Below are 57671 nucleotides of genomic sequence, written 5' to 3'. Positions count from 1 at the left end.
GAGCAGAGGCATTACTTAAATTGGCGATTTGATTGGTTTCGCCAGTTAATAGTGCATCTAATTGTTTTGACAATGTCAGATATTGGTCAGCAATTGATCCTTCGTAATTAATTTGTGTAAACATACTAAGCACCTCGTTTAAAAGTTATTTATATTGGTAATATAACGTTATAGTGTTGATGTAAGTCTTCTACGCTATGTGCATCTGAACCAAATACATATGGTAGTTTAATAGCTTGACTATAATTGATAAGGGCAAATGGTGGATAGGGCTCCTGACAATATTGTTTACTTAAACCAGCACTATTTAAATCTAATTCATAGCCCGCGAATTTCATGCTGTCTAATATTTCTTTGATACGTGGGGTGTCATTGATTTTTTCGTTGTGCGCTAGTTGAAATTTATGAATAAGCGATGGGTGCCCAATCCGTTTTGGTTTGTAAGGACCAAGATCTGCTTTAATCGATTGTAGGACTGTATCATAATATAAATCATAAACCTGTTCAACAGAGCCAACTTTTTTTGAAAAATCAATAAAGCATTCAGAAGAAAAGTCGATACATACAAAGGTATCTTGCCATTTTAAAAAATGAACTGATAAAATAGCGTCATCTAAAAAATGTCCATATGTATCAAGGAATTGACGAGTTTCTTGTTCGTAGCCTTGGATGTAGTCAACTTCTAGTCCGATGCGGATGCGAATATCCTGTGCATACTGTTGTTGCAGATGCTGCAATTCTTCAATGTAAGGCATGAGATCATCGGAATTCATGCCACTATCTTGTTGTGGGGTTGGATCGACAAAACTTTTAGGCAATGGGGCGTGTTCTGTAAATGTTATATCTGTGAAATGTTGAGAAATCGCTTTTTCAATATATTGGTTGAATGAGTCCGTAGTACCATGTGGACAAAAAGGACTATGTATATGCCCATCACGTTTCATAATTTACCACTCCTTTAGCTCTATAGATACGCTATTTAAATATTTCACAATAGCGAAAATACAGTTTTCTGAAAAACACTTAAATTTTAGTACAAAAGGCGAAAACATAGTATATAATAAATACAACTAGCCAATTCGTTTATTGTAGAATAGGAGGCTTACGATGGAGTATATCATCATTCCGATTATCCTACTATTAATTTTAGCCATAGTAGGATTTATGATGCGAAGAAAACATGTTGCAATTATTGCAAAACTTGAAAATGAAAAATTACAAATACAACATAATCCTATAAATGAAGAAATTTCAAAAGTAAAATCTTTAAACATGAACGGTGAAACGGAAGAAATGTTTGAACGATGGCGCAATACTTGGGATGAAGTCATCGACGTACATATGACGAAAATAGATTCTCTTCTATTTGATGCTGAGGATCAAATTAATCGACTTCGTTTTAAAAGGGCAACTTTAATAGAACGTGAAATTGAAGATTACATTGAAAAATGCGACCAAGATAAAAATAAAATTTTAGAAGAACTGAATGAATTAATTGGCAGCGAAGAAAAAAATCGAATTGAAATCGAACAATTAAAAGAATACTATCGCTCTGCGAGAAAAACATTGCTGGCTCATCAGCATTCATTCGGTGTAGCATTACCTGCATTAGAGAAGAAGCTAGAGACATTTGTTCAAAAATTTGAAGAGTTCGATGTACTGACAAATGAAGGTAATTATTTGCAAGCACGAGAAATAGTCATTAGCTTAAATCAAGAATCCCAGCAGACATTCGAATATATTAATGATGTTCCAAGTATTTTAACGGAAATTCAAGTAAAGCTACCAGGTGCGGTTCAGGAATTGCGTAATGGTCAGCGTGAAATGGAAGACCAATCGTACTATTTACAGCATTTAGAATTGACAGAGGCACTTAATAAATATGAAAAAGAATTTGATGCATTAAAACAGGAACTTGCAGAGCTGAATTTAAAAGTTGTGAAACCTCGTGTGACAGAAATAAATGAAGAAATCGATCATTTTTATGATTTACTTGAAAAAGAAGTTATTGCTAAAAATTATGTAGATCAAAATTGTGATCGTTTATTAAGTTCTATCACCAATGTCATTTCTTCAACAAAATTAGTGAATGACGAGGCAACTTATGTACAGCAAAGTTATCATTTAAATGAAAAGGATGCAGAAATTCCAAAAGCTGCTTTAAAACAATTGGAAGCACTGCAACGTCGCTATGATCTATTAGCTATGCGAGTTAGGGAAGAAAAATCGGCTTATTCTAGCTTACAGGAAGAGTTAATCGAAATTAGTGAAGAGCTTGAACGAATTCATGAGGAACAAGGTCATCTATCAAATACAATGAAGAAACTTCGAATAGATGAAAATAAGGCACGCGCTCAAGTCGAAAACTTAAAGAAAATATTACAGGATACTGATCGTTTATTAAACAAGGCAAATATTCCTGGAATTCCTGAGGAGATGGATGCACGTCTTGATGAGGCAGCAGAGCACATCTATGTTGTCATGCAAAGCTTGCAAGAAGTACCGCTTAATATGGGTACTGTTCATAATAATCTAAATGCAGCAACACTTTGTGTAGAGGATGTTAAAGCAAAGGCACATGAGTTAATAGAAAATGTGATGCTCATTGAGCGTATTATTCAGTACGGTAATCGCCACCGTGCGTCAAACCCAAAATTGAATGGACGTTTAAGAGAAGCAGAAGATGCTTTCCACCAATTCCGTTATGCAAAGGCTTTAGAAGAAGCAGGTACTGCAGTGGAAGAAATGGAGCCAGGTGCCTTAAAGCGTATTCAAGAAATGGTTGCCGAAGAATTCACAGCAAAATAATTTAAATAACCTTTTGAGCTGTCTAAAAAGTATAGCGATTACTTTTTAGACAGCTTTCTATTTATTGCTTAGATTAGGATGTGATTCATTATGAAGCTGGCAATCAAAGAAATGAATGAACAGTTCGCAAGTGAAATTTTACAATGGCAATATGTAGCACCTTACGATTTTTACAATAATGAATTATCAGATGACAATGTTCAAGAAATGCTTGATAATCCTTACTTTGCGATGATTAATAATCAGAGTGAATTAATCGGCTATTATTGTACAGGTACGGCAGCACAAGTACCAAAAGGACAAGATGTCGGGGCATACGTAGAATGCTGTGTAGATATTGGAATTGGTATGAAGCCAAATCTAACGGGTCAAGGATTAGGAACGGCATTTTTTTCGTTTATTGTACAAACAGTTCAAGAAGAACATCATCTACCGCTACGTTTAACAGTGGCCCAATTTAATAAGAGAGCAATCCATCTTTATGAAAAATTAGGTTTTGTTAAAGCGATCGAATTTAGTACACCAACAGAGTTTGTCACAATGCTGAAAATGTAGGATATCATTAAAATTGAAAGAATCGTTAAAGTTAGTGGTCAATCGCCAAAGATTGCGTTATGATAAATACCGTTAAATCAACGTTTTGAAAGTGTGTGAAAAGTTATGGTTAATACAATTTATTTTGATAATAGTGCAACAACTAAGCCTTTAAAAGAGGTTATGCAGGCATTTATGGTTGTGAATGAGCAGTATTATGCCAACCCTGCTTCTATCCATGCTATGGGTGTTGAAGCAAATGATTTATTAATGCGTGCGCGTGAGCAAGTAGCAGATATTTTGCAGACAGAGGCAAAAAATGTGCTATTTACTTCAGGTGGTACAGAATCAAATAATGCAGCTATTTTTGGCATAGCACGTAGTAATACGCATATAGGAAAGCATATTTTAACGACTGAAATTGAACATCCATCCGTGTTAGAAACAATGAAGCAACTTGAAAAGGAAGGCTATGATGTTGAGTATCTTCGTGTTGATCAAAATGGAGTGATTTCTCTAGACGAGCTTCGTACTAAAATACGAAAAGACACAATATTAGTTAGCATCATGCATGTGAATAATGAAATGGGTGCGATTCAGCCTATAAAGGAAGCAGCAAAAATGATTCATGATATGAGTCGTGCAGCCTTTCATGTTGATGCTGTGCAAAGCTTTGGGAAATTAACAATATCCTTTAAAGAAGAAGAAGAAGGACCTGATTGTATTTCTATCTCGGGTCATAAAATTCATGGCTTTAAAGGCTCAGGAGTATTAGCATTCCGTAAACCTATAAGATGGCAGCCTTTTGCGCTTGGTGGAGGTCAGGAATTTGGTATGCGCAGTGGTACTGTAGCAGTTCCCCAAGCTGTTGCTTTAGCGAAAGCGGCTCGACTGGCTGTTGAAACAATGAACGAACGCGCAAATAATTACCGTCAATGGCACGATGAAATCCGAACTCAACTAGAAAGTTATGGCGAAGCAGTGCATATTTTATCAACCCCACAGGGAGCTGCACATATTGTGTCATTTAGTGTTCGTGATTTAAAAGGGGAAGTTATTATTAATGCTATGCAAAAACGTGGTGTCATTGTCTCAACATCAAGTGCGTGTTCTTCCAAGCAAACGAAAACAAGTCATGTTGTCGAGGCACTTCACCTTGACGAGCATTATAAGAAAGGCGTAATTCGCCTTAGCTTTGGCGCACATAACACAATAGAAGATATAGAAAACTTTAAACAAGTACTAGCAGAAGTAATGTTGGAACTCAAAGGAGAAAATAAGTAAATGATTTGGAAAGAAATTTTAATTCGATATGGTGAGCTTTCTACAAAAGGTCGCAACAAAATGGATTTTATCCGCCGCTTACGTGAAAATATTCGTCATGCCTTTGCAGATTTAGGTCAATTGCATATTCGCACAGAACGCGACCGTATGTTTATTGCCATAGAAGACGAAGCACAAATGCAAAAGCTAATTACAGGCTTACCTAAAATTTTTGGAATTCAATCATTTAGCCCTGTAGCTGCATGTGAAAAAGATATGGACAGTATGAAAAAGCTCGCTATCACGATTATGGAGACATTTAAAGACGAGCAACATACTTTTAAAGTAGAGGTAAAACGTACTGATAAAACATTTCCTTTAGAATCTCACGCCATTCAACGTGAGATCGGAGGCTATGTATTACCGCAATTTCAAAATTTATCTGTCAAAGTGAAGCAGCCTGATATTGAGCTACGCGTAGAAGTTCGCCACGATGCAACTTATATGATGGCACAAGTCATTCCTGGTGCAGGTGGAATGCCTGTAGGGTCGAATGGGAAGTCATTATTAATGCTATCTGGCGGTATTGATAGCCCTGTCGCAGGTTATTTAATGATGAAGCGTGGTGTGCGATTAGAGGCAATTCACTTCTTTAGTCCACCTTATACAAGCCAAAATTCACTGGAAAAAGTTAAAGTGCTTGCCAATGAATTAACAAAATTCGGTGCTAGTATTCGTTTACATGTCATTCCTTTTACTGAAATACAAGTTCTTATTAAAGAAAAAGTACCTTCTAACGTATCGATGACTACAACACGCCGAATGATGTTGAAGGTTGCTGATCAGGTGCGTGAGGAAATTGGGGCACTTGCCATTGTAACAGGCGAAAGTCTTGGGCAAGTAGCGAGTCAAACACTTGAAAGTTTAACAGCGATTAATGCTGTAACGAACACACCTATTTTGCGTCCGTTAATTTCATCAGATAAACTCGAAATCATTGATATTGCAGAAAAAATCGGCACATACGAAACATCTATTCAGCCATTTGAAGATTGCTGTACGATTTTTACACCAGCAAGTCCAAAAACAAAACCAAAGCTTGAAAAGGTTGAGCATTATGAAAGCTTTTCTGACTTTGATGAATTGATCGAGCGAGCAGTGAAAAATCGCGAGGTCTATATTTTCCCTAAGAAAGAAGAACAACAGCAAGATAAATTTGCAGATCTTCTATAAGGATTTAAAAGCCGTCTCAAAGCCGTTTTGAGACGGCTTTTTTGCATGGATATCGTTATTCCAATGGAGGTACAATTTACCTCTAATTTTTTTGTATTAAAAATCTAATATCGCACATTCTATATTCACAAGGAGGTGAGAAACATGGCTTCAAACAACAACCGTAGTTCAAACCAGCTTGCAGTACCTGGTGTACAACAAGCACTAGATCAAATGAAATACGAAATTGCACAAGAATTTGGTGTTCAATTAGGAGCTGAAGCTTCAGCTCGTGCCAACGGTTCCGTTGGTGGTGAAATCACTAAACGTCTTGTACAAATGGCAGAATCTCAATTAAAAGGTATGCCAAACAACAACCAATAAATGCTGATTAAGCATTTATAAACTTAAAACCAGTGACCGTAAAAGGCACTGGTTTTAGTTTGTTTATTGTTCATTTATTTATACAAGATAAAGATCTAAATGTATTTACTGTATGCTCAACATCTTCGCTTTCACAGATAGCTGAAATTACAGCAACACCATCAGCCCCAGTTTGAAATACAGTTTGTGCATTTGTGCAGTTTATTCCACCAATTGCTACAATCGGTAATTCAGGATGAAGAGAACGAGCCTGCTGTAAAAAAGATGTACCACATGGTGGTCGTGCATCACTTTTAGAGGATGTTGGAAAGATTGGACCGATCCCAACATAATCAGCTTGATGGTTAATAGCTATTTGTAATTCTTCCTCGCAATGGACAGAAACACCAAGAATCATGTTCCCAATTTTTTTACGAGCTTCACCTACAGGAAAATCATCTTGCCCGATATGAACTCCATCAGCTTCCAGTCGTATCGCTAGCTCAATATCGTCATTTACGATAAAGGGTACATTATATTGATGACATAGTTTTTGACATTGGCGTGCAAATTGTTCATAGGCAAGTCCAGTTAATGCATGAGGGCCTTTTTCACGAAATTGAAACATCGTAATGCCTGCTTGTAAGGCTTTTTCTAAGATATAGATAGGTTGTTGTTGAGGAGGCACGTTGCTGGTACCCATAATAAAATAAAGCTGCAAATCCTCACGTTTCATGAATCATCACCTCACAGGCATCCTTATACTGTTGGTAAGCAAAATGATTAGTGGGTCCATGACCATTTCCAATCGATAAATCATACATAATTGCTAATTGGATAAACTTTTTAGCTTCAATAATAGCTTCTTCCATAGCAAATCCTCGCCCAAGAAAAGCAGTAAGTGCTGCCGAAAATGTACATCCAGTACCGTGCGTATTTTTTGTTTGGATTCGAGGAGACTGCATCGAAAAAGAAGGTCCATTTTTGATAAATACGTAATCAATAGCATAAAGTGGATTTGCTAAATGACCACCTTTAATGATGACACATTGTACACCTAGCTGTAACAAGCTTTGAGCTACGTCTTTTATGTCTTCAAAATGCTGAATAGTTCTCCCTGTAAGTGTCTCTGCTTCGGGTATGTTGGGCGTAACAACCGTAGCAAGTGGTAGTAAAGTTGAGCATAAGGCATTGATAGCTTCTTGCTGTAACAGGCTTTCTCCTCCTTTTGCGATCATCACTGGATCAACAATCAGTGGAATGTTTAGCTCATCGATCATGCGTGCAATGGCTTTGATAATATCCGCCGAATAAAGCATTCCTGTTTTAATCGCAGCTATTGGAAAATCTTCTACTAAGGCTTCAAATTGTTTTTTTATAAAGGAAACGTCAATTGGGCAAACACCTGATACACCCAATGTATTTTGTGCAGTTAAAGCAGTAATCACAGAAGTACCAAACACTTCTAATTCCTGAAATGTTTTTAAATCAGCCTGTATACCTGCACCGCCCCCACAATCTGACCCGGCGATTGTCGTTACAATATGCATGAAGCTGCACCATCCTTTGACAAACGATGTATAGCATTGAGGAAAGCTATTTGAAAATCACCAATGTCTGCAGTAAATGCTGATGCTAGTACACCTGCTTTTTTATAGTAAGTAAGGGTCTCCATTAATTGTTGGTAAGGGCTATGGCTTACACTATAGGCTGCACCACAAATTGCGCTAAGTAAACAACCTGTACCCGTAACTTCTGTCATTTGTGGATGACCACCAGCGATCCATTGGCTATGCTTGCCATCAGTTATAAAATCACGCTCTCCCGTTACAATAACAATGCATTGATAGCGTTGAGCTAATGATGTGGCTTCTACTTCCATTGCGATAGTGCCTTGCCCACTATCGACACCTTTTTGTTGCCAATCTACACCAGCTATTGCTGCAAGCTCGCCGAGATTACAGCGAATCACGGCAAATTGTATATTCTCAAGTAAATGTCTTACGGTTTCCTTACGATAAGTTGTGGCTCCAACTCCGACAGGATCTAAAATAACAGGAATACCAAGTGCATTGGCTTTTATACCTGCTAATAACATGGCACTTTTTGTGCGATCATTGAGTGTTCCGATATTAATTAATAATGCTTGAGCAATCGCTACCATTTCCTCTACCTCTTGACAGTCATCGGCCATTACTGGTGAAGCACCTATCGCTAATAAACCATTTGCTTGAAAATTTGCCACTACATAATTGGTGATGCAATGGATAAGTGGTTGCTGTTGACGAATTGTTTGAAAAATCATTGTAGTCCTCCTTTTGGGATGGACGTAAGCATGCAAAAAAGGCCCTTTTTGTGTAAAAATGCACGAAAAAGAGCCTTTCATCTGAAAAAACGATGTTATTGCTCCCTACGTCAGTATTAACTAACAGGTTCAAAGGGTCAGGTTTTACCTTCTCAACTCTTACGAGTCCCCCTGCAATCTTGCTTTTAGTTGACCAAAATGTACCATACTTTTCATTTGTATTCAATAGCAAGTTTTCCTATGGATAAAATGTGACCGATGCCATATAGGAGAGTATGATAGTTGTCATGACTTTACCGAAATCAAGCACAAACCATTGAAAATGCTGAAAAAAGAGTTTTATAATGTGTCATAGCAAAAGGGAGGCAATTGCCATGAAAAGACAAGATTTAATTGCACCAGAATGGTATAACATAGCAGAGGAAATTGAAAAATATGCTCAGGATGCAACCAAAAATGCTTTAATCATTTATGAAGAAAACCAAGACATCCAATGTATTACATATGCACATTTATTGGAAAAGGCAAATCAAGCAGCACATGTTTTCACCAAGCAAGGCTTAAGGAAAGGTGATGTCATTTTAGTGATGGTCCCACGCTCTGTGGAAGCATATATTGTATATATTGCTGCATTGAAAGCGGGTTTAACCATTATTCCAAGTTCTGAAATGTTAAGAACAAAGGATATTGAGTATCGAATTCATCATGCAAATGCTAAAGCAGTTATTGCATTTGAACCCTATATTGAACAGTTTGATCAAGTGGGAAATTTACAAGGCTTACTGCAATTTGTCATAGGAAATGCGCACAAACCTTGGCAGAACATACTTGAAAAAATGCATAATCAACCTACAACCTACATAAATCCTATCCCAACAAAAAGCACAGACAATGCATTTTTAGCCTATACAAGTGGAACAACAGGAAATCCCAAAGCAGCAGTGCATACGCATAGTTGGGGCTATGCACATTTACGAACAACAGCACCACATTGGTTGGGTGTACAAGAAAATGATATTGTTTGGGCAACTGCAGCACCAGGATGGCAAAAATGGATATGGAGTCCGTTTCTAGCTACTTTAGGTAGTGGTGCTACTGCATTTGTCTACAAAGGTAAATTCGATGCAGCTTCTTATCTAGCATTGCTTGAGAAATTCAAAATTAATGTACTATGCTGTACACCAACTGAATATCGTTTTATGGCAGCCCTTGAAAATTTACATGAATATGATCTAAGTGCCATTCGCCAAGCCGTATCAGCTGGTGAGCCATTAAATAGTGAGGTCATTAAAGTATTCTTGGAAACATTCAAATTACAAGTACGAGATGGCTATGGACAAACGGAAAATACATTATTGGTAGGCACAATGGTAGGGATGGAAGCAAGAGTTGGCTCTATGGGGAAACCTACTCCCGGCAACACTGTTGAAATTATTAATGATTTGGGCAAACCCGTTACAATCGGAGAAGTGGGTGATATTGCTGTACATCGTGAAACACCAGCCCTCTTTAAAAAATATTTAAATGATCCTGAACGTACAAATTTACAATTTCGTGGGGATTGGTATATTACAGGAGATCGGGCCTATAAAGATGAAGATGGCTACTTTTGGTTTGATGGTCGAGGAGACGATGTCATTATATCCTCAGGCTATACAATTGGCCCCTTTGAAGTAGAGGATGCTTTAATGAAGCATCCAACCGTAAAAGAGGCTGCTGTCATTGCGAGTCCTGATAAAGTCCGTGGGAATATCGTCAAGGCATTTATCGTTCTACACAATGGTGAAAAAGGTGATGCAGCGCTTATTCAAACACTTCAAAGTCATGTAAAATCACTGACTGCCCCTTATAAATATCCACGTGCTATTGAATTTGTAGAGGAGCTACCCAAAACATCTTCCGGGAAAATTAGACGTGTCGAATTACGACAACAAGAAATTAAAAACCTCCAATCTTAATCATTTCCTAGGAAATAATGTCGAAAATCAAAGTTCATCAATGGTATGGACTTTGATTTTTTAAATTTTTTTAGGTAAGGTAATATGAGGAAATAAACAGCTTAAAGCTTTTTGCATTTAATTATTGCAAAAAAATGAAACAAATAAGCAAGTCATACGTATTACGTGTTGAGGAGGCGGAAAGACATGAATGTAAAAAGGTGGGTTGCTTTAGTAGTGGCAGGTGTTCTCTTACTATTTTCGTTAGGAATTAATACCATTTTTGCGCTATTTAAAGCAGATTTCCTAGGTAATTTTGATAGCTTAATGGCAGGTAATAGCTTAGATGTATATGAAAATGTCATTGAAGGGGAAAATTTTGATAAGCGAATTGCTTATTTAAAGGTAGATGGAACGATTCAAGATATCGGCTCAAGTACATTGTGGCAACCAGTTGCCTATGACCATCAATTTTTCTTAGAACAATTGGATAATATTTTATATGATGAGACCATACAGGGGGTTGTTTTAAGCGTTAATTCACCAGGTGGTGGTGTAAAGGAATCAGCAGATATCTATAAAAAGCTACTAAGAATTAAAGAGGAACGACAAATTCCGATTTATGTATCGATGGATTCTATGGCAGCTTCAGGTGGTTATTATATTTCGGCACCAGCAGATAAAATATTTGCTCATCGTGATACAATAACAGGTTCTATTGGTGTCATCATGCAATCTATTAACTATCAAGAGCTGGCTGAAAAAGTAGGGGTCAAATTTGAGACGTTTAAATCGGGAGAGCATAAAGATATGTTAAGTCCAATGCGTGAAGTGACAGCAGAGGAACGTGCAATGATGCAAGATATGATTAATGAAACGTACGAAGAATTTGTAGATATTGTAGAACAGGGACGTAATATGTCTGAAGCAGAAGTGAAGAAGGTTGCAGATGGTCGTATCCTTGGCGGTACAAAAGCGCTTGAAGCAGGATTAATTGATGAGATTGGTGATGAAGAAGCGACCATTGCAGCTCTTCGTGAAGATTATGGACTTGAAGATGCGGCTTTATTTGAGTATTCATACGATATGGGCGGCTGGCAATCATATGTTGGTATGAAAATTGGCTCCATGTTTGGTCCATCTGCAGAAGAAAAAATGCTAATGAAAATCATGACGGACTATAGCGCACCGAAAATGATGTATCTTTATGGGGAATACTAAGGGGGGAGCACAATGACAAACAATGAAATTGTTATGCAAGGTTCACCCTCTATGGAAAATGGCTTTCTTATGAATATATCAGGAGAATCAGCAAATGATAAAAACTATGCATTAAAAACTGCTGGTTTTTGGGTACGATTTTGGGCATTTTTATTAGATGGATTCATCATTTCTGCTATAGGTGGAATACTTGTTAATCCAATCTTCTATTTAATGGATTGGTCCCTATCTGATTCTGTTTGGTATGCGCCGATTTCTATTATTACAGCAATCTTCTACTATAGTTACTTTGTGCTGATGACAAAGTACTTTGGGCAAACACTAGGGAAAATGGTGTTTGGATTACGTGTAATTTCATTAAAGCACGATCAGCTAACTTGGTCAGATGTGTTATTCCGTGATTGGATTGGTCGTATCATCAATAATATTTTTATGCCACTGTATATTTTGGTAGTGATTTTGCCAGAAAATCAAGGTTTACATGATTATTTTGCTGATACAACAGTGGTGCATGAAAAAATCTTTATTGAAAAGGCTTCAACACCGACTACTTTACCAAAACAAGAAGAGCAAATAGAAGCTTTTGTGCAAGAAGAAAAAATAGATCTAGCCAAGCTAGAGGAAAAAAATGAACAATAAACATAAGACTGTCTCCTAATTTGAGACAGTCTTATCTATTTCTAAGTATGTAAGCTATGATAGTTGCAATTAATTCCCTCCATTTAGTAATATTATGTACATATGATGATTAGGAGGCGTTTATATGGCACAAGTAACATTTAAAAATGGTCCAGTGACACTAGTAGGCAATGAAGTAAAGGTGGGCGATCAAGCTCCAGATTTTACGGTATTAGCAAATGACCTATCACCTGTAACATTAAATGATTCAGAAGGAAAAATTCGTTTATTTAGTGTTGTACCATCATTAGATACTGGTGTATGTGATGCGCAAACACGCCGATTCAATGAGGAAGCTGCTAACTTAGGTGATAATGTAGTTATTTATACAGTATCTGTGGATCTTCCATTCGCTCAAAAGCGCTGGTGTGGTGCAGCAGGTATTGATGCAGTCCAAACTGTATCAGATCACCGCGATCTTTCATTTGGTGAGGCATATGGCGTATACATTCAAGAATTACGTCTTCTGACACGTGCAGTATTCGTTGTGGATGCAAACAATAAAGTAACATATGTTGAATATGTACCTGAAGCTACAGATCATCCAAACTATGAAGCGGCCATTGCAGCTGTCAAAGCACTAGCATAATAAGCTGCTTTTAGGCTAAGATAATACTAGACAAAGGGGCTGTGACAAGTGTTTGTCACGGCTCTTTTCTGCGTGAAAGGAAGTTAGATATGGAAAATATCGAAAAGTTATTTGGTTTGCTAAATGAGCATGCCGAAAAAATCGAAAAAGAACAGAATATAACGTTACTAGAAGGGTTATTAGATGGGTTAGAGGCATGGCTTGATGGCGAAGTTGATTTTTCTCAAAAAGATGCAACAAAAGAGGATATACGTAAAGCTATTCAAATTGCTATTTTAAAAGGAATGCGCAAAGGCTCACAGCCGAATCATCAAATGACTCCTGATACGTTAGGGTTATTAGTGGGCTACTTTGTGGAGCAAATTTTTGCAGAGAGTCTTGAAAATGAAAAGATCTCGATCATGGACCCAGCAGTAGGCACAGGTAATTTATTACTGACGGTTATGAATTTATTAGATGGAAAAGTGGAAGCAACAGGTGTAGAGGTTGATGAGCTACTTATTCGCCTCGCTGCGGCAACTGCTGATTTAATAGAACAGCCTATTTCTTTATACCGTCAAGATGCCTTAGAAGATTTATTGGTCAATCCAGTTGATGCAGTTATTTGTGATTTACCTGTAGGTTATTATCCAAATGAAGAAGTGGCACTCAATTATGAATTATGTCCAGCAGAAGGGATGAGTTATGCCCATCATTTATTCATCGAGCAATCAATGAATTATACAAAAGATGGCGGCTATTTATTTTTCCTTGCACCATCTCATCTTTTTGAGTCAGAGCAGTCTAAGCAATTACACAAGTACATTCAAAAGCATGCGTGGATTCAAGCGATTATTCAATTACCTGACTCTATGTTTGCTAATAAGTCATTAGAGAAGAGCCTGGTGATTTTACAAAAACAATCGAAGGAATTGAAAGCACCTAAAGAAGTTCTATTAGCTAAAGTTCCAAATATGCAGAATAAGCAGGCTCTTGCACTATTCTTTGAAAAAGTGAAGATGTGGAAAGAGGGCAAGTAATTGCTATTAAGTGCAAGTAAAAAGGTATCCTATACAAGGATACCTTTTTATGTATTACAAAATTAATTTTCTGGTGTACGGATAACTAGTACGTCACATTTAGCTGAACGTACGATAGCCTCAGATACAGAACCGATTAAGAAGCGTTCTACTGCATTTAGACCAGTTGCACCACAAATGATTAAATCTGCGTCTACGATGTTAGAAAGCTCTTTTGTTATGATATTTTTTGGAGAGCCATACTCGATGATAAGATTAACATTCGTTAAACCTTCATCTTCAGCTTGCTTTTTATAACCATTTAATAGTTCTTCAGAAAATGCTTGAGCACGTTCTGCGATGGAGCGGTCATATGCTTCGATAGCAGCAAATGAACGAGTATCGATTACATTTACTAGATTTAATACTGCACCTTCGTTTCGTTTTGCCACATCAATCGATTTACGAAACGCGTATTCAGCTTCTTTTGAACCGTCTACTGCAACAACAATGCTTTTATAATGATTAGCCATTTGAAAAACCTCCCTGATTTGTATATGTTGATTATACCAAATGATTTTCTAAAGGAAATACTTTCCGCAAGAAAAATTATGAAAATGTGAAGGCATTTCATGTAGATATGTGAATTAAATATAAATACTCAATTCCCACTATTTGCAGTGTGTAAACCTCTTTTGCTCATTTGAAACTGCTCATGAATTAGCTTCCTTAACAACTATTTATTCGCCTTTTTAGTTTTTCAATATAGTAATTTATAATGGTTTATAACGTTAGAATATTTGTTATTTTGGAAATCTTATAAATTTTATCTGTATTTGCATTAGTTAAAGCTTTTTTTGCAATTGTTTGGTAATATGGAAGTGCAAGGGGTGCATCAAATTTAGTTACATAAATGATGCTTATTTCTTACGTTATGGAAGGGGATAGGAAACAATGAAGATTGGTATTCCAAAGGAAATTAAAAACAATGAAAACCGTGTAGCAATGACACCAGCAGGAGTTGTCACTTTAACACATGCAGGTCATGAAGTGTACATTGAAACTGGAGCGGGGCTAGGCTCAAGCTTTACGGATGCTGATTACATTGCAGCTGGTGCTCAAATTGTTCAAACAGCTAAAGAAGCTTGGTCACAAGAAATGATTATGAAGGTAAAAGAACCTGTAGCTTCTGAGTATGATTACTTCTACGAAGGTCAAATTTTATTCACGTATTTACACTTAGCGCCAGAGGTTGAATTAACTCAGGCACTTTTAAATAAAAAAGTTGTAGGGATTGCCTACGAAACAGTACAATTAGCAAATGGCTCATTACCATTGCTAACACCAATGAGTGAAGTTGCTGGTAAAATGGCTACACAAATTGGTGCACAGTTCTTAGAAAGAAACCATGCTGGTAAAGGTATTTTACTAGGCGGTGTATCAGGTGTACAACGTGGGAAAGTAACAGTTATCGGCGGTGGTATTGCAGGTACAAATGCTGCAAAAATCGCTGTTGGTATGGGTGCGGATGTGACAGTTATTGATTTAAGCCCAGAGCGTTTACGTCAATTGGAAGATATGTTTGGACGTGATGTTCAAACATTAATGTCTAATCCATATAATATTGCAGAATCAGTGAAAGATTCAGATTTAGTTATTGGGGCGGTATTAATCCCAGGCGCAAAAGCACCGAAACTTGTATCTGAAGAAATGATTCAATCAATGCAAGCCGGCTCTGTTGTAGTCGATATCGCAATTGACCAAGGTGGTATTTTTGCAACATCTGACCGTGTGACAACACATGATGATCCAACATATGTGAAGCATGGCGTTGTACACTATGCAGTTGCAAATATGCCTGGTGCGGTACCACGTACTTCTACAATTGCTTTAACAAATAATACAATTCCATATGCACTTCAAATTGCCAACAAAGGCTACAAACAAGCTTGCCTTGATAATGCAGCACTGAAAAAAGGCGTGAATACATTAGATGGACAACTTGTTTATAAAGCAGTGGCAGATTCACAGGGACTACCATTTGTCAATGTGGATGAGTTAATTCAATAAACTTTGCTAGACATAGGAAAAGGAAGCACACTAGTTGCTTCCTTTTTTGCATTATAGAATGATTAAATCTTTCGGGAATTTTGTTAATACCTCAACGCCATCTTTTGTTACGACAACATCATCCTCAATACGTACGCCTGTTACATCTGATTTATAAATGCCAGGCTCAATCGTAAAGACCATACCTTCTTCCATCGTCATCTCATTAGCACCTGTAACAGATGGGAATTCATGCACAGAAATACCAAGACCATGTCCAAGGCGGTGCGTGAAATAGTCACCATAACCAGCCTCTGTGATTGTATCACGTGCAATTTTGTCTAAGTCCATCGCACGAACACCTGGCTTTACTGCTGCGACAGCATTTGTGTTGGCAGCTAAAACAGTTTGATAAATTTCTTTTTGAGCTTCACTTGGCTCACCAAAAGCAACAGTACGTGTAATATCTGAGCAATAGCCATCGTAAATAACGCCAAGGTCAAATAGTACCATATCACCTTTTTCAATTTTACGTGCACCTGGCTTCCCATGAGGAGAGGCAGTTTTTGGACCACTCAATACCATTGTTTCAAAAGACATTTTACAGCCTTTATCTTGAATGGCACTTTCGATCGCTGTTAGGATTTCCATTTCTGTTTTACCTTCAGCAATTTCCTTGCAACCGATTTCAATTGCATAATCAGCCAACTCAGCAGCCTTACGTAATTTTTCTAATTCACTTTCATCTTTGATTACGCGCATCGCATTAATCTTTTCATCAAGACGCACAAAGCTAGCTTGAGGGAAAGATTGCTGTAAAGCTTCCAAGCGCTCAACAATGAGTTGAGCTTTTTCAATTGCAAATGTAGCTGGGGTGATTTGGCGTGCTACGATCGCTTGAGCAAGAACTTCCATCGAATTTTCTGTATCTTGATGGCCGATTACCTCATAGGACCATCCAGCAGCCTTTGCATCTGGAATCTCCATTTGTGGACAAATTAGAAAAGGCTCCGCATCTTTAAAAATCATCACGCCTAGTAATCTTTCATGTGGATTACTTTTAAAGCCTGAAACGTAAAAAACATTGTCAGGTGTTGTTACGAATGCTGCATCGATATGATTTTGCTGCAAGTAACGTTGGATTTCTTCAACCTTTGACATCAATATGTCCTCCTTTTATTGCATGGGAAATTTTACGTAAGAAAGCTTCGACTGCCTAAAAAAGTAGCGAGGATTCTTATCTAGTACTGAATAATTGTGCTCTAACGGGGTATAAGGCTGTTAGAGAATACTACGATTATTCTCTGTACAAGCATATCAAAAAAAGGGAAAAAGCGCATGGGTAGCGAATTAAAATGTTGGACTGTACTTTGTTAAATGAGGAGGATTTTAGATGAAAATAAGTTATCACGGGCATTCAGTTGTCAAAATTCAAACAAATGGAAAAACGATATTAATTGACCCTTTTATTAATGGCAATGGGCAAACAGACTTAAAAGTGGCTGACGAAGCACCAGATATTATTTTACTTACACATGGACATAATGATCATGTTGGAGATACAGTAGAATTAGCGAAGAAAAAAGATGCGTTAGTCATTGCGCCAAATGAACTGGCTAATTGGATTTCTTGGCAAGGTGTAAAAACACACCCAATGCATATAGGTGGAGCGAAGGAATTTGATTTCGGTAAAGTAAAGTTTACACAAGCCTTTCATGGATCTTCTTATGTAACAGAAAATAACGAAATAATTTATATGGGCATGCCTGCTGGAATTTTATTATTTATTGAAGGATTAACGATTTATCATGCAGGCGATACGGCTCTGTTTGGTGATATGAAACTCATTGGTGAACGCCATCCGATCGATATTGCATTCTTACCTATTGGTGATAACTTTACAATGGGGCCAGAGGATGCAGCCTGCGCAGTTTCGTTTTTAAAGCCGAAAATTGTTGTACCGATTCATTACAATACATTCCCACCAATCGAGCAAGATCCACAAATTTTTGCAGATTTAGTGCAAAATACAGAAGTTCAAATTTTGAAAGCTGGAGAAAAAGTAAACTGTTTCTAATCGTTGGTAATGCTGTACTATATGAATTGACACCACGCTGGTAGTTGAAATGATGGGGAAAGTTAAACAATTTCATCACTTTATATTAAATATTTTCTTAAAAAATATGGTACACTAAGAGCAGAATTGAAGCTTAGGAAATAGGTGATATTTTGTCTACAAAACATGAGAAAATTTTACAATACATCGAATCACTACCCGTGGGCGATAAAATTTCAGTACGTCAAATAGCAAAGGAAATGCAAGTGAGTGAAGGGACGGCTTATCGTGCCATAAAGGAAGCTGAAAATCGTCGCTTAGTAAGTTCTATTGAACGTGTTGGAACAATTCGTATTGAGAAAAAAAAGAAAGAAAATATTGAGCGCTTAACTTTTGCAGAAATTGTCAATATTGTAGATGGCCAAGTTTTAGGTGGAAAATCAGGTCTACATAAAACACTAACAAAGTTTGTTATCGGTGCTATGCAATTAGAGGACATGATGCGCTACACAGATGCAGGTAGCTTATTAATTGTTGGTAACCGTATTAAAGCGCACGAAAATGCCCTTCGCGCGGGTGCAGCTGTTTTAATCACTGGCGGTTTTGATACGACGGAAGATAATAAGTTGCTTGCAGATTCATTAGATTTACCAATCATTTCAACAAGCTACGATACGTTTACAGTAGCAACGATGATTAACCGGGCAATCTATGACCAATTAATCAAAAAAGATATTCTATTTATTGAAGACATCTATGTTCCAATGACTGACACTGCAGCATTAAAAAATGATGAAACAATTCATCATTTCCACAAGTTGAATGAACGTACGACACATGGTGCATTTCCTGTTGTCACGCATCAAAATAAACTGGTCGGTATGATCACTGTAAAAGACGTCATTGGTCGTGAAGAAAATGAGCTTATTGAAAAAGTAATGACGAAAAATCCGATTGCAGGCTCCATGAAAATGAGTGTCGCTTCTGCAGGGCATCGAATGATTTGGGAGGGGATTGATCTCTTACCAATTGTGGATGATGATAATATTTTACAGGGTGTTATTAGCCGTCAAGATGTACTGAAGGCGTTGCAATTAGCACAAAGACAGCCACAGCATGGTGAAACGATTGATGATTTAGTGAAAAATGAAATGAAAGTACTAGGCGATGAAGAACTCATTGTTGAATTTAAAGTCACACCACAAATGACCAATCAATATGGGGCAATTTCATACGGAGCTTTTACAACTTTGCTAGCTGAGGTCGGCTCATTTGCATTAAAGCGTCGAAAACGTGGAGATGCAGTGGCGGAGAATATGACTATTTACTTTATTAAACCAGTTCAAATGGAAAGTACGCTTACTGTTAAGCCTCGGATTTTAGACATGAGTCGTAAGTTTGTGAAAATGGATTTTGAAGTGTATAATCAACAAATACTTGTTGGTAAGGCAATGATGATGTTCCAACTATTAGAACGTTAAGTATTGAAAAGGGATGGCCTAGCGCAATTGCTTGGTCATCCCTTTGTTACATATATTATTGATTAATGCGGAATTCTTCCTCAACAAATTGTCCATAATGGCGTGCTTTTTTTATATTTTCTACAATAACTAAGATGCCGAGCGCGACAAGAATTGCTACAATAATAAATGTAAATAAGCCCGGGAATAAATAAGCTTGATTTAAAGCAAATGACAAAATTAAGGAACCTAAGCCGATGTTCGCCTTGCTTTTATACCAATTTTTGGCAATTGGTAATGGAGAACGGAACTGTTTTGTTTTAAAATAAAAATAAAAAACAAAAGATATGATTATCGCAAACACAAATATTAAATTGAGCATAGTAAACCTCCTAGCATAACTAGACATTATTGTAACGATAATTATGTAAAAATGCTAACGGTTCTTACTATCATTTTGGGGGAAATTATTGTGAAAAGACAAATCATCGACACAATTGAGGCCAATGAAACCATCATTATTCATCGTCATGTACGTCCAGATCCTGATGCTTATGGCTCACAGCAAGGTTTAAAAGAGATTATTTTAGCCAATTATCCTGAGAAAAAGGTTTTTGCTGTAGGGGAACATGATGCCTCTTTATCTTTTATGGCGCAGCCTGATGAAATAGCGGATGAAGTGTATGACAATGCATTAGTCATTGTCACAGACACTGCTAATACAGAACGCGTTGACGACCAACGCTACACAAAAGGGAAAATGGTGATAAAAATTGATCATCATCCAAATGATGATGCTTATGGTGATCTTTTATGGGTGGATACAACAGCAAGCTCTTGTAGTGAAATGATCTATGAATTATATGAAGAAGGCAAGGAAGTAGCAAACTGGAAGCTTTCAGATGCTGCTGCACGCTTATTATTTGCAGGAATAGTAGGCGATACAGGTAGATTCCAATTCCCGAGTACAACAGCTAAAACATTTAAAGTTGCTGCGGACCTGATTACATATGATTTTGATCGAAATCAACTATTTGATGGTATGTACGAAATGGAGCAAAAGTTACTTAATTTACAAGGCTATATTTATCAAAACTTTACAATGGATGAGCATGGAGCTGCCTATGTGAAGCTAACAAAGGAATTACTAGCAGAGCATGATACTGTGCCATCTGAGGCCTCTTTATTAGTAGGCTGCCTTGGCAGTGTGAAAGATATATGCTCGTGGGTTGTTTTCATTGAAGAAGGGGATCAAATCCGTGTACGTTTACGTTCAAAGGGGCCCGTTATCAATACTTTAGCGAAAGAATTTAATGGTGGCGGACATCCGCTTGCTTCTGGTGCTACTGCCTATTCATGGGAAGAAGCAGACCTCGTTATTGCAAGATTAAAAGAGATTTGTAAAGCGTATCATTAACAAAGAAAAGGAAGGGATTCATTTGACACATGTATATACAAAGATGCATACGAGCGCGGATTTATTGAAAAGCACAATTCGGCTTGAGCAATTGATTCCTTTTTTACAAGAACAAAAGACACAAGCCTGTGCAATCGTTAATACGAAATTGTACGGGCTTTTGCCTTTTTGTAAAGCATTGCAGCAAGCAAATATCCATGCGGTCATTGGGCTTTCGGTTAACGTTCAATGGCGTGACAAAACGCTTCCCCTCGTCCTATATGCGCAGACACAGGAAGGCTATCAACATTTATTAAAGATTAGTAGTGCGATTTCAATTAGACAAGATGATGTGCTGCCTTGGAAGTGGCTTGAGGGGTATTCAGCAGGCTGTATAGCTCTACTTTCTTCAGACGATTTAGCAGATCTAGATGACTGGCAGGCAATGGTTTCTGCTTTGGTCCAGCTATTTAACCATCATTTCTATATGGGGATTGCTAGACCTGGAGGGATAAAGGCTGAACAGGAAGAAAATATCGTTTTCTGGTGTGAAGAACAGGCCATTACACTTGTAGCCTCTCAAAGCTGCTATTTTTTGCGTCCAGAAGATCATTTTGCTTATGAAGTAGCAAGAGCAATTGATACAGGAGAAAAGCTTGGTACTACTATGCAAACAGCTGATGTACAGGGCTATTTTGCCCCAACAGCATACGAATGGCAACATTGGTTTGCTGATCGTCCAGATTGGCTTGATGCCAGTACGAAAATGCTCGCTTGCTGTAGAGCTGATATACCAAAAATGCCTGTTCAAATGCCTAAATTTCCTGTACCTGAAGGGGAAACGGCAGAACGCTTGCTTGCTAAAGAAGCATTTACTGGATTAGAAGAGCGATTTAAGCAACTGGCAATACCTGTTGCTTATCATGAACGACTACAATATGAGCTTGAAATTATTTGCTCTATGGGCTTTGCGGACTATTTTTTAGTTGTGGCGGATTTCATGCGTTATGCTAAAGAAAATCGAATTTTGACGGGACCAGGACGTGGTTCCTCAGCAGGTTCCCTTGTGGCATATAGTCTTTCGATTACACAAGTAGATCCACTTGCCTATGGTTTATTATTCGAACGCTTTTTAAATCCTGAAAGAATCACCTTACCTGATATTGATATCGATTTTGTTGATAGTAAAAGACATCAAGTCATACAGTATGTTGCCCAAAAATATGGTAAAGCAAATGTCGCACAAATTATTACATTTGGAACATTGTCTGCAAAAGCAGTAGCCAGAGATGTTGCGCGGGTATTTGGCTTTGATGCGGAGATGCTAGAAAAAATTTCGAAGATGATTCCAAATAAGCCAGGAATTACATTACAAAGAGCTGTAGCTGAGTCACAGGTCTTTCAAGGCTGGCTAGCGGAGAATGATAAGCATATGCGTTGGTACGAGGTGGCGTTAAAATTGGAGGGGCTACCAAGAAATTCGTCTACACATGCAGCTGGTATTGTCATCGCTCCATCGCCTTTAGTGAATACTGTACCGATTGAAGAAGGGCATGATGGTATTTATAGTACGCAATGGCCAATGGGAGATATTGAAGCGTGTGGTCTTGTCAAAATGGATTTTTTAGGCTTGCGCAATCTCACTATTTTAGAGCAAATACGTTGGTCAATTTATAAAGCCGGTGGCCCTTGGATAGAATTTGAACGAATCCCTATGCATGATGACAAGACGTTTCAGCTATTACAAAGAGGGGATACGTTGGGGATCTTTCAATTAGAATCAGACGGTATGAAGCAAGCCTTACGTGATATCGGTCCTACGAGCTTTTTAGATATTGTTGCTGTAAATGCGCTTTATCGTCCAGGTCCAATGGATTTTATTCCTGTCTATGCAAAACGGAAAGCCGGCAGAGAAATGGTATCGATGCCACATCCAGTGCTAGAGCCTATTTTACAAGAGACCTATGGTGTGATCGTTTATCAAGAACAAATTATAAAAATTGCATCAGTACTGGCTGGCTTTACTATGGGACAGGCAGATTTACTTCGCCGTGCAGTGAGTAAAAAAAATCGACAAGTTTTAGAGGAGCAACGTACTGCATTTGTTCAGGGGGCGCTACGTCAAGGCTTTGACCAGCGTGTAGCTGAAGAGGTCTACGAATTGATCGTACGCTTTGCGGATTATGGTTTCCCTAAAAGTCATGCTGTGGCCTATAGTGTTATTTCCTATCAAATGGCTTATTTAAAGGCGCATTTCCCTCAAAGTTTTTATGCAGCGTTATTATCGAATGCAACGGGAAATATAGAAAAGATTCAACAACTTGTCCATGAGGCAAAAGATAAGGGCATCCCATTTTATCCACCTTCTTTAAAAAATAGTACGAAGTATTTTACTGTAGAAAATGAAGGCATTCGCTACAGCTTATCAGGAATTAAGGGTGTGCCTCATACATTTATAGAAAAAATGCATGGACTCCGTCAAACAAATCCAGAAGTATTAAATAACCTATTTGATCTGGCTGTTGCCTTAAGTGCGCAGCATTTTAAGCCAAAAGTGTTGGAATCATTGATATATGCTGGAGCGCTTGATTATCTAGAAAAAGATAGAGCAGTCCTTATCATGACAGTAGATGCAGCTTTGAAACACGCGGAACTTTTAAGGCCTACTGAAGATATCGATTTGGCATCAGCAATGGCATTTAGTTTTGGGAAGCCAAAATATATGCAGGCAGAAGCAATGTCCGAGAAGGAAAAATTGATGCATGAAAAAGAGAGCTTGGGCTTTTATATTTCTACCCATCCAGTCGCGCAGGAAAGACTATACTGGGCGGATATCAATTGTACTTGCCGAGAGTTAAAGCAGAAGCGTGATGGCTCCTCCATAAAAATGCTTGGTCTGATTGAAGAAGTGAAGAAAATCCGTACAAAAAAAGGTGAGCAAATGGCCTTCGTTCAGATACAGGATGAGTTTGGTACGGTTTCTATTACATTTTTTCCACAAACTTTTCAATTGGTCCAAGACCTGCTGTTAGAGGAGGAAATGCTGTTGATTGATGGTGTTTTAGAAAGACGTTTTGGCAAGCCACAAATCAAAGTAAAACATGCGCAAACGACGAAAAAGATATAAAATAAAACAAGAATTTAGAAACTGCATTAAATTTTATGCAGTTTTTTCTTTACTTTTGAACAGTTATTTTGTAAGCTAGAGTCAACGTTAAAAAGTGGTCAGACCACTTTTTTGATAAGGGGAGTTAGTCGTATGGATAAAAAAACCGAACAAAAAAAAGTGTTTTTAGAAATCGTCCAACAACTACGTCAACTCATTAAAATGGAAAAAATTCAAGCAGGTGAGAAACTACCTTCAGAACGAGTTCTATCAGAGCGTCTAGGTGTCGGGCGATCCTCTGTGAGAGAGGCTTTGCGAAGCTTAGAGTTGCTAGGACTTATTGAAACGAGACATGGTGGTGGTACTTTTCTTGCGTCCACACATAAGCATCAGCTCGTAGAAATACTGTCGATGTTTATATTAGAAGATGAAAAATCAAAAAAAGATGTCGAATTGACGCGACAAATTCATGAAATGGAAGCAATTCGCGTAATAAGTTGTACAGAGACTCTTCGCACACTGCCTGTGTGGGATAGTTTTTTTGTGAAACTAGAGATAGAAGGTACAATTAATTGTCGAGATATTTTACGAGAACTATTAATTACGACAGGTAATCGTCTTTCGTTAAAAATCTGGTTTCAATTAGCAGCTTATGATGGCGACCGTTTAAATCGAAACTCAACAGAAGATGAAAAATTAATCATTCAAACGATGTTGAAATCGATGCAGCTTGGTTACGAAAAAGAAGCATTAAAAGCTTATGAGCAGTGGATGAGTACTGTACAGAGCATTTAAACAACAACAAAGGGGGAGTCGAACATGGCAATACGTAGCTTATTTAGTGGTAATCGAAAAAAGAAAGAGGACGGGCAAGAAAAGGCATTTCCAGAAGGATTAATGACAAAATGTCCTGAATGTCGTCACATTCAATTAACAAAGGAATTAGAAAAAAATCATAAAGTATGTACAAAATGTAGTCATCATTTCAAAATGACAGCACAAGAGCGTGTGGCATATTTCTTAGATGAAGGTTCATTCGAATCCATGGATGATCATTTACAAACAAGTAATCCCCTTAATTTCCCAGCATATGTTGAAAAAATTTCAGCAGACCAAGAGAAAACAGGCTTGAACGAGGCTGTCCTAACAGGTGTTGGTACGTTAGATGGTGAAGAAATTGTCGTAGCGATTATGGATTCGCACTTCCGTATGGGGTCAATGGGCTCTGTTGTTGGTGAAAAAATTACAAGAGCAGTAGAAAAGGCTACAGAACTAGGTGTACCATTTATTATCTTTACCGCTAGTGGCGGTGCCCGTATGCAAGAGGGCGTATTATCGTTAATGCAAATGGCGAAAACTAGTGTGGCATTAAAACGCCACAGTGATCAAGGCTTATTATTCATTTCTATCCTAACACATCCAACAACAGGTGGAGTTTCCGCAAGCTTTGCTTCTGTTGGTGATATAAATATTGCAGAGCCACAGGCATTAATTGGCTTTGCAGGGCGTCGGGTAATTGAAGAAACGGTACGAGAAAAACTGCCAAGTGATTTCCAAACAGCAGAATTTTTATTAGAGCATGGTCAGCTTGATGCCATTTTCCATCGCAAGGATTTACGTAAACAAGTTTCTTTACTTGTAAAAATGCATACGAAAGGCGGCGTACAACATGTCTAAAAATTTAGCATTTGAAGAACCAGTCGTACAATTACGTGAGAAAATTGATGAATTAAAAACAATTGCTGCTGAAGCAGAAGTAGATATGTCTGGTGAAATCGAAAAGCTTGAAACACGTTTATCACAATTAGAGCAATCGATTTATGCCAATATGAAGCCGTGGGATCGTGTGCAAGTAGCAAGACATCCAGAAAGACCTACAACGCTTCAATATATTGAAGCAATGTGTGAAGATTTTATTGAATTACATGGTGATCGTACATTTGGTGATGATGCAGCCATTCTTGGTGGGATTGCCATTTTTGAAGGGCAACCAGTAACAATTATTGGACACCAACGTGGTAAGTCTACTAAGGAAAATATACGTCGTAATTTTGGTATGCCTCATCCAGAGGGTTATCGAAAAGCACTACGCTTGATGAAGCAAGCTGAAAAATTCAAACGACCAATTATTTGTTTTATTGATACAAAAGGTGCTTACCCAGGGAAAGCTGCTGAAGAACGTGGTCAAAGTGAAGCAATCGCTAGAAATCTTGTAGAAATGGCTGGCTTAACTGTACCTGTAATTAGTATCGTTATTGGTGAAGGAGGAAGTGGTGGTGCACTAGCATTAGGTGTAGCAAACCGTGTCTTTATGCTCGAGAACTCGACTTACTCTGTTATTTCGCCAGAAGGAGCAGCATCTATTTTATGGCGTGACGGTAGTTTGGCTAAGCAGGCAGCGGAAGCAATGCGTATCACAGCACCCGATTTGAAGGAACTTGGTGTAATTGATGGCATTATTCCTGAGATTATTGGTGGAGCACATCGCAATGTAGCAAAACAGGCCCTTTCTATTAAAGAATGCATTAGTGACACACTTCATGCATTAAATTCTTTAAATGGAGAACAATTAGTTGAAGATCGCTATGAAAAATTTAAAAAAATTGGACAGTATACAGAAGTGTAAATCTGTTTGTTAACAGATGATTGTTCTTTACCTTTACAGTGTATAAAAATCTAAAGCAATAAATTTGCTCGTTAAGAGACAAAATTTGTATCTTAACATATTAAAAAGCTATAAAAATTAAAGAAGATAATAGCGCATAATGAACGCCAGACTTCTTGAAAAAATGTTAGATTTAGGATGTTTTTAGGTGGAAAGAGTGTGTGAAAGCGCATTCTTTTCATTTTTTATGTAAAAGTTATGTTTTTGTATCCTCAGAACCCTTACATAGTTTGTTTTTTCATGTTAATGTGAATAATAATAGTAACTGCAGGAGGTTCGACAATGAAAAAAATTGCTGTATTAACTAGTGGTGGAGATGCGCCTGGAATGAACGCAGCTATTCGAGCGGTTGTTCGTAAGGCAGCATTTCATGGAATCGATGTTGTCGGAATTAAGCATGGTTATGAAGGCTTAGTAAAAGGTTATATGGAAGAACTTGATTTAGGTGCAGTTGGTGGTATTATTCAACGCGGTGGAACGCATTTGAATTCGGCAAGATGCCCAGAATTTAAAGAGGATGCTGTCCAGCAACGAGGAATTGAGAATTTACGAGCTGCTGGTATTGAAGGACTTGTTGTCATTGGTGGTGACGGGTCATATCGTGGTGCCATGGATTTAGTAAAAAAAGGCTTCCCTGTTGTAGGTGTGCCTGGGACAATTGACAATGATATTCCTGGAACAGAATATACGATCGGCTTTGATACAGCCCTAAATACAGTCGTAGAATCCATTGATAAAATCCGAGATACTGCTACATCGCATGAAAATTCATTCATTGTAGAGGTCATGGGACGTGATGCAGGAGATATCGCTTTATGGGCAGGTCTTGCTGCTGGTGCTGAAACTGTTTTAATTCCAGAAGAAGATTATAATTTAGACGATATTGTCGCACGCTTAGATCGTGGTGCTGCACGTGGTAAAAAGCATAGTATTATTATTGTTGCAGAGGGCGTTATGTCAGGAAGTGAGCTGGCAAAACTGTTGAAAGAAAAGACTGGAAAAGAAACACGGGTTTCAGTGTTAGGTCATATTCAACGTGGTGGATCACCTACAGCAAGAGATCGTGTATTAGCAAGTCAGTTTGGCGCACATGCAGTTGAATTACTTATGGAAGGCAAAGCTGGTAGAGCGGTAGGTATTCGCAATCATCAAGTCATTGATTATGATATGCCAGAGGCTTTTGAAAAGAATCATGAGGCAGATGTAAGCCTTTATACACTAATGAAAGAACTATCAATATAATTTGTTATAAAACGGAGTGGGCAAAAATGAGAAAAACAAAAATCGTATGTACAATTGGACCTGCAAGTGAGTCACCAGAAACTTTAGAAAAATTAATCGAAGCAGGTATGAACGTTGCCCGCTTGAATTTTTCACACGGATCTCATGAAGAACATGCAGGGCGTATTCATTTAATTCGTGAAGTGGCACAAAAATTAAATAAACCAGTGGGAATTTTACTTGATACAAAGGGACCGGAAATTCGTACACACAACATGAAAAATGGCGAGCTTCATTTGTCAGCAGGTCAGGTAATTGATATTTCAATGACAGAGGTAGAAGGTACTGAGACGAGCTTCTCTGTCACTTATGAGCGCTTAATTGAAGACGTTGAGCAAAATTCGATTATTTTACTTGATGATGGTTTAATTCAACTACGTGTATTAGCAACGGATATGGAAAAAGGATTAATTCATACCATTGTTGAGAATGCTGGCGTTCTAAAAAATAAAAAGGGTGTTAACGTACCAGGTGTTTCTGTACAACTACCAGGTATCACAGAAAAAGACGCACAAGATATTTTATTTGGTATCGAACAAGGTGTCGATTTTATTGCCGCTTCATTCGTTCGTCGTGCAAAAGATGTCCTTGAAATTCGTGAATTGCTTGAACAAAATGGTGGTAGTCATATTCATATCATCCCAAAAATTGAAAACCAAGAGGGTGTCGATAATATCGATGAAATCATCCTGGTATCTGACGGTTTAATGGTTGCTCGTGGAGATCTTGGTGTTGAAATTCCTGCAGAAGAAGTACCACTTGTACAAAAGAAATTAATTCTAAAATGTAATCAAGTTGGTAAACCGGTCATTACGGCAACACAAATGCTAGATTCCATGCAGCGTAACCCACGACCAACACGTGCAGAGGCAAGTGATGTAGCCAACGCAATTATTGATGGGACAGATGCGATTATGTTATCTGGTGAAACTGCAGCGGGTCTTTATCCAGTAGAATCAGTACAAACCATGAATAAAATTGCACAACGCACTGAAAATTCATTAGATTATAGATCGATTGTTTCTGCACGTAGTCGTGAGAAAGAAGCCAATATGACGGAGGCAATTTCTCAAGCTGTTGCTTATACTTCTATCAATTTAGGAGTGAAAGCCGTATTAGCACCAACTGAAAGTGGTAATACAGCGAGAATGATTGCAAAATATCGACCAGGAGTGCCAATTGTAGCCGTAACAGGCTCTACAAATACAGCTCATACATTAACACTTGTATGGGGCGTATACCCAATTGTGTGTCAACGCGTGACAACAACAGATGAAATTTTAGAACTAGCTGTGGATGAAAGCTTGAAGCATGGCTTTGTTACACACGGAGACGCTGTTGTCATTACAGCAGGTGTACCTGTAGGTGAAGCGGGTACAACAAACTTAATGAAAGTACACATTATTGGTGATTTACTTGCACGTGGACAAGGGATCGGAAAAGCATCAGTTGTTGGTAAAACAGTGGTTGCTAAAAATGCAGCTGAGGCACTTGCCTACGATACAGACGGATGCATCCTTGTAACAGTCGGTTCAGATCGTGATATGATGCCTGCTTTAGAAAATTGTGTTGGTCTAATTACTGAAGAAGGTGGGCTTACTAGCCATGCAGCAGTTGTAGGGTTAAGCCTAGGTATACCAGTTATCGTTGGTGTAAAAGAAGCAACTACATTAATTCGTCATGGTCAAGAAATTACAATGGACGCTGAAACAGGTGTTATTTACAAGGGGCATGCAAGTGTTCTTTAATTATTAACAAAAAAGCTCTAGTGCGGTTTGTTGTACTAGAGCTTTTTCATAAGGGTTGTACACACTATTTCTGGAAACTACTAATTTCTACCTTTAACAGAAGTTGCTTGCTTTCTCTTAGAATAGGTGTATTCATTTTTTTATGAAACTAATCGGGCTATAATAACGTATAAAAGGTATAGCTTTTCAAGTAGAAAGGAGAAAAATATGCGAAAAATTTTTCTTGGTTTCATTGTCTACGCATTAGCCGAATTGGCGTTATTAATAGTCATTGGACAAAATATTGGTGTTTTAAGTACATTATTGCTCATTATTGCTACGAGTGTTATTGGGATTTATGTCATGAAAAATAAAGGTATGAACTCTGTTCAAAATGTGAAAAATACATTAGCACGCGGAGAAGCACCAGGAGCTGCATTAGTGGATACTTTCTTAACTTTTGGTGGTGGTTTGCTTTTAGCGTTACCTGGATTTTTAACAGATGCCCTAGGTTTACTCCTACTCATGCCATTTTCTCGAAAAATGTTCCAACCCATTGTCTATTACTGGATGCGTAAAAAAATGAAAAAGGGCCAATTCATCATCGTTCAAAGATAGAGTTTTCCTTCAGTTTTACAGCTAGAAATAAAAAGATAGGGCTCAGTAATATACCATAAAAACCAAATAATAGAATAGAGGCAGCGCTGATAAAGAATGTATGGAACGTGCGTAGCTGAAGCGTATTGGACCAAAGCATCGAATCGGCTAGCTGCCTTGTTAATTGTACAAATAAATATAGTAGTAAAATGGCTACACATAAAAAGGTATTGCCATTGAAATAAAAATAAATGCTCATTGGCACAAGAAAAACGCCGATCCCGAAAAACGGTAGTACATCTGCAAATGCTACAATAAATGCTTTAATGATGGCTTGTTCAAATTGTAGGATCATAAACCCTGCACAAAGAATGAGTAGGGTAATCGTAAATAATTGAAACTCCACAAACAAGAAATAATGAAAAAGTTGCATGATTTTTGCAAAATGGGATTGCCACTCTTGACGATATTTTTTAGGCACATACTGAAAGAACCAATAGCGTGATTTACGTGTTTCTAGAAGCGCAAAGTAATAAGCGACCAAAAAGATGAAAACCTCAATGACATGCTTCATTAATAATTGGAAAAGATCTGCTGTATATACGAAGATGGAATCGAAAATGGACAGTGATTTTTCTTTTAAAACTTGTACAAACATGGATTCATATTCACTGAAAAGCGGGAAATTTTGTAATGTATCTCTAATTTCTGGGAAAATAACGATAATACTGTTAATAGATATGACAACTAGCAGAAAAATACATGTTAATATTAATACTTCCACAATAATGGCTGCAATCCAATACGCTATCCTACAATATTTATGTAAAAAATTTATGATAGGATACGTAGAAAATGATAAAAAAATCGCGAGTGACACAGGTAAAACAAACCAAAGTATGACTAAATAAAAAATAAACAGCAAAATACTTGTAGTTCTTTCGTATGAAAAATACTTTAAATTCCTCATTTTTACAAATTCACCCCAAACCAATTGATAAATTAATGTCAAAATATACAAAAAAATCTCTTTAGGACAATTATATAGTCGTTCGGACGTCTTTTTCTTTATTTGGAGGATTTTCATTCACAAAGCTGTCAAAAATGATTATAATAGCAATGTAAGCGATTTACTTAATGGTTCATATGAGCAAAATTCGTAAATGCAACATAAAAAACGCATTTGCAACAAAAAAATAAGTATGAGGGAGCGATAATTTATGTCAGCAACTAAAGGTTTAGAAGGTATCGTAGCAGCGGAATCTAAAATCAGTTCAATTATCGATGACACACTTACATATGTTGGTTACAACATTGATGATTTAGCAGAAAATGCGTCATTCGAAGAGGTAATTTACTTGTTATGGCATACTCGTTTACCAAAAGCGGACGAGCTAGCTGAACTAAAACAACAATTGGCAGACAACATGTCAATTCCGCAAGCGATTGTCGACCAATTTAAAACATACCCACTTTCAACTGTACATCCAATGGCTGCATTGCGTACTGCAGTATCTTTACTTGGTGTATTCGATGAAGAAGCGGATGTTATGGATCCAGAAGCAAACTACCGTAAAGCAATTCGTCTACAAGCTAAAATTGCAACAGTAGTAACTGCATTTGCACGTGTTCGTAAAGGTTTAGAGCCAGTTGCGCCAAAACCAGAATTAGGATATGCGGCAAACTTCTTATACATGCTAAAAGGTGAAGAGCCAGAAGCTATTGAAATTGAAGCATTTGACAAAGCATTAGTGCTACACGCTGACCATGAATTAAATGCATCTACATTTACAGCACGTGTATGTGTAGCTACATTATCTGACGTTTATTCAGGTGTAACTGCAGCGATCGGTGCATTAAAAGGACCACTTCACGGTGGAGCAAATGAGCAAGTTATGAAAATGTTAACTGAAATTGGCTCACTTGAAAATGTTGAATCTTATATTCAAAATAAATTAGACAACAAAGAAAAAATCATGGGCTTCGGTCACCGTGTATATCGTAAAGGCGACCCTCGTGCTCCGCATTTACGCGTTATGTCTAAAAAATTAACTGAACTAACTGGTAAACCAGAGCTTTACGAAATGTCAGTTAAAATCCATGACATGATCGTAGAACAAAAGAAATTGCCTGCAAACGTAGATTTCTTCTCTGCGTCAGTGTATGATTCTTTAGGTATTGATCATGACCTGTTCACACCAATTTTCGCAGTATCACGTACTTCAGGTTGGGTGGCACATATCCTTGAGCAATATGCTAATAACCGCCTAATCCGTCCACGTGCTGAGTATGTTGGACCAGGCATGCAAAAATATGTTCCAATCAGCGAGCGCTAATTTGGAAAATATGCTAGAATGTTTGGGACTGTGTTATCACTAACACAGTCCTATGATTATGAATTTAGGAGGCAACAGAATGTCAAACAAAATTGTAGTTGAAAATGGCGTACTTAATGTACCAAACAATCCAGTAATTCCTTTCATCGAAGGTGATGGAATTGGTCCAGATATCTGGGCTGCAGCATCACGCGTAATCGACGCAGCTGTAGAAAAAGCTTACAACGGTGAAAAGAAAATTGAATGGTTAGAAGTTTTAGCTGGTGAAAAAGCATTTAACCAAACTGGTGAATGGTTACCACAAGAAACTTTAGACAAAATTAACGAATACTTAATTGCAATCAAAGGTCCTCTTACTACTCCAATCGGTGGTGGTATCCGCTCTCTAAACGTAGCATTACGTCAACAACTTGACTTATATGTATGCTTACGTCCAGTACGTCACTTTGATGGAGTGCCTTCTCCAGTTAAACGCCCAGAAGACGTTGACATGGTTATCTTCCGCGAAAACACAGAAGACATCTATGCTGGTATCGAATTCGAATCTGGCTCTGAACAAGCTCAAAAAATCATCAACTTCCTACAAACTGAATTTGGTGTAAACAAAATCCGTTTCCCAGAAACATCTGGTATCGGTGTAAAACCTGTATCTAAAGAAGGTACTGAGCGTTTAGTACGTTCTGCTATTGAATATGCAATTAAACATAAACGCCCATCTGTTACTTTAGTTCACAAAGGTAACATCATGAAATTCACTGAAGGTGGATTCAAAAAATGGGGTTATGAATTAGCAGAAAAAGAATTTGCTGATCAAACATTCACTTGGAACCAATACGATGCAATCAAAGAAGAGCAAGGTGAAGAAGCAGCAAACAAAGCACAAGCTGACGCACTTGCAGCTGGTAAAATCTTAGTTAAAGATTCTATCGCTGATATCTTCTTACAACAAATCTTAACTCGTCCAACTGAGTTCGATGTAGTAGCTACAATGAACTTAAATGGTGACTATATTTCTGATGCTCTAGCTGCACAAGTTGGTGGTATTGGTATCGCTCCAGGCGCGAACATTAACTATGTAACTGGCCATGCGATCTTTGAAGCTACTCATGGTACAGCACCAAAATATGCTGGTTTAGATAAAGTAAACCCATCTTCAGTATTACTTTCAGGTGTATTAATGCTTGAGCACTTAGGATGGCAAGAAGCTGCTGACATGATCACTCAATCTGTTGAGAAAACAATTTCTTCTAAAGTTGTTACTTATGACTTCGCACGTTTAATGGACGGCGCTACAGAAGTGAAATGTTCAGAATTCGCTAATGAGTTAATCAAAAACCTATAATTTTCTATTCTACAATAGAATTTATCGCTAAAGCGGATGCTTTTTTCTGCCGATATAATTAGGGTGAAAGTAAATTTTAATTTAATATTTACGATAAACTTGTTTAATCGAGGGAGTGAGATGGATGTCTCCTCCCTCTTTTAAAATATATAACCTAATTTTAAAGGAGCGTATTCAAATGTCTCTGAAACGTAAAAAAATCTCAGTAATCGGTGGCGGTTTTACAGGCGCTACTGCAGCATTTTTAGCAGCTCAGAAAGAACTTGGTGACGTTGTATTAGTGGATATTCCACAAGCAGAAAACCCAACAAAGGGAAAGGCACTAGATATGTGGGAAGCAGCACCAATACAAGGATTTGACTCTTATGTACAAGGTACTTCCAATTATGCAGATACGGCGAATTCTGACGTAGTTATTATTACCGCTGGTGTTGCACGTAAACCAGGCATGAGCCGTGATGACCTTGTTCAAATCAATCAGGGTGTGATGAAAACTGTTTCAAAAGAGATTGCTACGCATTCACCAAATGCGACAATCCTTGTACTGACAAACCCAGTTGATGCCATGACTTACACAGTATACAAAGAAACTGGCTTCCCTAAAAATCGTGTTATTGGTCAATCGGGTGTTCTTGATACGGCTCGTTTCTGCGCATTTGTGGCAGAAGAACTTAAGATTTCAGTGAAAGATATTACTGGTTTTGTATTAGGTGGTCACGGTGATACTATGGTGCCATTAACACGTTATTCATTTGCTGGTGGCATTCCGCTAGAAACACTTATTTCTGCTGAACGTTTAGAGGAAATTGTTGACCGAACACGTAATGGCGGAGCAGAAATTGTTAACTTACTTGGAAACGGCTCTGCCTATTATGCGCCTGCTGCGGCATTAATAGAGATGGCTGAAGCTATTGTAAAAGACCAAAAACGTATTTTACCATCTATCGCTTATTTAGAAGGTGAGTATGGCTATCATGACTTATACTTAGGTGTTCCTACTTTACTTGGCGAAAACGGTATTGAAAAAATCTTTGAGCTAGAATTAACGGACAAAGAAAAAGCAGCTTTAGATCAATCGGCAGAAGCAGTTCGTAATGTGATGAAAATTTTAGTGTAAAATATCAGTCTGAAACTTAAAGCGAGTAGGGAATGTCCCTGCTCGTTTTTTTATGTTTTATGTGTCTAGAAAGGTAAGGATCTTCTGCTTTTCATTGTACTTTTAGCATAAAATTGATACTATGAATGTAGTATGATAGAAAAGGGGTTGGCGTATCTTTGCTTCAAAAAAATAGTAAACTTGGTCTCACAATCGATGAAATTACAGTTGGCGAGAAAATCCATATCACTGAAAAAATTGAAGATAGGGATTTATTGCTTTATTTAGGGCTTACAAACGATAGTAATCCGCTTTATATTCAACATGATTATGCGGCTATGACACCTTTTCAAAAGCCAATTGTGCCGACGATTATGTTAAATGGTATTATTACATCAGCTGTGTCAAAGTATATTCCAGGACCAGGTGCACGAATTATTGAGCAACATTTAAAATATTTAGGACCTCTCTATCATTATGAATTGTTCGATACGCTATTAGAGGTTACAGCAATCAATAAATATGACAATACCATCACTGTATCTGTCCACTCATATAATGAGCAGAAACAGCTTGTAATTGAAGGTTTATTGCTTGTAACTCCACCACTTGCGCTATAGACGTCTTGAGATTTGAAATGGGGGTTTCAAATCACTAACGGAGGCATTAGACATGACAAAAACGATTTTAGTAATTGAAGATGAATTTTCGATTGCAACATTATTGAAATATAATTTAGAACAGGCAGGCTATGTAGTGGAAACGGCTGCTGATGGTCAGGAAGGGCTTGAAAAAGCAATCGACTTACAGCCAAATTTAATTCTTTTAGATTTGATGCTTCCAAAGCTCGATGGTATGGAGGTCTGTAAACAAATACGACAGCAACGTATGAATACGCCAATTATTATGCTAACTGCTAAAGATGACGAATTTGATAAAGTTTTGGGTCTTGAGCTGGGAGCAGATGATTACATGACAAAGCCCTTTAGTCCTCGTGAAGTTTTAGCGCGTGTCAAGGCTGTATTAAGACGTTTCACGCAAAACGTTGTGGCAGATGATAAGGATGAGGCGCAGGAAAAAATGTATGAGTTTGGACAGCTGCGAGTGTACCCAGAGCGATTTGAAGTATTTTTACAGGATGAGGCACTGGAATTTACCCCAAAGGAGTTTGAGTTACTCATCTATTTACTTGAAAATAAAAATCGTGTATTAACACGTGATCAGCTATTAAGTGCTGTATGGAAATATGATTTTGCTGGCGATACTCGAATTGTGGATGTACACATTAGCCACCTTCGCGATAAAATTGAAGAAAATAGCCGTAAGCCGATGTTTATTAAAACAATTAGGGGCCTTGGTTATAAATTTGAGGAGCCGAAAACGACATGAAATCAATGAGCAACCGCTTATTTTTGACATTCATGCTTTTACTTGGAACGATATTAGCTGTCCTAATGATTGTTATAGGTCAGCTTTTTCCTGTTTATATCGAGCAATATAATGAGCAAGCAACCACTGAAATACGGGCATCAATGGACCAAGTAATCGATGAACGCAAAATGGATTTAACGAAGGAAGATCAGGAAGCCTTGTATGCAGCCCAAGCTATGGAACGAGATGAATCCTTATTGAACTATGTACGTGCACGCCTTTATGGAGTGCTGGCTATTCTCTTCACAATCACGTTGATATTAATAGCGATTATAAGTCGTTATATGATACGTAACTTTACTGCACCCATTGATAATGTGACAGAAACTGCCCTTGAGCTTGCAAAGGGGAACTATCGTGCGCGTGCTCAAGAGAATGAACATGAACGCATGATACCGCTGAGTCATTCCATAAACATATTGGCACGGAATTTGCAAGATATTACAACGATCCGTGAAGTAGAGGAAGAAAGACTGAAAACCTTAATTGAAAATATGGGAAGCTCTCTCATGATGATTGGACGAGAGGGGAATATTTCCATTGTGAATCGTGTATTTCTGGAGCGCTTTGGAATGCAGCTTGATGATGTACAGGGGAAGGTATTTCGTACAATAGGCTTACCGAAATCATTAGAGCAATTTATCGATCATGTCTTTCTGACAGAAATGCCGTATCGACAACAAATTAAAATGGAAGTACAGCAGGAGCTATATAATAAAGAAGTCTATGGAGCACCTGTTATCGGGGATCATGGACGATGGCTAGGCGTTGTCATCGTTATGCATGATATAACGGAACTAGTTCGATTAGAACAAATTCGGAAAGACTTTGTTGCGAATGTATCACATGAATTACGCACACCGATTACATCTATTAAAGGCTTTTCAGAAACTTTATTGGATGGGGCCTATAAAGACGAGAAAATGCTGATCTCTTTCTTAGAGATTATTTATAAAGAAAGTAATCGACTCCAAATGCTAATTCAAGATTTACTAGAACTATCAAAGATTGAGCAGCATGGCTTTACTGTCAATATTATGCCGATGGGCTTGCAGGATGTTTTAATTCGTGGAGCGGAATTGACAGCACCGCGATTGGATGAAAAAAATATGAGCTTCCAGGTGGATATCGAACGAGATGTCCAGGTTATGGGGGATGCCAATCGTATTATTCAAATCGTGACGAATTTAATTACCAATGCGATTACATATTCTCCTGAAAACACGACTGTTTCTATTCGATTAAAGGAAAATGAAACACATGGTATTATCGAAATAGAGGATCAAGGGATTGGGATTGAAAAACATGAAATTGCACGCGTTTTTGAAAGATTTTATCGGGTGGATCGAGCGAGAAGTCGTAATTCTGGTGGAACAGGCTTAGGGTTAGCAATTGTTAAGCATTTAGTAGAGGCTCATCACGGCCGAATTCAAGTAGAAAGTGAAGTCGGCATAGGAACTAAAATGATTGTCATGATTCCGAAAAATTAACAAATCCTTTACATGAACAACATGTTATATTCATATTTGGGCACTATACTTATTTCTAGAAACCCCCAATATGATTGTTAAGACGATGACCATAAAAATCTAATAGAAGATTTTTAACTGCTTTATATTCCCCACAGAAAGAATTTAGTGTTTTTTAAACACTAGGTTCTTTTTCTGTTTTACAGGGAACGTAAATAGGTGTAAAGTATAGTAGCATAAAGTTTAACAACGATCTTACCTGCGATTGTCTGTTAGACGAACGCTTTTACAGTCAGTGAATCAACCTTCTTATCATTCGAAATGTGTTTTCCTGACTGTTAAGGCAGAGAAATAAATGAGAGAAGGATGACCATGAAAATCGTCAAAAGTATCGTGCAAATCGGCTATCTTTACATCCTATTATTAATCGGAAATACTATTGCACGCCTACTTCACTTGCCGATTCCAGGGAGCATAATAGGACTCGTCCTATTATTTTTACTGTTACAGTTTCATATAATTAAGCTTGAATGGATTGAATTAGGAGCAGCCGTACTATTAAGTGAACTCTTGTTATTCTTTATTCCATCTGCCATCGGTGTTATTGATTATCATGCCTTATTTGGTGTGCAAGGAATGAAGGTTGTGCTGGTCATTGTTGTGAGTGCAATTGTGGTAATGTTTGTAACGGGCTATACAGCACAATGGCTAGAGCAGCGGAAGAAGGGTGATGCTGTATGACTTTATTAATTGCCATTGTCAGCTTACTTGGGACCGTTGCTATTTTTTATATTTGTAAAATGTTTTATAAAAAATATAAAAAAGAATGGCTGACACCTATGCTCATTACACCTTTAGTCATTATAGGTATTTTACTGCTGACAGGTGTATCTTATAAATCCTACAATGCTGGAGCGAATGTCTTAACAAATTTACTAGGACCTGCAACCGTTGCGTTTGCCGTTCCTATATATAAAAATGTCAACCTATTAAAAAAACACGCATTTGAAATTTTCATCAGCATTGCTGTTGGTTCTGCGGTTGCTATTGTGTCATCCTTTATGATGGCTCTATTGGTGGGCTTAAATGATGAGTTGGTACATAGTTTAGTGCCACGTTCCGTAACAACACCTATTGCGATGGATATTTCCAATATGATTGGTGGTTCTCCTACACTTACAGCTGTTTTCGTTATGACGACTGGTATTTTAGGGAGCTTGTTAGCACCAATCGTTATTAAAATATGTCGTTTCCACAGACCTTCATCTAGAGGCTTAATGCTTGGTATGGGTGCCCATGGAACGGGTACATCTAAAGCATTTGAATTTGGAGAGCTAGAAGGTACATTTGCTAGTCTAGCGATGATTGTTGCTGCATTAATTAGCATTGTATTATCCACTACCATTTTCCCAGTATTTGAACATCTGGTTATTAATATCCTGTTGCCATAAAAGGTAACAGGATTTTTTTACTTTAAAAAAGCTTCTACAAAGCGTAAGATACAGAAGATTCTCTCCCTTTCAATCATTATATGAAAATATTTTGAAACTTTTTATAAAGGTTCACCGTAAACAATAGTACTAAGCAAAAGGAGGAACAGACATGAGTGTGAAAAGGACACTAATGATTGTTGGACTTGGAATATTTGGAATTATTGCACTTATTACAGTTTTTACTTCATGGTACACGGTAGATGAATCAGAGCAAGCTGTTGTTATTACATTTGGTCGTGCCGATGATACAGTAACAAATCCAGGTCTTCATTTTAAATTACCTTGGCCCGTCCAATCCGTTGAAATTTTGTCAAGAGAAACGTTTAGTTTGCAATTTGGCTATAAGCAAAATAAAGCAGGTGAGTTAGAGGCATACGACGCCGAAACAAAAATGATTACAGGGGATGAAAATATTGTATTAACAGACCTTGTTGTTCAATGGAAAATTACAGAGCCTAATAAGTTTTTATTTAATTCGCAAGATCCAGAAAGAATATTACATAGCGCGACATCGAGTGCCATACGTTCTATTATCGGCAGTTCTTCTATCGATGCAGCGTTAACGGAAGGTAAAGCTGACATCGAAGCAAATACTCGTCAATTATTAGTTTCACTTATTGAAAAATACGATATTGGAATAAGCGTTTTAGGTGTGAAATTGCAGGATGTAGAATTGCCCAATAAAGATGTGCGTGCAGCATTCACTGCTGTAACAGATGCACGTGAAATGAAAAATACAAAAATAAATGAAGCTGAAAAATATGAAAACCAACGCATTAGTGAAGCTGAAGGCGAACGTGATGCTATTATGTCGAAAGCAAAAGGAACTAAAACAGCCCGTATCGAGCAAGCACAAGGGGATGTAGCGGTCTTTAATAAAATGTATGAGCAATACAAGGGCAATCAGCAAATTACACGAGAGCGGTTAATTATTGAGACGCTTGAAAATGTCCTACCGAAAGCACAAATTTACATTATGAATGATGATGGTAGTACGATGAAGTATTTACCACTTCAGCAACTACAGCCTCAACAGTCGCCACAGACACAAACAGAGAAAAAAGAGGGGAGCGGTAACTAATGGACCAAAAAAATAAGGATCTAGAAAAATTCCTCAATTTCTTATCTGGCAAAAGTAAAAAAGCTGCTCCTTCAGAAGGTGATTCGGGAGACAATGTAGTTAAAATGTCGAAGAAAGGACCGAAGAATCCTAAAAAATATATCTCTCTAGCTGTAACATTAACGGTCCTATTCGCTCTAGCGATTACTTTATTAACGAATATTTATATAGTTAAAGAATCAGAGTATGCTGTTGTTCGGCAGTTTGGAGAGGTTGTTAAGTTTGAGCGTGAACCAGGTTTAAATATGAAAATTCCTTTTATTCAAAGTGTCACAAAGTTACCAAAAAACCAAATGACATATGAGATTTCGGAAGAAGAAATTAATACAAAGGATAAAAAACGAATTATTATTGATAATTATGCTGTATGGCGTATTACGGATCCTAAGCTATTGATTTCGAATGCTGGTACGATAGAAAAAGTTGAATCACGTATGGAAGAGTTCATTTATTCTGTTATTCGCTCTGAACTTGGCCGAATTAACTATACTGAGATTATAAATGATGAGGATTCTTCTCGAGGCAGTATAAACGATCAAGTAACAGAACGTGTGAATGAACTTCTTTCCAACGATAACTATGGTATTGAAGTAGTAGATGTACGTATTCGTCGCATTGATTTACCAACTGAAAATGAGCAATCCGTTTTTATGAATATGATTTCAGATCGTGAATCAATTGCCCAAAAGTATCTTTCAGAGGGAGATGCACAGAAACGTCGTATTGAGGCACAAACGGATCAACACGTACAAGAAATGCTTGCTAAAGCAAGTAAAGAAGCTGCTTTAATTCAAGCTGAAGGAGAAGCAGAGGCTGCAAAGATTTACAATAAATCTTTCTCTCAAGATCCTGAATTTTATTCTTTATACCGCACATTAGAATCCTATAAGAAAACGGTTGGGGAAGATACAGTTATTATCTTGCCAGCTACTTCACCATATGCCAACATCTTGTCTGGTTATATAAAATAAACACAGTTTAAAGTCGTCTCAGTCTTGAAAGAGACGACTTTTTTGTTGCAATAGGATTATAATTATCCATGAAATCGAATTATTGTAGTATGAAAATAATAGAAATTTATAAGTTTGTATTCCCCAATCAACTATAATTTGATAGAATAATAATGTTTAAAAAAGAATAGTTGGGGGTAAGGGCTTTGAAATTACAAATTAGCAAATGGCTCCAAAATTTAGGGATCGCTTGTAGTATAGCATCGTTATTAACACTTTTCTTCCGTCTATCCGATTTTTCGTGGGTGACGAAGAGTGTCTATCATATACCAGTATTTTTTGTTTGTATCTTTTTACTCAGTATCATTATTGCAGAGGATGTAAGAAACCTTTTTAAGAAATTATTTTGGTATGAAAAAAGAAAGGTCAAGCGTCCTATTTGGCAAGTTGGGATTGGCTTAATTTTCTTTTTGGCACAAATTAGTACAGTAATGGTATTTAATCAAGAGCTAACACATCCACAATTAGGTGGCATGCCGTTATTCCTTGTATTTGCTTTTATGAATGCATTTATATTAACGGTCATATTTGAAGAAGTTTTTTATCGTACTTCAAATCAATAACATCCATTAGGAACTTTCATTCACAGGGACCTTGTCCTCGAATGAAAGTTTTTGCTTTTTAGTAAGCGATGGAATACGTCTTATGCCTTGTTAACACGTAAATTATTAACATTTGTCAGTATTGCTCTTATTTAATCTGTAGTACAGTCAAGATATTGAGAATAGTCAATGACTAAACTTGATAAGCAGATATGCTACATACTATATTAAAAATTATATTTTTTAACCTTGTTTTAACCTTTAATAGGTATGATAAGCAAAGATTCATTTTAATAGGAGGTAATCAGGATGAAGAAGGTAGTGTTTGGAAGTGCTTTAGCAGTTGGATTATTATTTAGCGGGGCAGGGCAATCCTCTGCTAATAGCCAAATTCAACCAATTGATATTCAAGGCATGGATTTAGAATCGGCATTACAGGCAGTTCAATCACAGCGAGCACAACTGTTAGAAAATCAACTGAAGGATCAGCTAGAGGTTGTTCAACAACGAAATCAACAGCTAGTTGATTTGAATACACAGCAAATGGATATGCTCCGTTTTCAAGGCATGAATAATAAACGGAATGAGGCTTTTGATGTAATGACTAATTTTGCGAAAAAAATGCAGGATAGTCGTTCATCTATTATAGGGAATATACGTTAAGGATGTTGGAATATTTTAAACAAGTCAACCGCAGTGCGCGCGGTTGGCTTTTTTGTATGGATAGGAATGCTAAAGTGGCGGATAAACCATTAAAAGTAACGGATAACCTTGTGAATGGACGCCTGCTTTTTTTACTTGAAATGTATTGTTATGTTAAAGTAGAAGGAGAAGACAACGCAGGAGGATAAAATCATGACCAAGGAAAAATTACTATTATTGGACGGTAATAGTTTAGCGTATCGCGCGTTTTTTGCGTTGCCATTGCTAACGAATGATAGTGGCATTCATACTAATGCTGTATACGGCTTTACAACAATGCTACAAAGAATATTAGAGGAAGAACAGCCAACTAAAATATTGGTTGCTTTTGATGCTGGAAAAACAACTTTCCGCCATGAAACCTTTACAGAATATAAAGGAGGACGTCAAAAGACACCTCCAGAATTATCAGAGCAATTTCCTTATTTACGAAAGCTCATTGATGCGTATGGCATTAAGCAATATGAGCAGGAATTATATGAAGCCGATGATATTATTGGAACGCTTGCTAAAGAGGCTTCAACACAGGATATGGATGTCATCATCGTTTCTGGAGACCGTGATTTAACACAATTGGCGACAGAGCAAGTAACCGTTTATATAACGAAAAAAGGTATTACCGAAATAGAGAAAAATACACCAGCCTTTATTGCAGAAAAATACGGGTTAACGCCGCTCCAAATTATTGATATGAAAGGCTTGATGGGAGATTCCTCCGATAATATTCCTGGTGTACCAGGCGTCGGGGAAAAAACGGCTGTAAAATTATTAAAAGAGCATGGCTCCGTTGAAGCGCTTTATGAAGCGATGGATACATTGAAGGCTTCTAAAATGAAGGAAAAGCTAGTAGCTAATGAGGAGCAGGCCATCATGAGTAAGAAGCTGGCAACGATTTATACGGATGCTCCAATCACGATTTCACTGGATGATCTTGCGTATAATGGGCCAAAAGAAGATGAATTAATCAGTGTGTGGCGTGAGCTTGGCTTCAAATCGCTGCTTGATAAAAGTGACTTTATAATGCATGAGGAAGAGCAGGCACCTTTCGACTATGACCTTGTTCAGGAAATTCAGCCTGAGGACTTACAAGATGTGATGGCTGTGCATGTTGAACTGGAAAATGAACATTATCACACTTGTCAGCAGCTAGGGATTGCCTTATCAAATGGCACAAAGACGCAATATATTCCATTTGATAAAGCAGCAAAGTCAGATACTCTCCGTCGTTGGCTAGAAGATGCCACAAAAATAAAATATATGTCCGATTCCAAGGCAGCTCAAGCATCATTGAAGCGAGCAGGGATTCAATTAGCTGGTATTGACTTTGATTTGCTACTTGCTTCTTATATTAATAATCCAGCATTGAGTGGCGATGATATTGCCACACTTGCAAGGGAATTAGGCTACTATGATGTCCAAGCAGATGAGGCGGTTTATGGAAAAGGTGCCAAGCGTGCAATACCTGACTTAGATCAACTTGCACAGCATGTTAGTCGTAAAGCTTTTGCAGTATGGTCATTACAGCCGAAGCTGGAAGCATTATTAAAGGAAAATGAACAATTCGATCTTTATAAAAACCTAGAGCTACCATTGGCAGGAATTTTAGCTGAAATGGAAAGCGAAGGGATTACGGTTAACCGTGCTACGTTAGAGAAAATGGGGCAAGAGCTTAATGATAAGCTTGTGGTAATTGAGCAAGAAATTTATGCGGAAGCTGGAGAAACCTTTAATATTAATTCACCAAAACAATTAGGTGTAATTTTATTCGATAAGTTAGGGTTACCTGTAATTAAAAAGACTAAAACAGGCTATTCAACTGCTGCAGATGTCCTAGAAAAATTACAGTCAGAGCATGCTATCATTGAGCATATTCTGTTGTATCGTCAACTTGGAAAATTACAATCCACATATATTGAGGGCTTATTAAAGGAGATTCATGAATCAGATAGCAAAGTGCATACACGCTTCCAGCAAGCTTTAACTGCGACTGGACGTCTAAGCTCAACAGATCCGAATTTGCAAAACATCCCGATCCGTTTAGAGGAGGGCCGCAAAATTCGTCAAGCCTTTGTACCCTCAAAAGAGGATTGGATCCTATTTTCTGCTGACTATTCGCAAATTGAATTACGCGTTCTTGCACATATGTCAGAAGATAAAAACCTTGTTGAGGCTTTCCGAGAAGGAATGGACGTTCATACACGTACAGCTATGGATGTATTCCATGTGTCGGAAGATGAGGTTGATAGTAATATGCGTCGTGCAGCGAAAGCTGTTAACTTTGGAATAGTCTACGGTATTAGTGATTATGGTCTTTCACAAAACTTAGATATTACACGTAAGGAAGCGGCCAATTTTATTGAAAAATATTTCGCAAGTTTCCCTGGCGTAAAACAGTATATGGATGATATTGTACAAAATGCGAAATTTAATGGTTATGTAACAACGATATTAAATAGACGCCGTTATTTACCGGATATTACAAGCTCTAACTTTAATTTAAGAAGCTTTGCTGAGCGTACAGCAATGAATACGCCAATTCAGGGTAGTGCAGCGGATATCATTAAAAAGGCAATGATTGATATGGATGCTCGATTGAAAAAAGAAAAGATGCAGGCAAAACTGCTACTTCAAGTGCATGATGAGCTAATCTTTGAGGCACCAAAGGAAGAGATTGCCTTACTAGAAAAGATTGTACCAGAAGTCATGGAAAACGCTATTGAGCTTGCTGTACCGCTTAAAGTAGATTTTAACCATGGCTCAACTTGGTACGAGGCAAAATAAGGAGGGGTTCAAATGCCTGAATTACCAGAGGTAGAAGGTGTCGTCCAGGCATTGAAGCCAAAGGTTGAAGGACGTACCATTCATCAGGTACAGCTGTCTGAACGAGTACATTTCTCTTTTAGTGAGGGGAAACAATGTATTGTTAAACAAGCAGAGCCAGATACTTTTGAAAGTACTTTGTCCCAGATGACCATTACCAAAATTGAACGAAGAGCAAAATATATTTTCTTTCATTTGCTGAAGGATGATGCTCCATATGTTCTTGTCAGTCACTTAGGGATGACAGGTGCTTGGTTTGTTGTGAATTCACCCGAAGAAATTAATGAGGCGAAATTTCAAAAGCATATCCATGCGACATTTGAAATGGCAGATGGGGGATACTTGATCTATTCAGATATTCGCCGTTTCGGTGAACTTCGTTTTCTGACAAAAATTGAAGATCATGCGCCATTGACAAAAATGGCACCAGAGCCATTTGATGAACGAGCATGTGATTTTTTTATAACAAAATCTAAGCTACCGAAATATGAAAATAAAGCTGTAAAAGAAGTAATTATGGATGGGCAAGTCATTTCGGGCTGTGGCAATATTTATGCAACGGAGGCATTGTTTGCTCAGAAAATTCACCCTGCACGCAAAATGAACCGCATTAGTGAAAAGCGGAAGCGGGCATTATTTGAGGAGATTGTTGCTGTCCTACGTCAAAGCATTGAAGCGGGAGGTTCGACTATTTCTGATTATCGGAATATTAATGGAGAAGCCGGGAGTATGCAGAATCGATTAAAAATGTATGGGAAAAAGGTTTGTCCAGCATGTGAAACGGCAACAAGTCAAATGACAATTGGAGGGCGTACCTCTGTCTTTTGCCCAAATTGTCAACATTAAAGGGGATTTAGCAATGATTATCGGACTTACAGGAAGTATTGCAAGTGGAAAAAGTACAGTAGCTAAAATGATGAGCGAACTGGGTTTACCGATTGTTGATGCAGATGTTGTAGCACGAGATGTCGTAGAACCTGGAACAGAGACATTAGCATTGATTGCTGAAAGCTTCGGACAAGCTATTTTGCTTGAGGATGGCAATTTGAACCGAACAATGCTGGGAGATATCATATTCCATGAGCCTGCCAAACGCAAAACGTTAAATGATATCATGCATCCAGCAATCAGAAAAGAAATGTTACGTCAGCGTGATGCCTATTTAGAAGCAGGACATGAGCATGTTGTGATGGACATCCCGTTGTTATTCGAAAGTAAGCTTCAACATTTTGTGGAACGTATCATTGTGGTATCGGTCAGTGAAGAAGTTCAGCTTCGACGTTTAATGGAACGAAATAATTTATCTAAAGAAGATGCATTGGCACGTATGCACTCTCAACTGCCGATGTCTGTCAAAGAAAAAGGAGCACATGCGGTCATTTATAATAATGAAAATATAGAAAGTACAGAAGAACAATTAAAAAAAATCCTACATTATTGGGATGTTATTTAATGAGTTCTTTTATGATGCGTAGCAAGCCGACCTTGCTGCGCATTTTTTTATGGTGAAACGCCATAATAAAGAATAATTTTTCAGAAAATAAGAACTTTTATATTCTCAATATATAATGTTCATCTTTTTTAAAATTGTGTTATACTAATCACCATAAAGTATATAATTAATTAATCTGAGTATGTACTCACAGGAGGATATTATAAATGACAGTATCAATTGCTATTAATGGTTTCGGGCGTATCGGACGTATGGTTTTCCGCCAGGCTATCGTACAACAAGATTTAAACATCGTTGCGATTAACGCAAGCTATCCTGCAGAAACGTTAGCACATTTGATTAAGTATGACACAAATCACGGAACTTTTGAAGGTACGGTAGAACCAGCAGGCGATGCTTTAGTTGTAAATGGTAAACGTGTTCAAATTATTAGTGAACGTGATCCATTAAAATTACCTTGGTCTACAATGGGTGTAGATATCGTGATTGAAGCTACAGGAAAATTTAATGAACGTGATAAAGCAGCCATGCACTTAGAAGCTGGCGCGAAAAAGGTAATCTTAACAGCACCAGGTAAAAACGAGGATGTAACAATTGTTTTAGGTGTAAATGATGACAAATTGGATATTGCTAAACATGATGTTATTTCAAATGCTTCTTGTACTACAAACTGCTTAGCGCCAGTAGCAAAAGTATTGAATGACACATTTGGTATTGAGAATGGCTTAATGACAACAGTTCATGCTTATACAAATGACCAAAAGAACTTAGACAATCCGCATAAAGATTTACGACGTGCACGCGGATGCGCCCAATCCATTATCCCAACATCTACAGGTGCAGCAAAAGCATTAAAATTAGTTTTACCTGAATTAGAAGGTAAAATTCATGGTATGGCTCTTCGTGTTCCAACACCAAATGTATCTTTAGTTGACCTTGTAGTAGATTTAAATACAGATGTAACAGTTGATGCTGTCAATGCTGCATTTGTAAAAGCAGCAACTGAAGGTCCAATGAAGGGTATTCTTAATTTCTCTGTAGAACCATTAGTATCTGCTGATTACAATACAACAACTTATTCTTCAACAGTTGATGGACTTTCTACAATGGTGTTAGGTAATCGCAAAGTAAAAGTACTTGCTTGGTATGATAACGAGTGGGGCTACTCTGCACGTGTTGTTGACCTTGTGAAAAAAGTGGCAAATGCTTTAGAAACAGTAAACGCATAATAATTTCTATAGAGAGCACATTGAAATCGAAAAGGTTTCAATGTGCTCTTTTTTGCAATAGCTTTCCTTATTCTTCAGGTGCTTTAGATTTATCATGAGCTCACAAACGTGAATGCACTTTTCTTACATGTAGGAAATTTGTTATAATAGATATATTAAATTGTTGTAAACCAGGAGAGTAATTATATGAGATGTCCATCTTGCCAATTTAACGGAACGCGTGTTGTGGATTCGAGGCCAGTAGATGATAATAAAGAAATTCGTAGACGTCGTGAATGTGAGTCATGTGGCTTCCGTTTTACAACGTTTGAAAAAATTGAAGAGACGCCATTAGTCGTTGTGAAAAAGGAAGGTTCACGAGAAGAGTTTAGCCGTGAGAAGGTACTTCGTGGGCTTATTCGTGCTTGTGAAAAACGTCCAGTGGCACTTGATGTGCTGGAGGAACTTGTTTTGTCCATTGAAAAAGATCTTCGTCGTATTGGAAATTCGGAAGTACGCTCAGAAGATGTTGGCGAAATGGTCATGGACCGCTTAGCCAAAATTGATGAGGTTGCCTATGTGCGTTTTGCGTCGGTCTACCGTCAGTTTAAAGATATCAATGTCTTTATTGAGGAAATAAAGGACATTATTCAACGTCAAACGGAGAAGAAATCATAGCAAAAAGAGAGGATGAATGACGTTGATTCATTTATATAAGGAATTGCAGCCTGGCGATCCTTTCGACATTCGTCTACCTCATGCATTTTCTACGCAAGAGCGTCAATTAGTTACATTATTTTATCAACCATTAACGGGATCAGAGCCAATTAGCCTCTATTTAACATTATGGGCAGAAGCAGAGCAAATGCCAAAGCAGCAAATGACACATTATTATTTAATGAATGTGCTAGGGCTACCAATTGGTAAAGTGTTTGAGGCTCGTATTGCATTAGAAGCTATTGGTTTGCTGCGTACATGGAAAAAGGAAAATGCTGGTGAGCGTAGTTTTTTATATGAGCTACAGCGCCCATTAGATGCAGATAGCTTTATGAAAGACCCGCTACTGTCGATGTTTTTGTTTAGTAAAATTGGAGAGCAGGCTTATCGCAACTTACGTCAGCGCTTTATGTCACCTGTAAAGGACACGGCGTTTAAGGATGTATCTCGTGCTTTTATTGATGTCTATAAGCCTGTTCATGCCAATATTCCATCAGATTTACAAGTGGATACGAGTCATAAGGATAAACAGCAAAAAGTATATCCTTTTTATTTGGAGCAATTCGATTTTGATTTATTGCAAGCTGGTTTGTCTGAGCAATTGGTACCTTCCAATTTGTTGACATTTGAAGTGCGTGAAGCTATAGCCAAATTGGCATTTTTATATCATTTAACAGCCCTTGATATGCAAAAAGTAGTAATACTTGCTTTAGATGATGATCTAGGAATTTCTCAGGAACGTTTACGAAAGGCTGCTGCTGATTTTTATAAATTAACCGTATCCAAGGAGCCGCCAAAACTTGCGCGTGTCACTGATCCTTTACCAGTAGCAGAAGCTGGACAAAAAACCAAGGATCAGGAGCTTCAACACTATTTAGAAACAACGGCGCCTGTCCAAGTTTTAAGAGATATAAATAATGGTAAAGAACCATTACAAACCTCTGTCCAGCTTGCAGAAAATTTAATCGTTCAACATGGCATGCCAATTGGAGTGGTTAATGCATTGTTAGAATACGTTATGCTAACAACAGATATGAAGCTCCCTAAAAAATATGTGGAAACGATTGCTGATCATTGGGTACGTAAAAATGTCCAGACTGCTAAGGAAGCAATGGAACTTGCACGCCAAGAGCATGATAAATATACAGCTTGGAAAAACAAGCCGCAAACTCCCAATAAAACGAGTCAACAGTCAAAGGGACGTTCAAGATATCAACGTGAAGAAAAAGTGCCTGAATGGTTCTATAAACGAAATGAAAATCAAGAGGAATCTACCACTAGTACTATAGATTTTGAAAAAGAGCGACAAAAAATATTAGAGATGCTAGGAAAAAGCGAATAGTAAAGAAGGTGAGCAGTAATCGAACCTATAAATGGACCACTAAAGCGAGCAATTAACGTACCCTCGTTTCAAGAACGCTATGAAGCCATGCGACGTGAAATTTTAGAGCACCCACATGTGCAGGAATTTTTAGCACAGCATGCAGATGAATTAAACTATGACAATGTTGAGCGAAATTTACCTAAACTACATGAGTTTATTAGTCAATCTACTGAGTGCTGTGGGTGTGATAATACAGAACATTGTACAAACTATTTAAAAGGGTTCCTCCCGACATTAAGGGTTGTTCGGAACTCTATTGAAATGGACTATGTGCGCTGTGAGCAAAAGATCAGGGAAGAAGAACGCCGAGATGTTGCGAATATGATTGCAAGTATGCATATGCCAAAAGATGTACTACAAGCAACAATTCATGATTTAAGTATTGATGATGAATCACGTGTGGCGATTGCACAAAAAGCAGCTCAATTTGTTAAATTAACAAAAGAAACTGGTCAATTACCTGCAAAAGGTTTTTACCTATATGGTAAATTTGGTGTAGGGAAATCCTTTGTACTTGGTGCATTGGCCAATGAATTAGCATCTATTAAAATCCGCTCTGTAGTAGTTTTTGTTCCAGAGTTTTTACGAGAAATGAAAAATGCTATTGGCGATAATACATTGAATGAGAAAATTGATTATATTAAAAAAGCACCTGTCTTAATGCTAGATGATTTAGGCGCGGAGACGATGACTGCCTGGACACGTGATGAAATTTTGGGGACTATTTTCCATTATCGTATGGCAGAGCAATTGCCAACTTTTATTACGTCTAATTTTAACTATGAAGAATTAGAGCATCACTTAGCACAGTCACAAAAAGGTGATATTGAGGTTGTCAAAGCGGGACGAATTATGGAGCGAATTAAAGCCCTAACAGTGCCGATCGAAATGCGGGGTAAAAATCGTCGGATGTAACATTGATAGTTGCATTTTTCGACAATCGAGCGTATACTGACTCATATACTTAATATCAATATGCATTGATGAGGACATGAATTTTGTGTATCAGCTTTAAGAGAGGGAAGTCATCGGCTGAAAACTTCCTAGTATGGGCACATTATTTACTACCTACTGAGCAGCGAAAGGGATAATCTTTCGCCGGTCCCTAGCCCGTTAGCTAGCCTTGAGCTTCGTCTGACTTTATGTAAGTCGGAAGGAAGAAGGGTGGAACCACGAGCATACGCTTCGTCCCTTTTGTGAGGGACGGAGCTTTTTTTATTTTTCTCAGATTTCATTGAAATCGATGTGAGAAGTGGTGGCTTCGCTCAAACCAAGCCGTAGAGTCACACAAACATTGCTCATCAAGCATTATGTATTTATCAAAAACAAAGGAGTGCAAAGAATATGTCAGAAATGATTAAATTAACTTTCCCAGATGGCGCTGTAAAGGAATTTGCAAAAGGCACATCAACTGATGACGTAGCATTATCCATTAGCCCTGGCTTACGTAAAAAAGCTTATGCAGGTAAAATTAATGGTGTGTTAGTGGATTTAAAAACACCAATTGAAGAGGATGCAACAATTGCAATCATTACACAAGATGATGAGGAAGCACTTGAAATTTTACGTCACTCAACTGCCCATTTAACAGCTCAAGCTATTAAACGTCTATTCCCAGATGTAAAGCTTGGGATTGGTCCGGTAATTGAAGGTGGTTTCTACTATGATATTGACTCACCAACACCAATCACTGCAGAAGATCTACCTGCCATTGAAAAAGAAATGAAGAAAATTATTGCTGAAAACCTTGAGGTGGAACGCAAAAATGTAAGCCGTGCAGAAGCACAAGCGCTTTATGAAGAAATTGGCGATGAGTATAAATTAGAATTACTTGAAGCCATTCCTGCAGATGAGCAAGTATCTATTTATTATCAAGGCGAGTTTTTTGATCTTTGCCGTGGTATCCACGTACCATCTACTGGTAAACTTCGTGAATTCAAGCTTTTATCATTAGCGGGTGCTTACTGGAGAGGGAACTCTGATAACAAAATGTTACAACGTATTTATGGTACAGCGTTCTTCAAAAAAGAGGAATTAAAACACCACCTCCAAATGCTAGAAGAAGCAAAAGAACGTGATCACCGTAAAATCGGAAAAGAATTAGAACTGTTCACAACGTCTCAAAAGGTTGGCCAAGGTTTACCACTTTGGTTACCAAATGGTGCAACAATTCGTCGTGTTATTGAACGTTATATTGTCGATAAAGAATTATCACTTGGCTATAAGCATGTTTATACACCAGTATTAGGTTCTAAGGAGCTTTATCAAACTTCTGGTCACTGGGATCATTATCAAGATTCAATTTTCCCACCAATGGAAATGGATAATGAGACATTAATTATGCGTCCGATGAACTGTCCTCACCATATGATGGTGTACAAAAACAGCATGCATTCATACCGTAACCTTCCATTGCGTATTGCAGAGCTTGGCACAATGCACCGTTACGAAATGTCAGGGGCTGTTTCAGGCTTACAACGTGTTCGTGGGATGACATTAAATGATGCCCATATTTTTGTTCGCCCAGATCAAATTAAAGCGGAATTCCAAAAAGTAGTACAGTTAATTTTAGAGGTTTATAAAGATTTCGATCTTAATGATTACTCATTCCGTTTATCTTATCGCGACCCAGCAGATACTGAGAAATACTTCGATGATGATGCAATGTGGGAAAAAGCACAAAGCATGCTAAAAGAAGCAATGGATGAACTTGGCTTAGACTACTTTGAAGCGGAAGGTGAGGCTGCATTCTATGGTCCTAAACTTGACGTTCAAGTAAAAACAGCGATTGGGAAAGAAGAGACTTTATCTACAGTGCAATTAGACTTCTTATTACCAGAACGCTTCGACCTAACTTATGTTGGGGAAGATGGTAAGCCTCATCGTCCAGTTGTTATCCACCGTGGTGTTGTATCAACAATGGAACGTTTTGTTGCCTTCTTAATTGAAGAATACAAAGGAGCATTCCCAACTTGGTTAGCGCCGGTACAAGTTGAAGTTATTCCAGTATCGAATGAAGCTCACTTCGACTATGCAAAGCAAATTGAAGAGCAACTTACTGCGGCTGGTTTACGTGTCGAAATGGATGATCGTGAAGAGAAATTAGGCTATAAAATCCGTGAAGCACAAATGAAAAAGATTCCTTATATGCTTGTTATCGGGGATAAAGAGGTAGAGGCAAATGGCGTAAACGTGCGACGTTATGGCTCGAAAGATTCCGAAACAATTAGCTTTGAGGATTTCCTAGCAGCTATTAAAGCAGAAATTACAAAATAAGCTTCAACTAGAAACCCTCGCTTGCCAAAGTGAGGGTTTCTGTATAAAATAAATATTGCATTTGTATAGAATAGCTTCATTTTGGTTATGTTAGCACTGATAAGAAAATAAATATTTGACAGCTTATCATATACATGCTAATATAATTAAGGTTAATGAATACAAAGTTTGTGGTTGAAGTAGAGGCTGCCCGCTTCTCACCTGATACAACGCTTTAAAGGCTGTGAACAGGTATGACACGTTGAATTGTTTTGCGTAGACTTGCGCATGCACATATAGCGGGCGGACATCTTCAAAAATGTCCGTCCTTTTTTTATGGACATGACGAGAGGATGTACCGTTCAACCGGGCAAGGCTTTGCCCAAACCATGTATTCGCGACAACTACTTGGAGGTGGATTACTATTAGCAAAGACATGTATGTAAACGAAGGCATTCGCGCACGTGAACTTCGGTTAATCGATCACAATGGTGACCAGCTTGGTGTAAAGACACGTAATGAAGCGCTAGAAATCGCCGCTCGTGTAAACTTGGATCTTGTCCTTGTGGCCCCTCAAGCCAAGCCGCCAGTCGCTCGTATCATGGACTATGGTAAATTTAAGTTTGAACAGCAAAAGAAAGACCGTGAAATTCGTAAAAATCAAAAGGTCATCGTAATGAAAGAGGTTCGTTTGAGCCCAACAATCGATGAGCATGATTTCCAAACGAAGTTACGTAATGCGATTAAATTCCTTGAAAAAGGCGATAAAGTAAAATGTAGCCTACGTTTCAAAGGTCGTGCGATCACACACAAAGAGATTGGTCAACGTGTGTTAGATCGTTTTGCTGAAGCTTGTGCTGAAGTATCAACGGTAGAACAAAAACCGAAGATGGAAGGCCGAAGCATGTTCTTAGTTCTTCAACCAAAGAACGAGAAATAATATTAGACGAACAGTTTAGGAGGAATTCGACATGCCAAAAATGAAAACTCACCGTGGAGCTGCGAAACGTTTCAAAAAAACGGGTTCAGGTAAATTAAAATACGACCGTGCTTATGGAAGCCACTTATTCGCAAACAAATCTACGAAACAAAAACGTCACCTACGTAAAGCGAACATCGTATCATCTGGTGACTTCAAACGCATCAAATCTTTACTTGTTTACATGAAATAATTGACTACAAAAAAATACTAACATTCATTTTTTAATGAAAAGCAGGAGGTAATTCATATGCCACGCGTAAAAGGCGGAACAGTGACGCGCAAACGTCGTAAAAAAGTATTGAAATTAGCTAAAGGTTACTATGGTTCAAAACATACATTATACAAAGTTGCTAACCAAGCAGTAATGAAATCAGGTCAATATGCATACCGTGACCGTCGTCAGAAAAAACGTGATTTCCGTAAATTATGGATCACTCGTATCAACGCAGCTGCTCGTATGAACGGTCTTTCTTACAGCCGTTTAATGCACGGTTTAAAAGTTGCAGGTATCGAAGTTAACCGTAAAATGTTAGCTGACCTTGCAGTAACTGATGCTGCAGCATTCACTCAATTAGCAGACGCTGCTAAAAAAGCAGTAGCTAAATAATAGCTGACAACATCAACTATTATTTCTGCACCGAAAGCATAGCGACAGGTGTAAAATATCACAAGTGCAATAAAAGACTGATGGGTTTTTCCATCAGTCTTTTTTGTGTTAGATTAATAGTATCACGGTTTTAAAGGAGTAAGGAATGGGACAAGCATTATTAGCATATATGGGCATTGTATCAATTGTGTTGCTCATTTTAATGGGGATGGATAAATCGCGTGCAAAGAATCATGAGTGGCGTATAGCAGAGCGTACATTATTTACACTAGCTATAGCAGGAGGGGCAGCTGGTGGTGTATTGGGTATGTATTTATTCCGCCACAAAACACGTCATAATCGTTTTGCATTTGGTTTTCCCCTACTAGCAGCTATACAAATTTTTATCATTGTACAGCTGTGGACATAAATGAGAATAATTAAAAACACATCCTCATGATGAGGATGTGTTTCGCATAAGCTGTTCAATAGGCTGCTTCCAATTGATTTTAGCGCTTGGATAGTTCAATAATATTTCTTGCTGTAAATATTCAAAGTCGCTTTTGCTGAAGCCTTGTAATGTTGCAGCATCGCGCGCGCCGACGAAAATGGTTACAACCTCAAATGCATCCTCTGTTGTGCCTAGGTATTTTTCCCCTTCAAAAAGAGCACCCTTATAGGAAATAAAGAAATTTTTTCGGACATTTTTAACGTCATCATAGAAATAATACTGGCCTTTTTCATAGGCTTCATCAAGTTTGCGTTTAGGATCGGTTATATAACGAATCGCTTTGTAAAATACATAGATAATAAGCGCTATTACAGCAAGTCGAATTAGTAACGGCAACATGTTTAAATTTCCCCCTTGAAGAAAGGTTATTCTTTCCTATACGATTAGAAGGGTCAAATAGTTTCACTTTTTATAAAATATTTTTTTGAAATTTAGGAGAAGAAAATGAATTTACAACAATTGTTTACTATGCAAAAAGAGCTGGATGATTTTATCGAGCAAACACAAAATATTCAGCAAGATGTGTTTCAGGAAAAGGGCTTAGCCTTACTAGTGGAGCTAGCTGAGCTTGCTAATGAAACGCGTTGCTTTAAATTTTGGAGCACAAAGGGACCATCAGCACGTGAGGTCATTCTAGAAGAATATGTGGATTCGATTCATTTTATCTTATCTCTTGGCTTATTAAAGGGCTATACATCGATTGACATGTGGCCTTTTGTAGAAGAGATGAAGGATTTAACGGCTACTTTTTTAGAAACACAAAGTGTTATTTTAGCATTTATTCATCAACCTACAGAGGAGCGTTATTTAGCTATTTGGCAATACTATGGATTACTAGCGTATAATCTCGGTTTTACATTTGAGGATGTGGTTGGTGCTTATCTTGAAAAAAATCAAGAAAATTATCATCGGCAGCGATCAGGTTATTAAATTAAGAAATACACCAATTTTCAGACGATTAAGCTAGGAATATTTCGGTAAACGAAGTATAATAAAATAGATACAAGAAGTAGGAGGAAAAAGGATGACACAACTAGATCCAACATTACAAATGTTTAAAGATTTAACAGATGCGAATGGTATCGCAGGTAATGAACGTGCACCGCGTGAGGTCATGAAAAAATACATTGCACCATATGCAGACACTGTAGAAACAGATAACTTAGGTAGTGTCATTGCTAAAAAAGTTGGCGATGAAAACGGTCCTAAAATTGTCGTAGCAGGCCATTTAGATGAAGTAGGCTTCATGGTTACACAAATTGATGACAAAGGCTTTATCAAATTCCAAACAGTAGGTGGCTGGTGGAGCCAAGTTATGCTTGCACAGCGTGTAACGATTACTACACGTAAGGGCGATGAAGTGATTGGGGTTATTGGTTCAAAGCCACCTCATATTTTACCTGCTGATGTACGTAATAAGGTAGTAGACATTAAAGATATGTTTATCGATATTGGTGCAGCTTCTAAAGATGAAGTACTTGAGTGGGGCGTACGTCCTGGCGATATGGTAACACCGTACTTTGAATTTAATGTAATGAAAAATGATAAGTATCTATTAGCTAAAGCTTGGGATAACCGTATCGGCTGTGCAATCGCGATTGATGTTATGAAAGCGTTACAAAATGAAAAGCACCCTAATATTCTTTATTCTGTAGGGAATGTACAAGAAGAAGTTGGACTTCGTGGTGCAAAAACGGCTACACATAAAATCCAACCAGATATTGGATTTGCAGTGGACGTAGGTGTAGCAGGAGATACTCCTGGAGTTACCGCAAAAGAATCAACAAGTAAGATGGGTGCAGGCCCTCAAATCGTTGTGTATGATGCATCGATGGTTTCACACCGTGGCTTACGTGAATTCGTATTAGATGTAGCAGATGAGCACAATATTCCATATCAATTTGAAGCGATGGCTGGCGGTGGTACAGATGCTGGCTCCATCCACGTAACAGCAAATGGCGTACCAGCA

Annotated in this window: 58 protein-coding genes and 1 riboswitch (2 of these 59 cut by a window edge); of the genes, 48 read left to right on the top strand and 10 right to left on the bottom strand. The window is 37.8% G+C overall.

Features of this window, described 5'->3' with window-relative positions; translation table 11 throughout:
• Nucleotides 1-124, bottom strand: partial view of a GAF domain-containing protein gene (locus CD31_RS13865; protein ID WP_036078379.1) — the 5' portion only. 356 nt of this gene lie to the left of the window's left edge; only the first 124 of its 480 coding nucleotides appear in the window; its start codon is at nucleotides 122-124; its stop codon lies off the left edge, out of view.
• 25 nt (nucleotides 125-149) lie between these two features.
• Nucleotides 150-944: a histidinol-phosphatase HisJ gene (gene hisJ, locus CD31_RS13860; protein WP_016991575.1), complete on the bottom strand. Its 795-nt coding sequence runs from the start codon at nucleotides 942-944 to the stop codon at nucleotides 150-152.
• 163 nt (nucleotides 945-1107) lie between these two features.
• Between hisJ and ezrA the strand changes: the two genes are divergently transcribed.
• From ezrA to CD31_RS13835, 5 genes are all read left to right on the top strand, one after another.
• The gene (gene ezrA, locus CD31_RS13855; protein ID WP_016991574.1) at nucleotides 1108-2808 is read left to right on the top strand and encodes a septation ring formation regulator EzrA; all 1701 of its coding nucleotides are present in this window, start codon (nucleotides 1108-1110) and stop codon (nucleotides 2806-2808) included.
• A gap of 90 nt (nucleotides 2809-2898) precedes the next feature.
• Nucleotides 2899-3363: a GNAT family N-acetyltransferase gene (locus CD31_RS13850; protein WP_036078377.1), complete on the top strand. Its 465-nt coding sequence runs from the start codon at nucleotides 2899-2901 to the stop codon at nucleotides 3361-3363.
• 105 nt (nucleotides 3364-3468) lie between these two features.
• Nucleotides 3469-4626: a cysteine desulfurase family protein gene (locus CD31_RS13845; RefSeq protein WP_036078374.1), complete on the top strand. Its 1158-nt coding sequence runs from the start codon at nucleotides 3469-3471 to the stop codon at nucleotides 4624-4626.
• Nucleotides 4627-5838 carry a tRNA uracil 4-sulfurtransferase ThiI gene (gene thiI, locus CD31_RS13840; RefSeq protein ID WP_016991572.1) on the top strand — a complete coding sequence of 404 codons (1212 nt, stop codon included), beginning with the start codon at nucleotides 4627-4629 and terminating at the stop codon, nucleotides 5836-5838.
• Between the two features lie 144 nt (nucleotides 5839-5982).
• A complete protein-coding gene (locus tag CD31_RS13835) occupies nucleotides 5983-6201 on the top strand; it encodes an alpha/beta-type small acid-soluble spore protein (protein ID WP_004226165.1) in 219 nt (72 codons plus the stop codon).
• Nucleotides 6202-6271: 70 nt separating this feature from the next.
• On the opposite strand, the gene thiE is transcribed toward CD31_RS13835, so the two are convergent.
• From thiE to thiM, 3 genes are read right to left on the bottom strand one after another with little or no spacing between them, the layout of a single operon-like run.
• On the bottom strand, nucleotides 6272-6916 hold the full coding sequence (gene thiE / locus CD31_RS13830; protein ID WP_036078371.1) for a thiamine phosphate synthase: 645 nt from the start codon (nucleotides 6914-6916) through the stop codon (nucleotides 6272-6274).
• Nucleotides 6906-7730, bottom strand: coding sequence for a bifunctional hydroxymethylpyrimidine kinase/phosphomethylpyrimidine kinase (gene thiD, locus CD31_RS13825; protein WP_036078369.1), 825 nt, complete (start codon nucleotides 7728-7730; stop codon nucleotides 6906-6908). The genes thiE and thiD overlap by 11 nt, the downstream gene beginning before the upstream one ends.
• Nucleotides 7718-8485, bottom strand: a complete 768-nt coding sequence (gene thiM, locus CD31_RS13820; protein WP_036078367.1) for a hydroxyethylthiazole kinase — start codon at nucleotides 8483-8485, stop codon at nucleotides 7718-7720. The genes thiD and thiM overlap by 13 nt, the downstream gene beginning before the upstream one ends.
• A gap of 85 nt (nucleotides 8486-8570) precedes the next feature.
• Nucleotides 8571-8668: riboswitch (TPP riboswitch) on the bottom strand.
• Nucleotides 8669-8859: 191 nt separating this feature from the next.
• Between thiM and mbcS the strand changes: the two genes are divergently transcribed.
• The 5 genes from mbcS (at nucleotide 8860) to CD31_RS13795 (ending at nucleotide 13929) form a co-directional block, all read left to right on the top strand.
• Complete coding sequence (gene mbcS / locus CD31_RS13815; protein ID WP_036078364.1) at nucleotides 8860-10443, top strand: acyl-CoA synthetase MbcS; 1584 nt, start codon at nucleotides 8860-8862, stop codon at nucleotides 10441-10443.
• Between the two features lie 186 nt (nucleotides 10444-10629).
• Nucleotides 10630-11643: a signal peptide peptidase SppA gene (gene sppA / locus CD31_RS13810; RefSeq protein WP_036078362.1), complete on the top strand. Its 1014-nt coding sequence runs from the start codon at nucleotides 10630-10632 to the stop codon at nucleotides 11641-11643.
• Between the two features lie 12 nt (nucleotides 11644-11655).
• Nucleotides 11656-12282, top strand: coding sequence for an RDD family protein (locus CD31_RS13805; protein ID WP_036078359.1), 627 nt, complete (start codon nucleotides 11656-11658; stop codon nucleotides 12280-12282).
• Between the two features lie 124 nt (nucleotides 12283-12406).
• A complete protein-coding gene (tpx, locus tag CD31_RS13800; RefSeq protein WP_004226187.1) occupies nucleotides 12407-12910 on the top strand; it encodes a thiol peroxidase in 504 nt (167 codons plus the stop codon).
• 89 nt (nucleotides 12911-12999) lie between these two features.
• Nucleotides 13000-13929: a class I SAM-dependent methyltransferase gene (locus CD31_RS13795; RefSeq protein ID WP_036078357.1), complete on the top strand. Its 930-nt coding sequence runs from the start codon at nucleotides 13000-13002 to the stop codon at nucleotides 13927-13929.
• 62 nt (nucleotides 13930-13991) lie between these two features.
• Here CD31_RS13795 and CD31_RS13790 read toward each other — a convergent pair whose 3' ends face one another.
• On the bottom strand, nucleotides 13992-14441 hold the full coding sequence (locus tag CD31_RS13790; protein ID WP_004226191.1) for a universal stress protein: 450 nt from the start codon (nucleotides 14439-14441) through the stop codon (nucleotides 13992-13994).
• Between the two features lie 421 nt (nucleotides 14442-14862).
• On the opposite strand from CD31_RS13790, the gene ald reads away from it, so the two are divergent.
• A complete protein-coding gene (gene ald / locus CD31_RS13785) occupies nucleotides 14863-15978 on the top strand; it encodes an alanine dehydrogenase (protein WP_036078353.1) in 1116 nt (371 codons plus the stop codon).
• Nucleotides 15979-16029: 51 nt separating this feature from the next.
• Here ald and CD31_RS13780 read toward each other — a convergent pair whose 3' ends face one another.
• Nucleotides 16030-17118 carry a M24 family metallopeptidase gene (locus CD31_RS13780; RefSeq protein WP_016994812.1) on the bottom strand — a complete coding sequence of 363 codons (1089 nt, stop codon included), beginning with the start codon at nucleotides 17116-17118 and terminating at the stop codon, nucleotides 16030-16032.
• 232 nt (nucleotides 17119-17350) lie between these two features.
• On the opposite strand from CD31_RS13780, the gene CD31_RS13775 reads away from it, so the two are divergent.
• Both CD31_RS13775 and CD31_RS13770 read left to right on the top strand, forming a co-directional pair.
• A complete protein-coding gene (locus CD31_RS13775) occupies nucleotides 17351-18034 on the top strand; it encodes a metal-dependent hydrolase (protein WP_016994815.1) in 684 nt (227 codons plus the stop codon).
• A 152-nt stretch (nucleotides 18035-18186) separates the two neighbouring features.
• Nucleotides 18187-19494, top strand: a complete 1308-nt coding sequence (locus CD31_RS13770) for a DRTGG domain-containing protein (protein WP_016994817.1) — start codon at nucleotides 18187-18189, stop codon at nucleotides 19492-19494.
• 55 nt (nucleotides 19495-19549) lie between these two features.
• On the opposite strand, the gene CD31_RS13765 is transcribed toward CD31_RS13770, so the two are convergent.
• On the bottom strand, nucleotides 19550-19855 hold the full coding sequence (locus tag CD31_RS13765) for a YtpI family protein (protein ID WP_036078350.1): 306 nt from the start codon (nucleotides 19853-19855) through the stop codon (nucleotides 19550-19552).
• A 90-nt stretch (nucleotides 19856-19945) separates the two neighbouring features.
• On the opposite strand from CD31_RS13765, the gene CD31_RS13760 reads away from it, so the two are divergent.
• From CD31_RS13760 to CD31_RS13725, 8 genes are all read left to right on the top strand, one after another.
• A complete protein-coding gene (locus CD31_RS13760) occupies nucleotides 19946-20890 on the top strand; it encodes a DHH family phosphoesterase (RefSeq protein WP_026023552.1) in 945 nt (314 codons plus the stop codon).
• Nucleotides 20891-20912: 22 nt separating this feature from the next.
• Nucleotides 20913-23996 carry a DNA polymerase III subunit alpha gene (gene dnaE / locus CD31_RS13755; protein WP_036078348.1) on the top strand — a complete coding sequence of 1028 codons (3084 nt, stop codon included), beginning with the start codon at nucleotides 20913-20915 and terminating at the stop codon, nucleotides 23994-23996.
• 132 nt (nucleotides 23997-24128) lie between these two features.
• On the top strand, nucleotides 24129-24770 hold the full coding sequence (locus CD31_RS13750) for a FadR/GntR family transcriptional regulator (RefSeq protein ID WP_036078346.1): 642 nt from the start codon (nucleotides 24129-24131) through the stop codon (nucleotides 24768-24770).
• A gap of 24 nt (nucleotides 24771-24794) precedes the next feature.
• Nucleotides 24795-25652: an acetyl-CoA carboxylase, carboxyltransferase subunit beta gene (accD, locus tag CD31_RS13745; protein ID WP_016995344.1), complete on the top strand. Its 858-nt coding sequence runs from the start codon at nucleotides 24795-24797 to the stop codon at nucleotides 25650-25652.
• A complete protein-coding gene (locus CD31_RS13740; RefSeq protein ID WP_004226227.1) occupies nucleotides 25645-26601 on the top strand; it encodes an acetyl-CoA carboxylase carboxyltransferase subunit alpha in 957 nt (318 codons plus the stop codon). The genes accD and CD31_RS13740 overlap by 8 nt, the downstream gene beginning before the upstream one ends.
• 321 nt (nucleotides 26602-26922) lie before the next feature.
• Nucleotides 26923-27882 carry a 6-phosphofructokinase gene (pfkA, locus tag CD31_RS13735; protein WP_036078344.1) on the top strand — a complete coding sequence of 320 codons (960 nt, stop codon included), beginning with the start codon at nucleotides 26923-26925 and terminating at the stop codon, nucleotides 27880-27882.
• 26 nt (nucleotides 27883-27908) lie between these two features.
• Entirely contained in the window at nucleotides 27909-29669 is a 1761-nt protein-coding gene (pyk, locus tag CD31_RS13730; protein ID WP_016995426.1) for a pyruvate kinase, read from the top strand.
• Between the two features lie 207 nt (nucleotides 29670-29876).
• The gene (locus CD31_RS13725; RefSeq protein WP_016995427.1) at nucleotides 29877-30266 is read left to right on the top strand and encodes an FxsA family protein; all 390 of its coding nucleotides are present in this window, start codon (nucleotides 29877-29879) and stop codon (nucleotides 30264-30266) included.
• Here CD31_RS13725 and CD31_RS13720 read toward each other — a convergent pair.
• Nucleotides 30250-31215, bottom strand: a complete 966-nt coding sequence (locus tag CD31_RS13720; RefSeq protein ID WP_176408499.1) for an AI-2E family transporter — start codon at nucleotides 31213-31215, stop codon at nucleotides 30250-30252. The two genes, CD31_RS13725 and CD31_RS13720, sit on opposite strands and share 17 nt — an antisense overlap.
• Before the next feature lie 250 nt (nucleotides 31216-31465).
• Between CD31_RS13720 and citZ the strand changes: the two genes are divergently transcribed.
• The 25 genes from citZ to CD31_RS13595 all read left to right on the top strand — a co-directional run bounded on the left by citZ (nucleotide 31466) and on the right by CD31_RS13595 (nucleotide 55621).
• Nucleotides 31466-32581: a citrate synthase gene (gene citZ, locus CD31_RS13715; protein WP_016995478.1), complete on the top strand. Its 1116-nt coding sequence runs from the start codon at nucleotides 31466-31468 to the stop codon at nucleotides 32579-32581.
• A gap of 79 nt (nucleotides 32582-32660) precedes the next feature.
• On the top strand, nucleotides 32661-33923 hold the full coding sequence (icd, locus tag CD31_RS13710; RefSeq protein ID WP_016995477.1) for an NADP-dependent isocitrate dehydrogenase: 1263 nt from the start codon (nucleotides 32661-32663) through the stop codon (nucleotides 33921-33923).
• Nucleotides 33924-34101: 178 nt separating this feature from the next.
• Nucleotides 34102-35040: a malate dehydrogenase gene (gene mdh, locus CD31_RS13705; protein WP_036078340.1), complete on the top strand. Its 939-nt coding sequence runs from the start codon at nucleotides 34102-34104 to the stop codon at nucleotides 35038-35040.
• Nucleotides 35041-35198: 158 nt separating this feature from the next.
• Nucleotides 35199-35639, top strand: a complete 441-nt coding sequence (locus CD31_RS13700) for a MaoC/PaaZ C-terminal domain-containing protein (protein ID WP_004226245.1) — start codon at nucleotides 35199-35201, stop codon at nucleotides 35637-35639.
• A gap of 52 nt (nucleotides 35640-35691) precedes the next feature.
• Complete coding sequence (locus tag CD31_RS13695; protein WP_016993215.1) at nucleotides 35692-36408, top strand: response regulator transcription factor; 717 nt, start codon at nucleotides 35692-35694, stop codon at nucleotides 36406-36408.
• Nucleotides 36405-37940 (top strand): two-component system histidine kinase PnpS, encoded by a 1536-nt coding sequence (gene pnpS / locus CD31_RS13690; protein WP_036078337.1) that lies wholly within the window; start codon nucleotides 36405-36407, stop codon nucleotides 37938-37940. The genes CD31_RS13695 and pnpS overlap by 4 nt, the downstream gene beginning before the upstream one ends.
• 351 nt (nucleotides 37941-38291) lie before the next feature.
• The gene (locus tag CD31_RS13685) at nucleotides 38292-38660 is read left to right on the top strand and encodes a CidA/LrgA family holin-like protein (RefSeq protein WP_016993213.1); all 369 of its coding nucleotides are present in this window, start codon (nucleotides 38292-38294) and stop codon (nucleotides 38658-38660) included.
• Nucleotides 38657-39370: an LrgB family protein gene (locus CD31_RS13680; protein ID WP_036078335.1), complete on the top strand. Its 714-nt coding sequence runs from the start codon at nucleotides 38657-38659 to the stop codon at nucleotides 39368-39370. Before CD31_RS13685 ends, CD31_RS13680 begins: the two co-directional genes overlap by 4 nt.
• 151 nt (nucleotides 39371-39521) lie before the next feature.
• Nucleotides 39522-40493 (top strand): FtsH protease activity modulator HflK, encoded by a 972-nt coding sequence (gene hflK, locus CD31_RS13675; protein ID WP_036078332.1) that lies wholly within the window; start codon nucleotides 39522-39524, stop codon nucleotides 40491-40493.
• On the top strand, nucleotides 40493-41503 hold the full coding sequence (gene hflC, locus CD31_RS13670; RefSeq protein ID WP_016993209.1) for a protease modulator HflC: 1011 nt from the start codon (nucleotides 40493-40495) through the stop codon (nucleotides 41501-41503). The genes hflK and hflC overlap by 1 nt, the downstream gene beginning before the upstream one ends.
• A gap of 185 nt (nucleotides 41504-41688) precedes the next feature.
• Nucleotides 41689-42105, top strand: coding sequence for a hypothetical protein (locus tag CD31_RS13665; RefSeq protein WP_036078330.1), 417 nt, complete (start codon nucleotides 41689-41691; stop codon nucleotides 42103-42105).
• Nucleotides 42106-42393: 288 nt separating this feature from the next.
• Nucleotides 42394-42747 carry a hypothetical protein gene (locus CD31_RS13660; protein WP_016993207.1) on the top strand — a complete coding sequence of 118 codons (354 nt, stop codon included), beginning with the start codon at nucleotides 42394-42396 and terminating at the stop codon, nucleotides 42745-42747.
• 2 nt (nucleotides 42748-42749) lie between these two features.
• Nucleotides 42750-42935, top strand: a complete 186-nt coding sequence (locus CD31_RS13655; RefSeq protein ID WP_036078328.1) for a hypothetical protein — start codon at nucleotides 42750-42752, stop codon at nucleotides 42933-42935.
• Nucleotides 42936-42939: 4 nt separating this feature from the next.
• On the top strand, nucleotides 42940-45567 hold the full coding sequence (gene polA / locus CD31_RS13650; protein WP_036078326.1) for a DNA polymerase I: 2628 nt from the start codon (nucleotides 42940-42942) through the stop codon (nucleotides 45565-45567).
• Between the two features lie 12 nt (nucleotides 45568-45579).
• On the top strand, nucleotides 45580-46452 hold the full coding sequence (mutM, locus tag CD31_RS13645; RefSeq protein WP_016993202.1) for a bifunctional DNA-formamidopyrimidine glycosylase/DNA-(apurinic or apyrimidinic site) lyase: 873 nt from the start codon (nucleotides 45580-45582) through the stop codon (nucleotides 46450-46452).
• 13 nt (nucleotides 46453-46465) lie between these two features.
• Nucleotides 46466-47059 carry a dephospho-CoA kinase gene (gene coaE, locus CD31_RS13640; RefSeq protein WP_036078324.1) on the top strand — a complete coding sequence of 198 codons (594 nt, stop codon included), beginning with the start codon at nucleotides 46466-46468 and terminating at the stop codon, nucleotides 47057-47059.
• Between the two features lie 206 nt (nucleotides 47060-47265).
• Nucleotides 47266-48288 (top strand): glyceraldehyde-3-phosphate dehydrogenase, encoded by a 1023-nt coding sequence (locus tag CD31_RS13635; protein WP_016993198.1) that lies wholly within the window; start codon nucleotides 47266-47268, stop codon nucleotides 48286-48288.
• Nucleotides 48289-48474: 186 nt separating this feature from the next.
• The gene (nrdR, locus tag CD31_RS13630) at nucleotides 48475-48945 is read left to right on the top strand and encodes a transcriptional regulator NrdR (RefSeq protein WP_004226277.1); all 471 of its coding nucleotides are present in this window, start codon (nucleotides 48475-48477) and stop codon (nucleotides 48943-48945) included.
• Between the two features lie 16 nt (nucleotides 48946-48961).
• Nucleotides 48962-50326 carry a replication initiation and membrane attachment family protein gene (locus CD31_RS13625; protein WP_036078322.1) on the top strand — a complete coding sequence of 455 codons (1365 nt, stop codon included), beginning with the start codon at nucleotides 48962-48964 and terminating at the stop codon, nucleotides 50324-50326.
• A 27-nt stretch (nucleotides 50327-50353) separates the two neighbouring features.
• On the top strand, nucleotides 50354-51283 hold the full coding sequence (gene dnaI, locus CD31_RS13620) for a primosomal protein DnaI (RefSeq protein WP_258859410.1): 930 nt from the start codon (nucleotides 50354-50356) through the stop codon (nucleotides 51281-51283).
• 429 nt (nucleotides 51284-51712) lie between these two features.
• Nucleotides 51713-53644, top strand: a complete 1932-nt coding sequence (gene thrS / locus CD31_RS13615; RefSeq protein ID WP_036078318.1) for a threonine--tRNA ligase — start codon at nucleotides 51713-51715, stop codon at nucleotides 53642-53644.
• Nucleotides 53645-54059: 415 nt separating this feature from the next.
• Nucleotides 54060-54563, top strand: a complete 504-nt coding sequence (gene infC / locus CD31_RS13610) for a translation initiation factor IF-3 (RefSeq protein ID WP_016994853.1) — start codon at nucleotides 54060-54062, stop codon at nucleotides 54561-54563.
• 31 nt (nucleotides 54564-54594) lie between these two features.
• A complete protein-coding gene (rpmI, locus tag CD31_RS13605; RefSeq protein WP_004226312.1) occupies nucleotides 54595-54795 on the top strand; it encodes a 50S ribosomal protein L35 in 201 nt (66 codons plus the stop codon).
• Nucleotides 54796-54852: 57 nt separating this feature from the next.
• A complete protein-coding gene (gene rplT, locus CD31_RS13600) occupies nucleotides 54853-55212 on the top strand; it encodes a 50S ribosomal protein L20 (protein WP_004226314.1) in 360 nt (119 codons plus the stop codon).
• A gap of 145 nt (nucleotides 55213-55357) precedes the next feature.
• Nucleotides 55358-55621 carry a DUF1294 domain-containing protein gene (locus CD31_RS13595; RefSeq protein WP_016994854.1) on the top strand — a complete coding sequence of 88 codons (264 nt, stop codon included), beginning with the start codon at nucleotides 55358-55360 and terminating at the stop codon, nucleotides 55619-55621.
• 24 nt (nucleotides 55622-55645) lie between these two features.
• Here the strand turns inward: CD31_RS13595 and CD31_RS13590 are convergent, their stop codons facing one another.
• Nucleotides 55646-56041, bottom strand: a complete 396-nt coding sequence (locus CD31_RS13590; protein ID WP_016994855.1) for a hypothetical protein — start codon at nucleotides 56039-56041, stop codon at nucleotides 55646-55648.
• A gap of 105 nt (nucleotides 56042-56146) precedes the next feature.
• On the opposite strand from CD31_RS13590, the gene CD31_RS13585 reads away from it, so the two are divergent.
• Nucleotides 56147-56632 (top strand): dUTP diphosphatase, encoded by a 486-nt coding sequence (locus CD31_RS13585; RefSeq protein ID WP_016994856.1) that lies wholly within the window; start codon nucleotides 56147-56149, stop codon nucleotides 56630-56632.
• Between the two features lie 94 nt (nucleotides 56633-56726).
• Nucleotides 56727-57671, top strand: partial view of a M42 family metallopeptidase gene (locus tag CD31_RS13580; protein ID WP_016994857.1) — the 5' portion only. Its footprint extends 144 nt past the window's final position; the window shows 945 of its 1089 coding nt (coding positions 1-945); the start codon lies at nucleotides 56727-56729; the stop codon falls past the right edge of the window.

Origin of the sequence: Lysinibacillus boronitolerans JCM 21713 = 10a = NBRC 103108, from assembly GCF_000772935.1 — a bacterium.
GTDB lineage: Bacteria > Bacillota > Bacilli > Bacillales_A > Planococcaceae > Lysinibacillus > Lysinibacillus boronitolerans.
The sequence above is the reverse complement of the archived record's forward strand: the minus strand, read 5'-3'. Positions and strand labels throughout refer to the sequence as shown.

Coding starts and splice junctions, on each gene's coding strand:
- hisJ (WP_016991575.1), bottom strand. CDS start 944: ATGAAACGTGATGGGCATATACATAGTCCTTTTTGTCCACATGGTACT.
- ezrA (WP_016991574.1), top strand. CDS start 1,108: ATGGAGTATATCATCATTCCGATTATCCTACTATTAATTTTAGCCATA.
- CD31_RS13850 (WP_036078377.1), top strand. CDS start 2,899: ATGAAGCTGGCAATCAAAGAAATGAATGAACAGTTCGCAAGTGAAATT.
- CD31_RS13845 (WP_036078374.1), top strand. CDS start 3,469: ATGGTTAATACAATTTATTTTGATAATAGTGCAACAACTAAGCCTTTA.
- thiI (WP_016991572.1), top strand. CDS start 4,627: ATGATTTGGAAAGAAATTTTAATTCGATATGGTGAGCTTTCTACAAAA.
- CD31_RS13835 (WP_004226165.1), top strand. CDS start 5,983: ATGGCTTCAAACAACAACCGTAGTTCAAACCAGCTTGCAGTACCTGGT.
- thiE (WP_036078371.1), bottom strand. CDS start 6,916: ATGAAACGTGAGGATTTGCAGCTTTATTTTATTATGGGTACCAGCAAC.
- thiD (WP_036078369.1), bottom strand. CDS start 7,730: ATGCATATTGTAACGACAATCGCCGGGTCAGATTGTGGGGGCGGTGCA.
- thiM (WP_036078367.1), bottom strand. CDS start 8,485: ATGATTTTTCAAACAATTCGTCAACAGCAACCACTTATCCATTGCATC.
- mbcS (WP_036078364.1), top strand. CDS start 8,860: ATGAAAAGACAAGATTTAATTGCACCAGAATGGTATAACATAGCAGAG.
- sppA (WP_036078362.1), top strand. CDS start 10,630: ATGAATGTAAAAAGGTGGGTTGCTTTAGTAGTGGCAGGTGTTCTCTTA.
- CD31_RS13805 (WP_036078359.1), top strand. CDS start 11,656: ATGACAAACAATGAAATTGTTATGCAAGGTTCACCCTCTATGGAAAAT.
- tpx (WP_004226187.1), top strand. CDS start 12,407: ATGGCACAAGTAACATTTAAAAATGGTCCAGTGACACTAGTAGGCAAT.
- CD31_RS13795 (WP_036078357.1), top strand. CDS start 13,000: ATGGAAAATATCGAAAAGTTATTTGGTTTGCTAAATGAGCATGCCGAA.
- CD31_RS13790 (WP_004226191.1), bottom strand. CDS start 14,441: ATGGCTAATCATTATAAAAGCATTGTTGTTGCAGTAGACGGTTCAAAA.
- ald (WP_036078353.1), top strand. CDS start 14,863: ATGAAGATTGGTATTCCAAAGGAAATTAAAAACAATGAAAACCGTGTA.
- CD31_RS13780 (WP_016994812.1), bottom strand. CDS start 17,118: ATGTCAAAGGTTGAAGAAATCCAACGTTACTTGCAGCAAAATCATATC.
- CD31_RS13775 (WP_016994815.1), top strand. CDS start 17,351: ATGAAAATAAGTTATCACGGGCATTCAGTTGTCAAAATTCAAACAAAT.
- CD31_RS13765 (WP_036078350.1), bottom strand. CDS start 19,855: ATGCTCAATTTAATATTTGTGTTTGCGATAATCATATCTTTTGTTTTT.
- CD31_RS13750 (WP_036078346.1), top strand. CDS start 24,129: ATGGATAAAAAAACCGAACAAAAAAAAGTGTTTTTAGAAATCGTCCAA.
- accD (WP_016995344.1), top strand. CDS start 24,795: ATGGCAATACGTAGCTTATTTAGTGGTAATCGAAAAAAGAAAGAGGAC.
- CD31_RS13740 (WP_004226227.1), top strand. CDS start 25,645: ATGTCTAAAAATTTAGCATTTGAAGAACCAGTCGTACAATTACGTGAG.
- pfkA (WP_036078344.1), top strand. CDS start 26,923: ATGAAAAAAATTGCTGTATTAACTAGTGGTGGAGATGCGCCTGGAATG.
- pyk (WP_016995426.1), top strand. CDS start 27,909: ATGAGAAAAACAAAAATCGTATGTACAATTGGACCTGCAAGTGAGTCA.
- CD31_RS13725 (WP_016995427.1), top strand. CDS start 29,877: ATGCGAAAAATTTTTCTTGGTTTCATTGTCTACGCATTAGCCGAATTG.
- CD31_RS13720 (WP_176408499.1), bottom strand. CDS start 31,215: ATGAGGAATTTAAAGTATTTTTCATACGAAAGAACTACAAGTATTTTG.
- citZ (WP_016995478.1), top strand. CDS start 31,466: ATGTCAGCAACTAAAGGTTTAGAAGGTATCGTAGCAGCGGAATCTAAA.
- icd (WP_016995477.1), top strand. CDS start 32,661: ATGTCAAACAAAATTGTAGTTGAAAATGGCGTACTTAATGTACCAAAC.
- mdh (WP_036078340.1), top strand. CDS start 34,102: ATGTCTCTGAAACGTAAAAAAATCTCAGTAATCGGTGGCGGTTTTACA.
- CD31_RS13695 (WP_016993215.1), top strand. CDS start 35,692: ATGACAAAAACGATTTTAGTAATTGAAGATGAATTTTCGATTGCAACA.
- pnpS (WP_036078337.1), top strand. CDS start 36,405: ATGAAATCAATGAGCAACCGCTTATTTTTGACATTCATGCTTTTACTT.
- CD31_RS13685 (WP_016993213.1), top strand. CDS start 38,292: ATGAAAATCGTCAAAAGTATCGTGCAAATCGGCTATCTTTACATCCTA.
- CD31_RS13680 (WP_036078335.1), top strand. CDS start 38,657: ATGACTTTATTAATTGCCATTGTCAGCTTACTTGGGACCGTTGCTATT.
- hflK (WP_036078332.1), top strand. CDS start 39,522: ATGAGTGTGAAAAGGACACTAATGATTGTTGGACTTGGAATATTTGGA.
- hflC (WP_016993209.1), top strand. CDS start 40,493: ATGGACCAAAAAAATAAGGATCTAGAAAAATTCCTCAATTTCTTATCT.
- CD31_RS13660 (WP_016993207.1), top strand. CDS start 42,394: ATGAAGAAGGTAGTGTTTGGAAGTGCTTTAGCAGTTGGATTATTATTT.
- CD31_RS13655 (WP_036078328.1), top strand. CDS start 42,750: ATGTTGGAATATTTTAAACAAGTCAACCGCAGTGCGCGCGGTTGGCTT.
- polA (WP_036078326.1), top strand. CDS start 42,940: ATGACCAAGGAAAAATTACTATTATTGGACGGTAATAGTTTAGCGTAT.
- mutM (WP_016993202.1), top strand. CDS start 45,580: ATGCCTGAATTACCAGAGGTAGAAGGTGTCGTCCAGGCATTGAAGCCA.
- coaE (WP_036078324.1), top strand. CDS start 46,466: ATGATTATCGGACTTACAGGAAGTATTGCAAGTGGAAAAAGTACAGTA.
- CD31_RS13635 (WP_016993198.1), top strand. CDS start 47,266: ATGACAGTATCAATTGCTATTAATGGTTTCGGGCGTATCGGACGTATG.
- nrdR (WP_004226277.1), top strand. CDS start 48,475: ATGAGATGTCCATCTTGCCAATTTAACGGAACGCGTGTTGTGGATTCG.
- CD31_RS13625 (WP_036078322.1), top strand. CDS start 48,962: ATGACGTTGATTCATTTATATAAGGAATTGCAGCCTGGCGATCCTTTC.
- thrS (WP_036078318.1), top strand. CDS start 51,713: ATGTCAGAAATGATTAAATTAACTTTCCCAGATGGCGCTGTAAAGGAA.
- infC (WP_016994853.1), top strand. CDS start 54,060: ATGTATGTAAACGAAGGCATTCGCGCACGTGAACTTCGGTTAATCGAT.
- rpmI (WP_004226312.1), top strand. CDS start 54,595: ATGCCAAAAATGAAAACTCACCGTGGAGCTGCGAAACGTTTCAAAAAA.
- rplT (WP_004226314.1), top strand. CDS start 54,853: ATGCCACGCGTAAAAGGCGGAACAGTGACGCGCAAACGTCGTAAAAAA.
- CD31_RS13595 (WP_016994854.1), top strand. CDS start 55,358: ATGGGACAAGCATTATTAGCATATATGGGCATTGTATCAATTGTGTTG.
- CD31_RS13590 (WP_016994855.1), bottom strand. CDS start 56,041: ATGTTGCCGTTACTAATTCGACTTGCTGTAATAGCGCTTATTATCTAT.
- CD31_RS13585 (WP_016994856.1), top strand. CDS start 56,147: ATGAATTTACAACAATTGTTTACTATGCAAAAAGAGCTGGATGATTTT.